This window comes from Frankia sp. AgB32 (assembly GCF_023243045.1).
GTDB lineage: Bacteria > Actinomycetota > Actinomycetes > Frankiales > Frankiaceae > Frankia.
In genome coordinates this window covers 1-55,426 of record NZ_JALKFX010000010.1, presented here as the reverse complement: position 1 = coordinate 55,426, position 55,426 = coordinate 1, and the positions used below count along the sequence as shown (strand labels likewise).

Annotated in this window: 57 protein-coding genes and 1 pseudogene (1 of these 58 cut by a window edge); 36 read left to right on the top strand and 22 right to left on the bottom strand. The window is 71.6% G+C overall.

The annotated features are described in order from the left end of the window. Positions 1-169, top strand: the 3' portion of a protein-coding gene (locus MXD60_RS05140) for a histone deacetylase (RefSeq protein WP_248817798.1). Its footprint begins 566 nt before the window's first position; only the last 169 of its 735 coding nucleotides appear in the window; the start codon falls outside the window, past its left edge; its stop codon occupies positions 167-169. A gap of 18 nt (positions 170-187) precedes the next feature. On the opposite strand, the gene MXD60_RS05135 is transcribed toward MXD60_RS05140, so the two are convergent. Then, positions 188-586: a PPOX class F420-dependent oxidoreductase gene (locus MXD60_RS05135; RefSeq protein ID WP_248817797.1), complete on the bottom strand. Its 399-nt coding sequence runs from the start codon at positions 584-586 to the stop codon at positions 188-190. Positions 587-718: 132 nt separating this feature from the next. Here MXD60_RS05135 and MXD60_RS05130 point away from each other — a divergent pair, with 132 nt between their 5' ends. Beyond that, entirely contained in the window at positions 719-1,171 is a 453-nt protein-coding gene (locus MXD60_RS05130; RefSeq protein WP_248817796.1) for a deaminase, read from the top strand. Positions 1,172-1,228: 57 nt separating this feature from the next. On the opposite strand, the gene MXD60_RS05125 is transcribed toward MXD60_RS05130, so the two are convergent. Further along, positions 1,229-1,858, bottom strand: a complete 630-nt coding sequence (locus tag MXD60_RS05125; protein ID WP_248817795.1) for a HEAT repeat domain-containing protein — start codon at positions 1,856-1,858, stop codon at positions 1,229-1,231. Positions 1,859-1,971: 113 nt separating this feature from the next. Further along, positions 1,972-3,042, bottom strand: a complete 1,071-nt coding sequence (locus MXD60_RS05120) for a Clp protease N-terminal domain-containing protein (protein ID WP_248817794.1) — start codon at positions 3,040-3,042, stop codon at positions 1,972-1,974. 71 nt (positions 3,043-3,113) lie between these two features. Between MXD60_RS05120 and MXD60_RS05115 the strand changes: the two genes are divergently transcribed. Next, complete coding sequence (locus MXD60_RS05115) at positions 3,114-3,485, top strand: excisionase (protein WP_248817793.1); 372 nt, start codon at positions 3,114-3,116, stop codon at positions 3,483-3,485. Positions 3,486-3,638: 153 nt separating this feature from the next. Here the strand turns inward: MXD60_RS05115 and MXD60_RS29275 are convergent, their stop codons facing one another. Beyond that, positions 3,639-4,103, bottom strand: coding sequence for a DUF1932 domain-containing protein (locus MXD60_RS29275; protein WP_248817792.1), 465 nt, complete (start codon positions 4,101-4,103; stop codon positions 3,639-3,641). A 1,202-nt stretch (positions 4,104-5,305) separates the two neighbouring features. On the opposite strand from MXD60_RS29275, the gene MXD60_RS29270 reads away from it, so the two are divergent. Both MXD60_RS29270 and MXD60_RS05100 read left to right on the top strand, forming a co-directional pair. Next, positions 5,306-5,710 (top strand): Zn-ribbon domain-containing OB-fold protein, encoded by a 405-nt coding sequence (locus tag MXD60_RS29270; RefSeq protein WP_248817791.1) that lies wholly within the window; start codon positions 5,306-5,308, stop codon positions 5,708-5,710. A 297-nt stretch (positions 5,711-6,007) separates the two neighbouring features. After that, positions 6,008-6,205: a hypothetical protein gene (locus tag MXD60_RS05100; protein ID WP_248817790.1), complete on the top strand. Its 198-nt coding sequence runs from the start codon at positions 6,008-6,010 to the stop codon at positions 6,203-6,205. Between the two features lie 98 nt (positions 6,206-6,303). Here MXD60_RS05100 and MXD60_RS05095 read toward each other — a convergent pair whose 3' ends face one another. Genes MXD60_RS05095 through MXD60_RS05085 form a run of 3 tightly spaced genes read right to left on the bottom strand, consistent with a single transcriptional unit; the run spans position 6,304 to position 8,058 of the window. Next, positions 6,304-6,714, bottom strand: a complete 411-nt coding sequence (locus MXD60_RS05095; RefSeq protein ID WP_248817789.1) for a type II toxin-antitoxin system VapC family toxin — start codon at positions 6,712-6,714, stop codon at positions 6,304-6,306. Beyond that, positions 6,711-7,010 (bottom strand): type II toxin-antitoxin system Phd/YefM family antitoxin, encoded by a 300-nt coding sequence (locus MXD60_RS05090; protein ID WP_248817788.1) that lies wholly within the window; start codon positions 7,008-7,010, stop codon positions 6,711-6,713. The genes MXD60_RS05095 and MXD60_RS05090 overlap by 4 nt, the downstream gene beginning before the upstream one ends. 25 nt (positions 7,011-7,035) lie before the next feature. Continuing rightward, on the bottom strand, positions 7,036-8,058 hold the full coding sequence (locus MXD60_RS05085; protein WP_248817787.1) for an LLM class flavin-dependent oxidoreductase: 1,023 nt from the start codon (positions 8,056-8,058) through the stop codon (positions 7,036-7,038). A gap of 93 nt (positions 8,059-8,151) precedes the next feature. On the opposite strand from MXD60_RS05085, the gene MXD60_RS05080 reads away from it, so the two are divergent. Next, a complete protein-coding gene (locus MXD60_RS05080; protein WP_248817786.1) occupies positions 8,152-8,610 on the top strand; it encodes a DsbA family protein in 459 nt (152 codons plus the stop codon). A 102-nt stretch (positions 8,611-8,712) separates the two neighbouring features. Here MXD60_RS05080 and lpdA read toward each other — a convergent pair whose 3' ends face one another. Further along, complete coding sequence (lpdA, locus tag MXD60_RS05075) at positions 8,713-10,119, bottom strand: dihydrolipoyl dehydrogenase (RefSeq protein WP_248817785.1); 1,407 nt, start codon at positions 10,117-10,119, stop codon at positions 8,713-8,715. A gap of 175 nt (positions 10,120-10,294) precedes the next feature. Here lpdA and MXD60_RS05070 point away from each other — a divergent pair, with 175 nt between their 5' ends. Next, positions 10,295-10,741, top strand: coding sequence for a MarR family winged helix-turn-helix transcriptional regulator (locus MXD60_RS05070; RefSeq protein ID WP_248817784.1), 447 nt, complete (start codon positions 10,295-10,297; stop codon positions 10,739-10,741). Positions 10,742-11,115: 374 nt separating this feature from the next. Then, the gene (locus tag MXD60_RS05065; RefSeq protein WP_248817783.1) at positions 11,116-12,549 is read left to right on the top strand and encodes a WS/DGAT domain-containing protein; all 1,434 of its coding nucleotides are present in this window, start codon (positions 11,116-11,118) and stop codon (positions 12,547-12,549) included. A 122-nt stretch (positions 12,550-12,671) separates the two neighbouring features. Here the strand turns inward: MXD60_RS05065 and MXD60_RS05060 are convergent, their stop codons facing one another. Then, on the bottom strand, positions 12,672-14,234 hold the full coding sequence (locus MXD60_RS05060; protein ID WP_248817782.1) for an MFS transporter: 1,563 nt from the start codon (positions 14,232-14,234) through the stop codon (positions 12,672-12,674). Positions 14,235-15,031: 797 nt separating this feature from the next. On the opposite strand from MXD60_RS05060, the gene MXD60_RS05055 reads away from it, so the two are divergent. Together MXD60_RS05055 and MXD60_RS05050 are read left to right on the top strand one after the other, a co-directional pair. Further along, positions 15,032-16,081, top strand: a complete 1,050-nt coding sequence (locus tag MXD60_RS05055; protein WP_248817781.1) for a DUF8832 domain-containing protein — start codon at positions 15,032-15,034, stop codon at positions 16,079-16,081. A 37-nt stretch (positions 16,082-16,118) separates the two neighbouring features. Then, positions 16,119-17,105, top strand: a complete 987-nt coding sequence (locus MXD60_RS05050; RefSeq protein WP_248817780.1) for a class I SAM-dependent methyltransferase — start codon at positions 16,119-16,121, stop codon at positions 17,103-17,105. 36 nt (positions 17,106-17,141) lie between these two features. Here the strand turns inward: MXD60_RS05050 and MXD60_RS05045 are convergent, their stop codons facing one another. Further along, positions 17,142-17,369 (bottom strand): hypothetical protein, encoded by a 228-nt coding sequence (locus MXD60_RS05045; RefSeq protein ID WP_248817779.1) that lies wholly within the window; start codon positions 17,367-17,369, stop codon positions 17,142-17,144. 308 nt (positions 17,370-17,677) lie between these two features. On the opposite strand from MXD60_RS05045, the gene MXD60_RS05040 reads away from it, so the two are divergent. Together MXD60_RS05040 and MXD60_RS05035 are read left to right on the top strand one after the other, a co-directional pair. Beyond that, positions 17,678-18,460, top strand: coding sequence for a hypothetical protein (locus MXD60_RS05040; protein ID WP_248817778.1), 783 nt, complete (start codon positions 17,678-17,680; stop codon positions 18,458-18,460). A 173-nt stretch (positions 18,461-18,633) separates the two neighbouring features. Next, positions 18,634-19,617, top strand: coding sequence for an LLM class flavin-dependent oxidoreductase (locus MXD60_RS05035; RefSeq protein WP_248817777.1), 984 nt, complete (start codon positions 18,634-18,636; stop codon positions 19,615-19,617). 177 nt (positions 19,618-19,794) lie between these two features. On the opposite strand, the gene MXD60_RS05030 is transcribed toward MXD60_RS05035, so the two are convergent. Next, the gene (locus MXD60_RS05030) at positions 19,795-21,147 is read right to left on the bottom strand and encodes an IS630 family transposase (protein ID WP_248817776.1); all 1,353 of its coding nucleotides are present in this window, start codon (positions 21,145-21,147) and stop codon (positions 19,795-19,797) included. Between the two features lie 679 nt (positions 21,148-21,826). Between MXD60_RS05030 and MXD60_RS05025 the strand changes: the two genes are divergently transcribed. From MXD60_RS05025 to hemB, 4 genes are all read left to right on the top strand, one after another. Further along, positions 21,827-23,074 carry an aminotransferase class I/II-fold pyridoxal phosphate-dependent enzyme gene (locus MXD60_RS05025; RefSeq protein ID WP_248817775.1) on the top strand — a complete coding sequence of 416 codons (1,248 nt, stop codon included), beginning with the start codon at positions 21,827-21,829 and terminating at the stop codon, positions 23,072-23,074. 20 nt (positions 23,075-23,094) lie between these two features. Continuing rightward, complete coding sequence (locus MXD60_RS05020) at positions 23,095-24,504, top strand: FAD-dependent oxidoreductase (RefSeq protein WP_248817774.1); 1,410 nt, start codon at positions 23,095-23,097, stop codon at positions 24,502-24,504. After that, positions 24,491-25,306, top strand: coding sequence for an SDR family NAD(P)-dependent oxidoreductase (locus MXD60_RS05015; protein ID WP_308222373.1), 816 nt, complete (start codon positions 24,491-24,493; stop codon positions 25,304-25,306). Before MXD60_RS05020 ends, MXD60_RS05015 begins: the two co-directional genes overlap by 14 nt. A gap of 91 nt (positions 25,307-25,397) precedes the next feature. Beyond that, positions 25,398-26,399 carry a porphobilinogen synthase gene (gene hemB / locus MXD60_RS05010; protein ID WP_248817772.1) on the top strand — a complete coding sequence of 334 codons (1,002 nt, stop codon included), beginning with the start codon at positions 25,398-25,400 and terminating at the stop codon, positions 26,397-26,399. Positions 26,400-26,510: 111 nt separating this feature from the next. Here hemB and MXD60_RS05005 read toward each other — a convergent pair whose 3' ends face one another. Next, positions 26,511-27,785 (bottom strand): aminotransferase class I/II-fold pyridoxal phosphate-dependent enzyme, encoded by a 1,275-nt coding sequence (locus tag MXD60_RS05005; protein ID WP_248817771.1) that lies wholly within the window; start codon positions 27,783-27,785, stop codon positions 26,511-26,513. Between the two features lie 362 nt (positions 27,786-28,147). Continuing rightward, complete coding sequence (locus tag MXD60_RS05000; protein WP_248817770.1) at positions 28,148-29,215, bottom strand: Acg family FMN-binding oxidoreductase; 1,068 nt, start codon at positions 29,213-29,215, stop codon at positions 28,148-28,150. Positions 29,216-29,484: 269 nt separating this feature from the next. Here MXD60_RS05000 and MXD60_RS04995 point away from each other — a divergent pair, with 269 nt between their 5' ends. Next, a complete protein-coding gene (locus MXD60_RS04995; protein WP_248817769.1) occupies positions 29,485-30,135 on the top strand; it encodes a response regulator in 651 nt (216 codons plus the stop codon). A 102-nt stretch (positions 30,136-30,237) separates the two neighbouring features. On the opposite strand, the gene MXD60_RS04990 is transcribed toward MXD60_RS04995, so the two are convergent. The 3 genes from MXD60_RS04990 to MXD60_RS04980 all read right to left on the bottom strand — a co-directional run bounded on the left by MXD60_RS04990 (position 30,238) and on the right by MXD60_RS04980 (position 34,465). Continuing rightward, positions 30,238-32,037, bottom strand: a complete 1,800-nt coding sequence (locus MXD60_RS04990) for a sensor histidine kinase (RefSeq protein ID WP_368861179.1) — start codon at positions 32,035-32,037, stop codon at positions 30,238-30,240. Positions 32,038-32,157: 120 nt separating this feature from the next. After that, positions 32,158-33,762 carry a bifunctional aminoglycoside phosphotransferase/ATP-binding protein gene (locus MXD60_RS04985; RefSeq protein WP_248817768.1) on the bottom strand — a complete coding sequence of 535 codons (1,605 nt, stop codon included), beginning with the start codon at positions 33,760-33,762 and terminating at the stop codon, positions 32,158-32,160. Positions 33,763-33,778: 16 nt separating this feature from the next. Further along, entirely contained in the window at positions 33,779-34,465 is a 687-nt protein-coding gene (locus MXD60_RS04980) for a PP2C family protein-serine/threonine phosphatase (RefSeq protein WP_283097815.1), read from the bottom strand. On the opposite strand from MXD60_RS04980, the gene MXD60_RS04975 reads away from it, so the two are divergent. The 4 genes and pseudogenes from MXD60_RS04975 (at position 34,436) to MXD60_RS04970 (ending at position 37,925) form a co-directional block, all read left to right on the top strand. Further along, positions 34,436-34,798 carry a hypothetical protein gene (locus MXD60_RS04975; protein ID WP_248817766.1) on the top strand — a complete coding sequence of 121 codons (363 nt, stop codon included), beginning with the start codon at positions 34,436-34,438 and terminating at the stop codon, positions 34,796-34,798. The genes MXD60_RS04980 and MXD60_RS04975 overlap by 30 nt on opposite strands. Continuing rightward, a pseudogene (locus MXD60_RS29720) lies at positions 34,795-35,154 on the top strand (CBS domain-containing protein); the annotation flags it as partial. The gene MXD60_RS04975 and the pseudogene MXD60_RS29720, both read left to right, overlap by 4 nt. 112 nt (positions 35,155-35,266) lie before the next feature. Beyond that, positions 35,267-35,401, top strand: a complete 135-nt coding sequence (locus tag MXD60_RS28555; RefSeq protein ID WP_283097814.1) for a hypothetical protein — start codon at positions 35,267-35,269, stop codon at positions 35,399-35,401. Positions 35,402-35,504: 103 nt separating this feature from the next. Continuing rightward, positions 35,505-37,925, top strand: coding sequence for a phosphoketolase family protein (locus MXD60_RS04970; protein ID WP_248817765.1), 2,421 nt, complete (start codon positions 35,505-35,507; stop codon positions 37,923-37,925). Positions 37,926-38,069: 144 nt separating this feature from the next. On the opposite strand, the gene MXD60_RS28550 is transcribed toward MXD60_RS04970, so the two are convergent. Then, the gene (locus MXD60_RS28550; protein ID WP_283097813.1) at positions 38,070-38,195 is read right to left on the bottom strand and encodes a hypothetical protein; all 126 of its coding nucleotides are present in this window, start codon (positions 38,193-38,195) and stop codon (positions 38,070-38,072) included. A gap of 388 nt (positions 38,196-38,583) precedes the next feature. Between MXD60_RS28550 and MXD60_RS04965 the strand changes: the two genes are divergently transcribed. Next, entirely contained in the window at positions 38,584-40,026 is a 1,443-nt protein-coding gene (locus tag MXD60_RS04965) for a ferredoxin reductase family protein (RefSeq protein WP_518467382.1), read from the top strand. Between the two features lie 106 nt (positions 40,027-40,132). Here the strand turns inward: MXD60_RS04965 and MXD60_RS29265 are convergent, their stop codons facing one another. After that, complete coding sequence (locus MXD60_RS29265) at positions 40,133-40,501, bottom strand: hypothetical protein (protein WP_248817763.1); 369 nt, start codon at positions 40,499-40,501, stop codon at positions 40,133-40,135. Between MXD60_RS29265 and MXD60_RS29260 the strand changes: the two genes are divergently transcribed. From MXD60_RS29260 to MXD60_RS04940, 4 genes are all read left to right on the top strand, one after another. Beyond that, positions 40,479-40,745: an FMN-binding protein gene (locus MXD60_RS29260; RefSeq protein WP_248817762.1), complete on the top strand. Its 267-nt coding sequence runs from the start codon at positions 40,479-40,481 to the stop codon at positions 40,743-40,745. The two genes, MXD60_RS29265 and MXD60_RS29260, sit on opposite strands and share 23 nt — an antisense overlap. Before the next feature lie 64 nt (positions 40,746-40,809). Then, the gene (locus MXD60_RS04950; protein ID WP_248817825.1) at positions 40,810-41,655 is read left to right on the top strand and encodes an FAD:protein FMN transferase; all 846 of its coding nucleotides are present in this window, start codon (positions 40,810-40,812) and stop codon (positions 41,653-41,655) included. 11 nt (positions 41,656-41,666) lie between these two features. Next, on the top strand, positions 41,667-42,356 hold the full coding sequence (locus MXD60_RS04945; RefSeq protein WP_308222371.1) for a response regulator transcription factor: 690 nt from the start codon (positions 41,667-41,669) through the stop codon (positions 42,354-42,356). Between the two features lie 11 nt (positions 42,357-42,367). Beyond that, positions 42,368-43,873, top strand: a complete 1,506-nt coding sequence (locus tag MXD60_RS04940) for a sensor histidine kinase (protein ID WP_248817761.1) — start codon at positions 42,368-42,370, stop codon at positions 43,871-43,873. A 66-nt stretch (positions 43,874-43,939) separates the two neighbouring features. On the opposite strand, the gene MXD60_RS04935 is transcribed toward MXD60_RS04940, so the two are convergent. Then, on the bottom strand, positions 43,940-44,953 hold the full coding sequence (locus MXD60_RS04935; protein WP_248817760.1) for an Acg family FMN-binding oxidoreductase: 1,014 nt from the start codon (positions 44,951-44,953) through the stop codon (positions 43,940-43,942). A 248-nt stretch (positions 44,954-45,201) separates the two neighbouring features. Here MXD60_RS04935 and MXD60_RS04930 point away from each other — a divergent pair, with 248 nt between their 5' ends. The 3 genes from MXD60_RS04930 to MXD60_RS04920 all read left to right on the top strand — a co-directional run bounded on the left by MXD60_RS04930 (position 45,202) and on the right by MXD60_RS04920 (position 47,737). After that, the gene (locus MXD60_RS04930) at positions 45,202-46,488 is read left to right on the top strand and encodes an acetate/propionate family kinase (protein WP_248817759.1); all 1,287 of its coding nucleotides are present in this window, start codon (positions 45,202-45,204) and stop codon (positions 46,486-46,488) included. 155 nt (positions 46,489-46,643) lie between these two features. Beyond that, entirely contained in the window at positions 46,644-47,417 is a 774-nt protein-coding gene (locus MXD60_RS04925) for an AzlC family ABC transporter permease (RefSeq protein ID WP_248817758.1), read from the top strand. Next, entirely contained in the window at positions 47,414-47,737 is a 324-nt protein-coding gene (locus tag MXD60_RS04920) for a branched-chain amino acid transport AzlD family protein (protein ID WP_248817757.1), read from the top strand. The genes MXD60_RS04925 and MXD60_RS04920 overlap by 4 nt, the downstream gene beginning before the upstream one ends. Here the strand turns inward: MXD60_RS04920 and MXD60_RS04915 are convergent. Further along, the gene (locus MXD60_RS04915) at positions 47,730-47,903 is read right to left on the bottom strand and encodes a hypothetical protein (RefSeq protein WP_248817756.1); all 174 of its coding nucleotides are present in this window, start codon (positions 47,901-47,903) and stop codon (positions 47,730-47,732) included. The two genes, MXD60_RS04920 and MXD60_RS04915, sit on opposite strands and share 8 nt — an antisense overlap. Before the next feature lie 348 nt (positions 47,904-48,251). Here MXD60_RS04915 and MXD60_RS04910 point away from each other — a divergent pair, with 348 nt between their 5' ends. From MXD60_RS04910 to MXD60_RS04890, 5 genes are all read left to right on the top strand, one after another. Next, positions 48,252-48,581: a hypothetical protein gene (locus MXD60_RS04910; RefSeq protein ID WP_248817755.1), complete on the top strand. Its 330-nt coding sequence runs from the start codon at positions 48,252-48,254 to the stop codon at positions 48,579-48,581. Then, positions 48,578-49,555 carry a ferritin family protein gene (locus MXD60_RS04905; RefSeq protein ID WP_248817754.1) on the top strand — a complete coding sequence of 326 codons (978 nt, stop codon included), beginning with the start codon at positions 48,578-48,580 and terminating at the stop codon, positions 49,553-49,555. The genes MXD60_RS04910 and MXD60_RS04905 overlap by 4 nt, the downstream gene beginning before the upstream one ends. Before the next feature lie 94 nt (positions 49,556-49,649). Further along, positions 49,650-50,069, top strand: coding sequence for an acyl-CoA thioesterase (locus tag MXD60_RS04900; protein WP_248817753.1), 420 nt, complete (start codon positions 49,650-49,652; stop codon positions 50,067-50,069). A gap of 56 nt (positions 50,070-50,125) precedes the next feature. Beyond that, positions 50,126-51,757 carry an AMP-binding protein gene (locus tag MXD60_RS04895; protein ID WP_248817752.1) on the top strand — a complete coding sequence of 544 codons (1,632 nt, stop codon included), beginning with the start codon at positions 50,126-50,128 and terminating at the stop codon, positions 51,755-51,757. 34 nt (positions 51,758-51,791) lie between these two features. Then, entirely contained in the window at positions 51,792-52,463 is a 672-nt protein-coding gene (locus tag MXD60_RS04890; RefSeq protein ID WP_248817751.1) for an enoyl-CoA hydratase-related protein, read from the top strand. On the opposite strand, the gene MXD60_RS04885 is transcribed toward MXD60_RS04890, so the two are convergent. Further along, the gene (locus tag MXD60_RS04885) at positions 52,415-52,726 is read right to left on the bottom strand and encodes a type 2 periplasmic-binding domain-containing protein (protein WP_248817750.1); all 312 of its coding nucleotides are present in this window, start codon (positions 52,724-52,726) and stop codon (positions 52,415-52,417) included. The two genes, MXD60_RS04890 and MXD60_RS04885, sit on opposite strands and share 49 nt — an antisense overlap. Here MXD60_RS04885 and MXD60_RS04880 point away from each other — a divergent pair. Continuing rightward, positions 52,707-53,693: an MFS transporter gene (locus tag MXD60_RS04880; RefSeq protein ID WP_248817749.1), complete on the top strand. Its 987-nt coding sequence runs from the start codon at positions 52,707-52,709 to the stop codon at positions 53,691-53,693. The genes MXD60_RS04885 and MXD60_RS04880 overlap by 20 nt on opposite strands. Before the next feature lie 120 nt (positions 53,694-53,813). Here MXD60_RS04880 and MXD60_RS04875 read toward each other — a convergent pair whose 3' ends face one another. Continuing rightward, positions 53,814-55,091, bottom strand: a complete 1,278-nt coding sequence (locus MXD60_RS04875) for an FAD-binding protein (protein WP_248817748.1) — start codon at positions 55,089-55,091, stop codon at positions 53,814-53,816. Positions 55,092-55,228: 137 nt separating this feature from the next. On the opposite strand from MXD60_RS04875, the gene MXD60_RS30205 reads away from it, so the two are divergent. Next, positions 55,229-55,366 (top strand): hypothetical protein, encoded by a 138-nt coding sequence (locus MXD60_RS30205; protein ID WP_248817747.1) that lies wholly within the window; start codon positions 55,229-55,231, stop codon positions 55,364-55,366. Positions 55,367-55,426 lie beyond the last annotated feature (60 nt).

Below are 55,426 nucleotides of genomic sequence, written 5' to 3'. Positions count from 1 at the left end.
CGCCGGCCTGCGCGAGGCCCACGGCTGGTCGGCGCGGCGCATCGCCGACTACCTCGCCACCCGCCCCGGCGCCGCCGGCACCTGGCGGCCCGAGGCCGTCGAGCGCCTGCTCACCGAGGAGCGGACCAGCGACCGCGCCGACGCCGGCCGGGCCTCCTGGGCACGCTGACAGCCGAGGCCACTCCGGTCACGTCACCGTCCGCCGGGAACCCTCCCCGCCGTCGCCCAGGTTCCAGCTGATGATCCGCCGTGGGTGGATGCGGATCACCTCGGGGCTCAGGTGCGACGCCGGGGGAGTCTGGTCGCGCAGCGCCTCGGCCGTGCCGCGGATCTCCACGCCGCGCACCGACCACGGCTCGAGCGACGCGATGTCGTCGACGACGTAGGCGACCTGCCCGTTCGCGGCGATGTTGTGGAACTTGCGGGTGTTGCCGAGGTCGTACCCGTAGATGCTGATCACCCCGGTGGCCTCGTCGACGACGTGGCTGACCGGGCTGTTCTGCAACGTCCCCTCCGGTGCGACGGTCGCGATCCGGCCCAGGCGCTGGGAGCGCAGATACTCGAGTTCGACCGGCGTGAAGACCATTGACGTGCTCCATTCGGTGGTGGACGGACACGCGGGCAACGTCCGTCACCGTAGGAGATGAAGCCGACTTCAGGTCAACACGCGCCGGCCCGGCCGTAACCTGGTGGTAGGTCCGATGGAAGGCAGGCCCTCATGTCGCAGCCGGACGACCACCGCTGGATGACGCGGGCGATCGAGCTCGCCCACCGCTGCCCGCCCGCCACCGGCGCCTACTCGGTCGGCGCTGTGATCGTCGGCGCGGACGGCGAGGAGATCGCGTTCGGCTTCTCCCGCGAGGTCGACGGCTCGGTGCACGCCGAGGAGTCCGCCCTCGCGAAACTCGCCCCCGACGACCCCCGCCTGAGCACGGCGACGCTCTACAGCACCCTCGAACCGTGCTCCCAGCGCGGGTCCCGGCCCCGGCCCTGCGCCCAGCTCATCCTGGCCGCGAAGATCCCCCGGGTCGTCATCGCCTGGCGCGAACCCAGTCTGTTCGTCGCCGACTGCCAGGGCTGCGAACTGCTCACCGCCGCCGGCGTCACCGTGGTCGAACTGTCCGACCTCGCCGACCAGGCGCGCGCCATGAACGCCCACCTGTCGCTCTGACCCGAGCGGTGCGCCGCGGCGCACCATGATCCATCGTGGGTCGAGCTGCGGCGCTGCCTACTCGGCCCGGTCCGGGCCGAGCGCGACGATCCGTTTCGCCTCGTCGAGGACTGACTCGAAACCGGCCTCCGGGTCGCGCAGGAGCACCTCCGTGGCGCGGGCGTGCGCACGCACCGCCGGGCTGGCACTCGCCATCGCCTCCCGCAGAGCAGGCTCGATCACGTCTCCGAGCGCGACGAGGGCCCGGCTGAGGCTCTGGTGCACCTTCCGGTCGCCGCGACCGAGCTGTGCGGCCAGTTCCGCGGCCAGCGCGTTCGTTTCCGTGTCGGGCACGAGGATGACGGCGGCCCGCCACGCGCTTTTCGCGACCTCGTCATCGGCGTCCCGCAGCAACGACCGCGTGATCGAGGGCCACGCACTCCCGTCCCCGATTTTGGACAATGTGTGCAACGCCTGGCTGCGGGCCTGGGCGCGGTCGGAATGCAGTTCCGCGCGCAGGCGAGGCACCGTGACGTCGGCCGGAAGGCGGGTCAACGCCCAGGTCAGCATGTCGCGGACGAAGAAGTCCGGCTCGATCGCGCATCGTTCCAGCAGCGCCTCGAGCTGACCGGAATCGGGATTCGTCCCCACCGCCAGGGCCGCCTGGAGACGCATCGACGAATCCCCGGCGCTCAACGCGTCGAGCATTCCAGCTTCTCCTCCGGGCCGGTGCGTGGCGTTGACGGGAACCACCTCCTGCCTCCGGTGGCAATCCTGTTGCCATGCGGGCCGGACTCGTGGAAGGCGGCGGCCACCGGATGTCACCCTTCCCGTTCCTCGGCGGCACGCGAACGGATGTCCTCCAGGCTGGCTTCGAGGACCGTCCAGACCGCGGAGAGACTGTCGGAGAACTCGTCCCGGCCGCTGATCAGTGGCTCGCCGTCCGGTGACCCGTCAGCGGGGGACACGCTGTCCGCGGCGCCGCTGTCGGCTGGCGCGGAGTCCAGTGAGGTGCGGCGGCCGCGCAGGGCGTTGCGGGCGAGCCGGGCGAGGCCGAGTAGCCGGTGGTCGGTCGCCTCCACGACCAGCGTCGAGTCGGTCAGGCGCAGTGACATTCCGTGCCGCCCGGTGACCTCGGGTAGTTCGTCCGAGGTGTCGGTCAGATCGGCGTCGAGCAGGGCGTCGCGGACGGCGGGAACGTCGATGCCCAGGCCCGCGAGGGTCCGGGTCGCCGCGTTGCTCTGGTCGTTGAGCAGGGCGAGCAGCAGATGGTGAGAGCCGACCGGGTCGCGGCCCGCGTAGTGGCCGGCGGTCAGGATGCCGGCGTCGGCGGCGGCGGTGCGGCGCGGCCGGGTGTCGTCGGTGACGTCGAGGATGCCGCTGTCGATGTCGGCGCTCACGCCGGGCTGTCGAGGGCTGCCGGCCGAGGCGGGGACGCCCGCGTCCCGGTCGACCTTGGCGGCGGCGGCCAGCGCGAGCACCCGTAGGCGCAGCGCCTCGACGTCCACCGCCGCGTCGCGCAGCAGGGTCACGGCGAGACCCTCGTTGATCTCCAGCAGGCCGAGCAGAAGGTGTTCCGTACCGATGCTCCTGGTCCGCAGCGCGAGGGCCTCCTGCAGCGCCTTCTCGAGGACCTTCTTCGCTCGGGGGGTGAAAGGGATGTGGCCCTTCAGCGGCTTCTTCCCACGGCCGACGGCGGCGAGGACGGCGGCTCGGGCGGTCGAGAGCGTCACGGGGGTCTCGGCGAGGGCGCGCCCGGCGATGCCGTCGGGTTCGTGGAGCAGCCCGAGCAGGAGGTGCTCGGTGCCGATGTAGTTGTGGTCGAGGCGGCGGGCCTCTTCCTGGCTGAGGACGACAACCTGGCGGGCGGCGGCGGTGAATCGCTCGAACATGGTCCGACTTCAGCCCCTGTTCCGATCCCCGTCAATACCATGCTAATAGTAGGGTGACGAAAGAGGTGGCCGTGAGCTGGGACGATCGTCTGGATCAGTGGGATGTCGAGCGGGAACTCGCCGCGCAACTCGAGGAGTCCGACTGGGTGACCTTGCAGGAGGCGTCCAGCAGTACCGGGGTGTCCCGCGCGGCGCTGCGAACCTGGTACCGGGCGGACCTGATCCCGTCACGCCTGGTCGACGGCCCGCACGGCCCGCAGCGCCTGGTCCCCCTGGCGATGGTGGCGGCCCGCGCCGAGGAGTCCCCGCGGCTGCGGCGCAGCTGGGAACGCCGCCTCGGGGAAGAGGCGCAGATCGAACTGCTCCAGCACCGGATCGACGAGCTGGAGGCCCGCGTCGCCGCACTGGAAGGGCGCGACGTCACCGACCGCGACACGGCTTAGCGCCGGCCGTCATGGCGCCCGGCCCGATCGGCCTCGCCGGCCGGCTCCGCTCACCGCCTGTGCTGCCCGATAGGTTTGATGTGTCCGAGTCTGTCGGAGTGCGCCGCGGAACACTATGATCACGTGGTGGGCGGGTGGTGGCGGGGCGGAAAACTACCGGTCGTGGTCGTCCAGGGCGCGTAGGACGTCATCGAGGTCGGACATCCCCGCGGCGTCCTCCGGGGTGAGCGCGCCCAGCGGTGTCGCGGCGACCCGCTCCCAGACGGTGGCCATCGCGGTGAACAGCTCGGGGGGCAGCCCGGCGGCGTCCTGCGTCGCGGCGATCTCCCGCATCTCGTCGACGTAGCGGCCGGACTTGCTCGCCGACAACGCCAGGAACCGGCCGAGACCCTGGACCTCGTCGGGAAACGCGGCCGTCAGGTCGTCGAGGACCGGGTTCAGCACGCCGGCGCGGCGCGCGGAGGCGGCCGCGTGCAGGAACAGCGCCGCGAGGCCCTTGTAGACGCTCGCGGTGCTCTGCGTCCCCGCCCCGCGCAGTTGATTCCGGCCAATGACCGTATCGCGGCGTGGGTGGCCGGTGGGTACGAGATCAGGTATCCCCGAGCGGGGAAACCCCACGGCCGCGGCCAGCCGAAGGTTCGGAAAGGCCAGGTGGGCGGATGCTGCCTCGGCGTCCGACTGGTGATAAAACGCGAAGGTACTCGGGGCGGCCGGCGCATTGTCGGTCCGCGCCGGGTATCGGTGCGGCCGCGAGAACCGGAGCTGTCGGCGGCGCCGTGGAGCTGTCCGGTGGCTGGCGAGGTGTTCGGGTGAGCGGCGTGATCTGGCCGTCGGGAGTCGTCCGCGCGGAAGGACCGGCCGACGGGCCGTGTACCAACGGATGCCCACGTTCCAACGGATGCCGTAGCACCAGTGGATGCCGTAGTACCAGTGGATGCCGGCCGACGCTCCACGCCGCCGGGTGTTCCCGACCGGGATAGCCCGCCGCAGCGGCATCGGGGGGGGCCAGACGCCCGGGACGTACCTCTCGGGAGCCGGGCCGGGATGACGTTCCATTGGCCACTCCTCGCACGGCCAGGTGGCATGCCGCGCGAGGTCGCCGGTTGGTACTGCGGGTGGTTCGGAAGGTCGGGGCCGGGTTAACCCGGCTGGGGGAAGTGTGGCGCTCGCCGGTTTCGGTTGAGCGAATCATCGGAATTCGTTGTCCGTAGATGCTGTGCTGGAGGGGAACCAGATATGCGGAGGGCGGTGCGGCGCGGATGATCACGGGTCAGGCCCATGTGCGCGTCATCTACCCGGGCGGTCGTGCGGTACAGCGACCGGCGTGGCCAGCGGGCACGCCGTGGACAGGCGCGGCGGCACCAGGCCGCACCGAGACAGGGCATCGCTCCGCGGGGCTCTGGTCCCTGGGGCTCTGGTCCGCGGGCCTTCGGTCCGCGGGTCCTCGGTCCGCGGGGCACGGCGGCGCCGGGACGGGCGGTCCGCAGAGCGCGGGAGCAGCACAGGGCAGTCCCGCCAGGCGGGTCACCACAAGTCAACCCTGGATGGAAGCGATCACCCGACCACACGTGGTCGTGCTTGCCGACCGAACCTCGGCCTCGCCGGCACCGCCGGCCGGACCGCCGCCGTCCCAGCGCGTTCCCGCCGTCACGGTAATCCCGTCGGCAACGCTGGCAACGCTGGCAGCGCCGGCGCCAGCACCTGCGCCCACCTCGACCCCAGCGCCGGAACCCTTGCCGGAATCAGAGCGGGCGCCGCAACCACAACCCGAACTGCCGCCGGCCGCGCGTGAGGCGCCGCCCGCGAGTGGATGGCCGCCGGTGGGGCTCCGGCAGGAGCCGCTGTGGGGGGCGCTGGGCGACGACGAGTTCGCACTGCGCCGGTGCCTGGACTGCCGGGCCTGGCTGGACCCGGTACCGCCGCGCTGCGAGCACTGTGCCGGGTCCACCGTGCTGGAGCCGGTGAGCGGCACCGGCGTCGTGGAGAGCTTCATCGTCATGCGCCAGCCGCCGATGCGGGCGTTCGCCGGCCGCCGGCCGTACGCACTGGCCCTGGTCACCCTGGACGAGGGAATCCGGCTGCCCGGCCGACTCGAGGGCATCCGCCCGGCCGAGGTGACCATCGGCCAGCCGGTGCGCGCCGCATTCGACCTGCGACCAGGCGCGGAAGCCCCGCGCGTCGTTTTCCGCCCGCGCGTACTGGCGGAGGTCGCGGCGGCGTCCTAACCCGATCCGCTGGCTTTGGGCGGTACGGAGGATTGCCGCCTCCCTACGGATGCCATTCTTGACCGGTGAGCACGGGGGCGCCGGGTGGCGGGGCAGACGCGGCTGGTGGGCCGCGGTGCGGTCGGTGGCGTTCGCTCCGGATGGGGCGACTCTGGCCAGCGGTGACGATGACGGCGTGCGGTTGTGGGGGACCGCGACCGGTTCCCTGCTGGCCGTTCTCCGATCGGAGCCCACGGTGGATGGGTCGTTGTTCTGCCTGACGGGCGCTACAAGGCCTCGGCCGAGGAGATCGGCAGCATGCTGTGGTGGGCGGTGAAGCTTCGGCGGTTCGAGATCGGAGAGTTCGATGACGAGGCGTTCACCTCCCGCCAGCTCGACCTGGATGACCCCATCCCCGGGCTGGAACACCTGCCGCGCAGCTCCATCGGCCGTGCCGAGACGACCTCACCGGACGGCGAACGACCCCGCTGGAGAACGTGGCGCCGACGTCGGTAGTTCGCCTTACCAGCCGTCGGAGAGGATCTTCACGAAGCCGGCGGCCTCGCCGAGGCCGTGGGCCTTGCCGTTCGTCATGGAAGGGAACGTCGAGTGTTCTACTGCGACATTCCTGGTGACGCCGTAGGGAGGTCAGCTCGCCGTGCGGCTTCGAGGAGACGCTTGTCGTAAGTGACGAAGGCGGCCAGTGTCGCGTCGTGCGCGTCGGTCAACCGAAGGGCGGTGGCGAGGTGAACGGCGTCGAGTGAGCGTAGGAGTGGGTCCTCGAGAGCTGCGGCGCTGCGTACGCGCGCATCGATCTCCAGGCGGTACATCCGGTCGAGGACCCGGGGCACAGGTCCCGATGCCTCCGGGGCCGCTCGTCTGATCGCGCGTGCGACCTCTACTTCCGCCAGGGTCGAGGTGAACCGTGGCAGGTCGGCCCGGGCATTCAGCCAATCGACGAGGACTGGGCTTTCGGTTTCGGCCACGACGAGTTTCACCACTGCCGCCGAGTCAAGGTAGATCACCAGCGTTCGTCCTCACGCCCGGCGACCAGCTCGTCGGTCACGCTCGTGAAGGGGTCGCCGAGCAGGGGCGGCATGGCAATCGGGCCGTCCACCGTCGGCGGCGTCGCGTGGCCCTCGGCTACGAGTCGGTCAAGCGCCGCTGCGCCGCGGCTGATCGGCACCAGCCGTGCAACCGGACGTCCACGATCAGTTACCTCGATCGTCTCGCCGTGGAGGACGCGATCAATGACCTGGCTCGTGTGCTGGTTGAGCTCCCGGATGCCAACCCTGTTCATCCGCCAAGTGTGGAACATCATGTCCTACATCGGCCCAGGGCATCGCTCAGGCCAGCTGTCTCCACGCGTTGGCCAGGGCGGTGAAGCTGTCGCGGCGGCGGTCGCGGTCCAGGCTCGGGGTGACGACGACGATCTCGTCGGCCTGGGCTTCCTGCCTGAGTTCGAGCAGCCGCTCGGCGACGGATTTCGGCTCGCCGGTCACCATCCGGCCGTCGTCGTGGCGGCGGGCGGCGTCGAACTGGGGCGAGCGGGCGAACGCCTGGACGTCCTCCGGCCGCAGGGGCTCGCGGATCCCGCGGGTGATGTTCTGGATCGTCAGGGTCCAGGATGCCTCGAACTCGCCGATCGCGTCCTCGTCGTCGCTGGCGAAGGCCAGCACGGACATCGCCGAGTACGGCGTCGCGCCGTCGGTGCGCGGGGTGAAGTCGCGTCGGTAGGCGCGCAGTGCCTCGATGGCGAGGTCCGGGCTCATGTGGTGGGCGAACACCGCGCTCAGGCCGTTGACCGCGGCGAACGTCGGGCCGTAGGGGCTCGACCCCAGCACGAACAGCTCCGGCCGTTCCTCGACCAGCGGCGCGGCCACGAGCTGCGCGTAGGGATGGCCGGCGGGGAAGCCGTCACCCAGAAACGCCAGCAGCTCGCCGACCTGCCCGGGGAACTCGGCCCCCGGGTCGGCGCCCACGCCCCGGCGCAGCACATGGGCCGTCAACGGATCGGTCCCCGGCGCCCGGCCGAGCGCGAGGTCGATCCGCCCCGGGTACATCGCCAGCAGCGTCCGGAACGTCTCGGCGACCTTGAACGGCGCGTGGTTCGGCAGCATGATCCCGGCGGCGCCCACCCGGATCCGGGAGGTCCGGGCACCGACGTGGGCGGTCAGCAGCTCCGGGGCGCTGCAGGCCAGGCTGGCCATGTTGTGGTGCTCGGAGACCCAGTACCGCCGGTAGCCGGCCGCCTCGACGGCCTGGGCGATGCCCACCGCGCCGGCGATCGCGGCGCTCGGGCTCTCGCCGTGCTCGATCCCGACGAAGTCGAGGACCGCCAGGGGAAGGGTGTCGTCAGCAACACTCACCTCCAGCTCAATTCCCGGCCGCCCGAGCGCATTCCGCGGCGGCCCGCTGTGCCCCACGACGGTGCCGTGACGAGGCGGGTTACGGTCGGACCTATGCGCGTGGACATCTGGAGTGACGTCGTCTGCCCCTGGTGCTACATCGGGAAGGCGCGGTTCGAGCGCGCCCTGGCCGGCTTCGCACACCGGGACGAGGTGAGCGTGTTGTTCCACTCCTACGAGCTGGACCCGACGCTGCCCCGCGGCGAGTCCGGTCCGCTGCGCGAGGCGCTGGCCGCGAAGTTCGGGCGCTCCGTCGAGGAGATCGCCGTGATGGAGGACCGGGTCGCCGACGCCGCCCGCGGCGAGGGGCTGGTGTACACCGCGGACCGGCTCAGCGGGAACACCTTCGACCTGCACCGGCTGCTGCACCTGGCCACCGATGTCGGCCGGCAGGCCGAGGCGGTCAGCGCCCTGAACGCGGCGCATTTCGGCGCGGGCCGGCCGGTGTTCGACGCCGCCGAGGTCACCCGAGTGCGCGCCGGCGAGCGCGCCGCCCGCGACCTCGGGCGCTGACCTTCGGGCCGCTTCTGTCGCGGCAAACCGGGCGCGCAGCGCTACAGAAGCGGCCCGAAACCGAGACGCGCCGCGCTTGGGACGCGCCCGGCGCCGGGAGCGTCAGAAGTTGATCATGTGGCCGGCGAGGCCGTGGATGGCTTCCTTGACGGCTTCGCCGAGGGTGGGGTGGGCGTGGACGTTGCGGGCGAGCTCGGCGACGGTGAGGTCCCAGCGCTGGGCGAGGGTGAGCTGGGGGAGCTGCTCGGTGACGTCGGGGCCGATCATGTGGGCGCCGAGGAGCTCGCCGTACCTGCCGTCGGAGAGGATCTTCACGAAGCCGGCGGTCTCGCCGAGGCCGTGGGCCTTGCCGTTGGCCATGAACGGGAACTTCGCGACCTGCACGTCGTAGCCGAGCTCGCGGGCCTGCGCCTCGGTGTAGCCGAAGCTGGCGATCTGCGGCTGGCAGTACGTCGCGCGGGGGACCATCACGTAGTCGATCGGGTACGTCTCGGCGTCGCCGATGGTCTCGGCGGCGATGATGCCCATCGCCTCGGCGGCGTGGGCGAGCATCAGCTTGGCGGTGACGTCGCCGATGGCGAAGATGTGCGGCACGTTGGTGCGGCAGTAGCCGTCGACGTCGATCGCGCCGCGCTCGGTCAGCGCCACGCCGGTGTTCTCCAGGCCGTAGCCCTTGACGTTCGGGGCGAAGCCGATGGCCTGGAGCACCTTCTCGGTCTCCAGGACCGTGGACGTGCCGTCCTTGCCCGTGACGGTGACGCGCACGAGGTCGCCGGACTCGTCGATGGAGTCGACGCGGGTGGAGGTGAGGACCTTCACCCCGGCCTTCTTGTAGTGCTTGACCAGCTCGGCGGAGACGTCCGCGTCCTCCAGTGGCACCATCCGGTCGAGGAACTCGACGATGGTGACGTCGACGCCGTAGTTGTTCAGCACGTAGCCGAACTCGACGCCGATCGCGCCGGCACCGGCGATCACGATGCTGCGAGGCAGCGTCTCGCTCATGATCTGCTGCTCGTAGGTGACGACCCGGTCGGACAGGGACGTGCCGGGCAGCAGCCGCGGGGTCGCGCCGGCGGCGATGATGCAGTGGTCGAAGCTCACCGTGCGGGTGCCGCCGTCGGAGGTGGCGACGGACAGGGTGTGATCGTCGACGAACGTGCCGCGGCCGTCGAACTCGGTGATCTTGTTCTTCTTCATCAGGAAGTGGACGCCCTTGACCCGGCCGTCCGCGACCTTGCGGCTGCGGCGGTACGCCTCGCCGTAGTCGAAGCTGATCTCACCGCTGACGGTGATGCCGAAGGTCTTGGCCTCGTGGGTGAGGGTGTGCACCAGCTCGGCGTTGCGCAGCAGCGCCTTCGAGGGGATGCAGCCCACGTTGAGGCAGACACCGCCCCAGTACTTCTCCTCCACCACGGCTGTGGTCAGGCCGAGCTGGGCGGCTCGGATCGCGGCCACGTATCCGCCCGGCCCGGCGCCGAGCACCACCACGTCGAAATGTTCGCTGCTCACAACCGCAGCCTAACGACCCCCGCAGGGCCGTCTGTTCCCGCGTCGCCAGGCATTCGGTCACAGTTCGCCTGCCGTGTGGTCCCCCTGCCGGCCCCGTCCGGGTGGTGACCTGGGGCGCGGCACCGCGGCGGCCGGACACCCGGCAACCGTGCGAGGCGCACGATAGTCTGCGCTGGTGGCCGAGCAGCTGGGTGCGCGCCTGGAGGCCGCGCTGGGGGAGCTGCTGCAACGGCGCACCCGCCTCGGCCTGTACGCCGAGCTCGTCGACGGGATCGGCCGCGGCCTCGACATCTCCTCCTACCCGCTGCTCGCCGGCCTGGCCCGGATCGGCCCCGCCACCGCCGTGCGCCTCGGCCGCGAGATCGGCCTGGACCGGTCCGGGACCAGCCGGTACGCCAGCCGGCTGGAGGCCGGCGGGCTGCTGCGGCGCGCACCGGACCCGGACGACGCGCGCGGCGTCCTGCTGAGCCTCACCGCCGAGGGCGAGAAGGTCGTCGCGGTACTGCGCGCGCGGCTCGCGGACCTGCTCGGAGCCCGGCTGGCCGGCTGGCCACCGGCGGAGGCCACGGCCTTCGTCGGCGGGCTCGACCGCTTCGTGCGCGAGCTCCGCGACGGGAGCTGACCGGCCGGAACCAGCGGGTCGGGCGGGGCCTGGCACTGCCGGGCCGAAAACCGCGGAAATTCGGGCAACCCCGCCGGCAGTAGGACCGTGGCCTTTTCGTGTTAATGCCACGAACGGGCCACACCGGCCGCCCGGGTGCTGTTTTACCTGCATTGACGGGGTGCCTCGCCACCCGCGGCCGCACCGCTCACGTTTGTGCCTCCCTGTCGAGTGGAGACGTACGCCACAAGGCTGGCCGGGCGGAACGGGCCACGGATAAACAGGTCCATGGGTACAGGTATGAACGGCGCACTTCCGCGCCACTCTGCTAGCATTGTTGAACTCGAATTCGCAACCTGCGCCCACTGCCCGACAACGGGCCTGGAGCTTGCCTGATGACCCTCCTCGACATCGTCTCGAGTTCGAGCTCGACCGGGTCGGCCCGGGCTTTCACCCGCCCGATGACGGCGGGCGACCGCGCGTATCTTGCCTTTCACCGGCTTAACCCGGGAGAGTTTCAGGACGTCGGCGCGGTGCTGTTCCTGGACGGCCCGGTCAAGCTCGCGGACCTGCGCGCGCACATCGCCGCGCGGCTGAGTCTGCCCCGCGCCTGGATGCTGACCGACCGGCTGGAGACGGTGACCGTCCGCTCCGCCGACGGCCGCTCCACGGTCAGCGAGCCGCACTGGGTCTCCCAGCCCGACATGGACGTCGACGAGCACGTCGCCGCGGTGGACCTGCCCAGCGCCGAGTCCGCCCGCGCGCTCGGGCCGAACGACGACGTCGGCGACCGCCGCGTGCGCGCCGCCCTCGACCGCATCGCGACCTGGCCGACCGACATCAACCGCCAGCCGTGGAAGATCTACCTGCTGTGTGACGAAGGCACCTCCGGGTCGGTGCTGGTCTACCGCACCAGCCACATCGCCCAGGACGGCGCGGCCCTCTACCGGGCGCTGCACCTGCTCTTCGGTGAGGACGACGAGCCGGACATCGGCCTGCCCACCACCATCCGGCGGCCCACGGCCGCGGACTACCTGCGGTTCGTCAGCCGGGGCCTGGCGGTGCTGTCCCCGACCCGGGTCCTCGACGCCTGGGGCGGCCAGCCGACCGGCCCGGCGCGGCACACCTGGATCACCACCGACCTCGGCCTGATCAAGCAGGCGGCCCGCCGGCACCACGCCTCCGTCAACGACGTCTACTTCGCGGCGCTCGCCGGGGCGGTGCGGACCTGGTCATCGTTCGAGTGGCGCGACGACGTCCGGCCCATCCACGCCCTGATGCCCGTCAGCATCCGGGTCGCCGCCGAACAGAACGCACTGTCGAACTACACCTCCGGCGTGCGCGTCCCGCTGCCCTGCGGGGAGCCCGACGCCGCCCAGCGGCTGGCGCAGGTCGCCGCCGTCACCCGCGGCCTGAAGGACAAGGGCATCGGCGTGGTCGAGCGCCAGCTGTTCCCGTTCGTCGCGCCGCGGGCCACCCCGCGGATGCTGTCCTACGCGGCGAGCTTCGGCGGGCGGACCCGCGAGCTGTCGATGGTGGCGACCAACGCCCGCACGATCCGTGGGCCGCTGGCCGTCGCCGGTCGCGGCGTGCGCGAGCTCATCGGGACCGGCCCGCTGCTCGTCGGCCGCCAGCACCTGTCCGTCGCGCTGTTCGGCGTCGGCGACCGGGTGGGCATCACGATGGCGGCCAGTGACAGCGTGCCGAACCACGACCGGCTCGCCAGCCTGTGGGTGCAGGAACTGACCGAGCTTGCCCGGGTGGCGCCGGTGGGGCCGCCGCTGGTGCAGGTGCCCGTCCAGCGCCGCACCGTCCTGCGCTCCCGGTAGTCCGCGGCACCACATGGCGCGGTGGTGGGGCTCCCCGCCGACGCGGGGATGCGGGAGCACGGGGCGTCGGCCGACTCTCGGCCGTCGCCCCGCGCCGCGTTCGCGCCCACGCTGGCGAGCCCCTAGGCGGAGCCGGGATGTGCTCGGGCCGCAGCCGTCGAGCCCGCCGGCGACGGACCGACGGGCACCTCGACTGCCGGACCGTCCGGGCACGGCTCCTGGTCCTCGATGGCGGTGAGGGGGGCGGCGATGTCCTCCAGCGAGCGGCCGGCCGCGTCCACGCCGAACATCAGCTCGGCGACCCCGCCGACGGCCATCACCACGGCCCCGACAAGGAAACCAACCATCACCGGCCCGGTGCGACCGGTGTCGATGAGATGGCCGAACAGCAGCGGTCCGGCGATGCCACCGACCCCGGTGCCCACCGCGTAGAAGAACGCGATCGCCAGCGCCCGGGTCTCCATCGGGAAGATCTCGCTGACCGTCAGATAGGCGGCGCTCGCGCCCGCCGAGGCGAAGAAGAACGTCACCGCGACGACCGCCAGGAACGTCCACGCGGTCAGCGCGCCGGCCTGGAACAGCACCGCGAGCACCACGCCGAACGCCGCCGCCGCCAGGTAGGTTCCCGCGATCATCGGCTGGCGGCCGAGCGTGTCGAACAGCCGGCCGAGGACCAGCGGGCCGGCGCAGTTGCCCAGCGCGTAGACGACCAGGAACACCGGCACCGTCGCCGAACTCACCCCGTAGAACGTCGTCAGGATCGTGCCCAGGTCGAAGGTGAACGCGTTGTAGAGAAACGCCTGGCCGATGAAGAGGGCAAGGCCGAGCACCGCGCGGCGCGGGTAGGTGCGAAACGCCGTGGACGCGATCGTCCGCAGCGGGATCACCGAGCGCTGCCGGATGGTGATCCGGGTTGCCGGTTCCGCCAGCCGCTCGCCGCTCTGCGCCTGGACCTCGGCCTCGATGCCGCCGACGATCTCCTCGGCGTCGTCCGCCCGGCCGTGGATGAACAGCCACCGCGGGCTCTCCGGCACGTGCCGGCGCACGACCAGGATGACCAGCCCGAGCAGCGCGCCGAGGCCGAACGCGAGCCGCCAGCCGACGTCGGCGGCGAAGTGTTCGGACAGCAGGAACACGGTCAGCCCGGAGCCGGCGGCCGAGCCCAGCCAGTAGGAGCCGTTGATGAGCAGGTCGACCCGGCCCCGCACCCGCGCCGGAATCAGCTCGTCCACGGCCGAGTTGATCGCCGCATATTCGCCGCCTATTCCGGCGCCGGTGAAGAAGCGGGTCAGGAAGAAGAACCACGGGGTCAAGGAGAACGCGGTGGCCGTCGTCGCCGCGATGTAGACGCCGAGGGTGAGCAGGAACAGTCTCTTCCGGCCGAAACGGTCGGTGAGCTGGCCGAAGAAAAGTGCCCCGAGGCAGCTGCCGAGAACGTAGATGGCGGCGGCGGTGCCAATGTCGCCGGAGGACAGCGAAATGCCGCTGTCGTCCTCGGTGAGGCGCGAGCCGACCGCGCCGACCATCGTCACCTCGAGGCCGTCGAGAATCCACACCGTGCCGAGGCCGATGACTACCATCCAGTGGAACCGGGCCCAGGGGAGCCGGTCGAGCCGCGCCGGAATCGCCGTGCGAACGAGGCCGCCCGTGCCGGCGGAACTCCCCGTGCCGTCGTTGACCCGCATGCCACCTCCTCGATCGAGGTCGCCGTGGCCAGCGGTCCCGCGGCCGCCTGCCGCGCGTGGTCGTTGCCCCGGCTGTTGACGTTGACCACGCCTCTGTGCCCGATTTCCGGGTCCATACCCCTGCCCCCGCACTGGCGGTCCGCCGCCGGTCAGGAATGATCGCCGGCTGGGCCGGCCGCCGTGGCGACCCCGGCACAGCGACCGGTCGGCAGCGCAGCGGGCCCTGCCGCGCGGGCACACCGGACACCGAGCCCCGCAGAGCAACCCACCACAAGCGCGCCCGGTCCCTCCCAGAGCAGCTCACCGCGACCTTTGAGTCCCCGGCCGGCAGCGGACGGCAGGGAACCAGCCGCGACGGTCGCGGGCCAACCGAACGCCGAGCCCCAGCGGCCAGCTGGAAGCGCGCCCGGTCGGCAAATCCGGACACCGGTCCCTCCGAAGCGACCAGTCGGCAGCGTGGCCGGCCCCTCCACGGAACCCGACCGGCCAACCAGGCCACAGCACACACAGACACGACTCACCCACCAGCAAGATCACCCGGATGCGGGCTAGCCCGATCGGACGTCAGGTGGGTCACTGCCGGCTACCAGTAGGTGGTGCTGGGTCAGGTGCCGCTTCCTGGGATGGCGGGGGCACACGCACCGACGGCGCGGCGCCGGGGGCCCGCACGAGGGGCGAGGGCATCGCTCGGCCTGCTGGGCGCCGCCGTCGCCGCACGTTAGGTTCATCGCTGCGCGTCCATTCATGTTCACTGCACGTCATCATCGGCGTGCCCGCCCGGAAGACGGCCCCGATCGATGCTGCCCGCCCGCCCGTCCGCCTCGCGGCCCGACGCTCGCGTCCGCGCCACCGCCGCGGCGGCCGGTCTCGTCGCCGCCACCCTGGTCGCCGTCGCCGGCTGCGGCGACGCCACGACCGGACCGTTGCGCTCGACGGCGCGATCGGCGACCCTGGCGGCGACGGCACCCTCGGCGTCGCCCGCGGGCGAGGTCGGGCCCGGGCCGACCGCCGCCGCGCCGATCGCCCACGGCGACGAGAGCAGCGCAACCGGCATGGCGGGCATGGCGGGCGGCGGTGCTGCCGCGGCGGATCAGCTCGACCTCACCGGTGACGGCCTGAGCGCCGAGTCCGACGGCCTGCGCCTCGTCGTGGCCCCGACGACCCTCACCGCGAACCGGCCGAGCGCCGCCCACCTCCAGGTGCGCGGCGACGACAACCAGCCGATCACCAGGTTCGTCACCGTTCAGGACGAGCCGATGCACCTGTATCTGATCAGATCCGACCTGACCGGTTTCCAGCATCTGCACCCGACCATGGCCGCCGACGGCACCTGGACGGTCGGTCTGCCCGCCACCCCGGCCGGCTTCTACCGCGCCTACGCCTCGTTCACGACGACGGTGCAGGGCCGCGACACCCCGATGGTGCTCAGCCAGCCGATCACCGTGCCCGGCGCCGCGGCCGCGGTCCCGCTGCCGGCGCCGTCGACCACGACCACGGCGGACGGCTACACCCTGACCGTCGCCACCCCCCGGGGCCCGCTCGCCGCGGGAACGGCCAGCCCGTTCACCGTGACCGTGACCCGGGGCGGCCGGCTGGTGACCGACCTGCGGCCGTACCTGTCCAGCCTGGCCCATGTCAGCGCCTTCCACGAGCGCGACCTCGCCTTCGCCCACCTGCACCCGGCCGACGCGACGACCACCGGTGCCGGCGGGCCGACGCTCACGTTCACCGCCGACCTGCCGCGGCCGGGTGCGTGGCGGGCGTTCGTCCAGTTCCGCACCGACACCGGCCTGCACACCGCCGCGATCACCCTCACCGCCCGCGGAGCCGCCCGCCTGTCAGGATGAGGGCGGTCTGGTCGGGCCCCTGGCACGGGAGGACGCAATGGGCGCAGGAGGGTTCTCCGGTGCTGGCCGGCGCGGCGGGCGCGGGCACCGGCCGATGGGCGGCGCCGGCGGGGCGAGTCGCACGGCGGTGCTCGTCTGCCAGGGACGGGCGGTCGCGCACGGACGCCTCGCGCCCGGCCGGTTCGACGACCCGACGGCGCTCGCGCTGCTGCGCCCCGACGAACGGGCGGTCGTCGAGGAGGTCCGTGTCGGCGTGCTGCCGACAGGAGTCGGGCCGCGGCTGACGTTCGAGATGGTGCGCTCCTGCGGCGACGTGATGGCCCCCCGAACCATCACGATCGACGATGCCCTCCGCGACGCGCTTCGCCCGACCCCACCGGGCGCCGGGCCCGTCCCCCAGGTCGTGATCCTCGGAGCCGGCCTGGACGGCCGGATCTGGCGGATGCCCGAACTGGCCGGCACCCCGGTGTTCGAGGTCGACCATCCGGCCTCGCAGCGCGACAAGCGCGAACGCGCCGAGGTCCTGCCCGCGGCGGCGACCGCGTCCTCGTTGACGTTGTTGTCGTCGCCGACGTACGTGCCGGTCGACTTCAGCCGGGACGACCTCGATGCCGCGCTCGCCGCCGCCGGGCACCGCCGTGCCGCGCCGACCGTCTGGATCTGGGAGGGTGTCGTGCCCTACCTCACCCGCGGCCAGGTGCTCGGCACGCTCGGTGTCGTCGGGCGGCGTTCCGCGCCCGGCAGCCGGCTGGTGGTGCATTACCACCCGCCGACGGCGGGTTTCGCCCTCGGCCGGCTCGCGGCCGGTATCCTCGGCCGGCTCAGTGGCCGGGAGAACCCGATGGCCCGGGAACCGAACCGGTCGGCGTGGACGCCGCGGGCGATGCGGCGGGCCGTGGGCGCGCACGGGTTCACCGTCGTCCGCGACGACACGATGCTCACCCTTGCCCGCCGCTTCGCGACCCCGGCCCGCCACCGCCAGTCCCTGCGCGGCAGCCGCGTCCTCGTAGCCGATCACGGTTAGCGGTCGGCCGGACCGGGCGTCCGCGCGTCAGGACGCTCAGAGTCGACTGCGCAGGAGCTGCTTGCCCTGCTCGGCGCCCTTGCGGCTGTCGGACTGCGCGCGGCGGAACAGGTCGGTCAGCTCGTGGTCGCCGTCGCGCTCGGCGTCGGCGATGTAGGAGTCCAACCGCAGGGCGTTGTCCAGGCAGCTCTCGGTGTACCAGAGCAGGTCGTACTGGGTGTCCTTCGTTCCGGTGCTCGAGCCGCTGCGCGCTGTCGTGGTCATGGTGGCGTCCTCTCCGCAGTTCGGTGACGTGATTCCTCCGGTGATCCGCCCGGCCGGGAGTCCGCACCGGCGGGCGGGGCGCCGCCAGCCGGGTGGCCCGTGGGCGCCACCGCGTGCCGGGTGGCGTCGTCCAGGTTCGGGGCCGTCGGCCGTCGTCGCTGATGGTGCTTATCCCCTTACGAAGGGCTTCTATTCCTCGGAATGGACGAACTCGGCCCCCCGTGATCGACGCGGCGGTACTCTGCTGCCCGCGCAGGCGTGGATCAACAGCCGGCTGGTGAAGCGGGCATCGCGGATCGGGAGGTGCGGTGGACGCGGGCATCGCCGCCGCCCTCATCTCGTCGCTGGCCGGCGTCGTCGTGTCGGTCGGCGCCTCGGTGTGGACGCACCGGCAGGGCGTCGAGCTGGAACAGGTCCGCTACGAGCTGGAACGCTCCACCCGCGACAGCGAGAAACGCTCCGCCGCCAAGGCTGAACTCGACCGGTACCGCGAGCCACTGCTCGTCGCCGCCTTCGACCTCGGCGCCCGCATCCACAACATCCGCAAGAAGGGGTTCCTCGCCTATCTGAAATCCACGCCGCGGCGCCGGCGGCTCGCGACCCTCGGCACCCTGTTCTGCGTCGCCCGGTACTTCGGCACCCTGGAGATCCTCTACTCGCGGCTGGCGCTGCTGCGCTTCGAGAGCGCCGCCGACACCCGGCTCGTCGCCGCGCTGCTCGCCGACATCGGCCGCGAGTTCGCCAGCGACCTGTACGACCGGGTCGACACGTTCCACTCGTCGCGGTTCATGCTCTGGCGGGAGGAGCAGCGGGCGATCGGCGAACTGATGCGCGGCCCCGACGGCCTGGCCGAACAGTGCGCCGGTTTCGCCTACTTCGACACCCGCTACGACGAGATCTTCGCCGCCTGGTTCGGCGGTTTCGCCACCGCGCTGGAATCCGGGGCAGCGCCGGGCAGCGAGCGCCTCGCCCGCCTGCAGACGCTGCTCGCACTGCTCGTCACCCAGCTCGACGAGGAAGGCGCCTACACCCTCGTCGTCGACGGCGAGACCGTCGCCCCCGACTGGGTGACGGCCGAGGGCCTCGCCTGACCTGATCCGCCGGACGGTGCTCGTCGCGGCGCCGGGGCCGCCGACTGTCGGCTACGGTCGTAGGCGGACACACCCACCGGTTTCGGGGCTCGACGCTCCGCCCAGACCAGGCCAGGCCAGGCCAGGCCGGGCGTCGCCGGGGCCGCCGACCCCACGCCTGAGGACGTCGGTTGATGAAGTACTCCCTGCTCGACATCGCCCTCGTGGCCGAGGGTGAGCAGCCGGGCGCCGCGCTGCACGGCGCCGTCCCGCTCGCCCGGGCCGCGGCGCGCTCCGGCTACCACCGGGTCTGGTACGCCGAGCACCACAACATGCCGCGGATCGCCTCGGCGGCGACCAGCGTCCTGATCGCCCACGTCGCCGCGAACACCGAGGGCATCCGCCTGGGCGCCGGGGGAGTGATGCTGCCGAACCACTCCCCGCTGCTCATCGCCGAGCAGTTCGGCACCCTCGCCGCACTGCACCCGGACCGCATCGACCTCGGCCTCGGCCGGGCGCCCGGCTCCGACCAGAACACGATGCTGGCCCTGCGCCGCGGCCCCGAATCCGCCGACGCGTTCCCCCGCGACGTCCTCGAACTGCAGGGCTACCTCAGCGGCCGCACCCGCATCCCCGGGGTGCGGGCGACACCGGGTGACGGGTCGAACGTGCCGCTGTACATCCTCGGCTCGTCGCTGTTCGGCGCCCAGCTCGCCGCCGCCCTCGGCCTGCCCTACGCCTTCGCCTCCCACTTCGCCCCCGCCGCCCTGCACGCCGCCGTGCGGACGTACCGGTCGGAGTTCCGCCCGTCCGAGGGTCAGCCGGAGCCCTATCTGATCGTCGCCGCCGGTCTCGCCGCCGCGCCGACGCCGGAGGAGGCCGCCGAGCAGCACCGGGCGGCGCTGCGCGGCCGGGCGCGGATGTTCCTCGCCCGCGGCGCGACCCTCACTGACGAGGACGTCGACGCCCTGCTCGACACCCCGGCCGGCAGCCAGATCCGCGACATGATGCGCTACACCGCCGTCGGCACCCCCGAGCAGGTGCACGCCTACCTCGCCGACCTGGCCGAGCAGACCGGCGCCGACGAACTGATGCTCGCCCCCGCCGCCCCCGCCCGCGCCGATCGCCTGCGCGCCGTCGAACTCGTCACCGCTCCGACGACTGTCAGCGCGAGCTGAGCCGCGTCGCACATCCGACCTGGCGGCGCAGGGGCGGGAGACCCGCCTCGCGCCGGTTCGGTGGCCCAGAACCTGCTACGCGCCACATTGCGTCCAGCGACCACTCGGCAGCGCAGTCGGCCCCTCCACGGAACCCGACCTGCTCACCAGGCCACAACCCACAAAGAGACGACTCACCTACCAGCAAGATCGCCCGGACACTGCCCTGCGCCCCGCGCCACAAGTTCTGGGTGCTGGTTCTTCCTTGTTTGTGGTGTCAGCGGGTGGCGTGATCGTGGTGAGGTAGGTCGAGAGGGAGGCGAGGATCTCGTCGGCGGTTCTGGTCCAGGCGAAGGGCCGGGGGTTCCGGTTCCAGGTGTGGATCCAGACGCGGATATCGGCTTCGAGGGCGTGGACGGAGGTGTGGACGCCGCGGCGGACGAGTTCGTCGGCGAGCCGGCCGAACCAGCGTTCGACCTGGTGGAGCCAGGCGGAGCCGGTCGGGGCGACGTGGACGTGGAAGCGGGGGTGGCGTTCCAGCCAGGTCCTGATCTCGGCGGTGTTGTAGGTGGAGTTGTTCTCGCAGACCAGGTGGACGTCGAGGCCCGTCGGCACGGTCCTGTCGATGCGGGTCAGGAAGCGGCGGAACTCGATGGCGCGGTGGCGGCGGTGAAGCTCGCCGACAACGGCGCCGTCGGCGATGTTGTCGGCGGCGAACAGCCTCGTGATGGCGCGGAACAGGTAGTCGTGGGTGCGTCGTTCGGGCATTCCCGGCATCATCGGGACCACCGGCTGGGAGCGGTCGAGGGCCTGGGCCAGGCTCTCCTCCTCGACGCAGAGCACGACCGCCTTCTCTGGCGGGTTGTGGTAAAGGCCGACGACGTCGACGACCTTCGCGACGAACCGCGGATCGGTGGTCAGCGTGACGCTGTCCCGCAGGTGGGGTTTGAGATCCAGCCGTTTCCAGATCCGCCCGATCGTCGAGGGCGACAGGCCGGTCCGTTTCGCCATCGAGGTCCGTGACCACTGCGTGTCCGCGCCCGGAGCGGATTCCAGGGTCGCGGCGATCACGTCCTTGACCTGGTCGAGTGGAACCGACGGCGGCCGGCCTGCCCGCGGCTCGTCGAACAGCCCGTCAAGACGACGCTCGGTGAACCGGGTCCGCCAGCGCAGCACCGTCGACTCGTTCACCCCGAGCTCGCCCGCGACCCCCCGATCAGTCCCGCCTTCGGCGCAGCGCAGAACGATCCGTGCCCGCAACGCCAGGAACTGGGCGGTTTTCGCCCGGCGCGCCCACCGTTCCAACTGGACCCGCTCCGCCTCGGCGAGCACAAGCTCGGTGGCCTTCGACCGGCCGGACGGCGCGGCGTCGCTCAACCCGGCAAGCCGCCGGGCCGCGAAACCCCGCCGCCACCGCCCCACCGTCCGCAACGACACCCCGACCGCCGCGGCCACCTCCACGTTCGACAGGCCCTCCGCCGCCGCCAGCACGATCCGCGCCCGATCGCCCGCCCGCCGGTCCACACCCCCGGCCCGCCGAACCAGCTCCACGCGCTCATCCTCGGACAGCACGATCTCGACAGCAGCCGGACCAGAACCCGCCATACAAACAAGGTAATACCTACCCCTTCCACTTATGGCGCGGGAAACCAGTGTCCGCCTAACGACGATGACCGCTGTGGTGCCAGGTCGGCCTGGCCGTCGAGTCTGTTCCTCCCGACTGCATTCGTTCCGCCGTATCATGCCCGCACCAGCATGTTTTCGCCCGGAGGGCTCGAGGCGCACCACGATCTGCTGGAAAGCAACTCCTCCGGGGTCGCGTAACCGCCTCGCATGGCATTTCGGATCATCTACGCATGTCGGGCTCCCTGGGAAGGACGACATCACGCCATCGACGCCCCGCCCCTGGCCGGTGAGCAGCGGTTTTAGGAACTGGGGAGCATGCCCTGGCACGAACATGAGGCTGGAAGGGTGTCGGGATCACGACTCGGGACGCTCGTTCTCCGAAGCCTCTTGACATCCTCAGGCACGAGCATGCTCTACTAATAGAGCGCCCAGCCTGCGTGGCGGGTGAAGCGGCCCAGCTGTAGGACTGGGAGACGAGCTTGGAACTCCGTTATGGCATCAATTCACCTCGACTATCTTGTCGACAGTCCATCAAGGACCGCACATTGAGAAGTCATCACGCGGCCGGGCCGACCTGCTCGGCAACAAACCCGGCGAGATCCCGGTGACTGAATCGGCCACCGGTGGACGGCATCGGAACACCGCGTTCATGGTCCGGGAATCAGCCGCGAACTACCGGCGGGCCATCCAGAGCAACCTGATGCAGGTCAGCATCCGCGGGCGGAACAACAAGCGGGTCGTTCTGCCGGACGACCGCGAGGTCGTCGAATTCGTCAACTGTTCCTATCTCGGGCTCGATCTGCATCCAAGCGTCATAGCCGCGTCGAAGGGGGTCGACCCGCAATGGGGGGCGAACTTCTGCTGTGCGCGCTCCCGGTTCTCCATCGAGCCACAGCGCCAGCTCGAGGAGGAGCTCTCCGAGCTGTACGGCGGGCGGGTCGTCACCTTTCCATCCACCAGCGCCGCGCACATCTCGATAATGCCGCTGCTGGCGAGCGGAATTCTCTTTGACGAGGTCAGTCCTCCGAAGGTGACGTTCATCTTCGACCAGTTCGCCCACTCGTCGATGCAGTTCCTGAAGCCGGTACTGGCTACCGAAGCCACCGTCACGACCGTGCCGCACAACTCTCTGGACGCGCTCCGGATCGAAGTCGAACAGGCAAAGCGGAGAGGCGAGGTTCCGGTCTACGTCGCTGATGGAATCTATTCCATGGGTGGCCTGTGCCCCGTGGCCGAGCTCATGGCGCTCGCCGTCGAGCTCGACTTCTATCTCTACATCGACGACGCCCATGGACTGACGATCTTCGGCGACCGGGGTGAGGGACTGGTTCTCAGTCAGGTCGCCGGGACACCCGAGCGGCTCATCCTCACCTTCTCGCTCTCCAAGGGATTCGGCGCGTACGGGGGCGGACTGCTCGTCGCGAACGAGCGCATGGAGCGACTGGTCCGCTCGTACGGCCAGATCTACTCCTTCTCGGCCGCGCAGACCTTCCAGGCCGTGAACGCGTGCCGCGCGGTCGTTCGGCTACACCATGACGACGTCCTCCCGGAACTACGCCGGGATCTTCGCGCGCGGGTGGCCCTGTTTGACGAGCTGATGGGAGATCCTCGACCTTTCAGCCCTATCCGTATGGTCCAGATCGGGAACGAGGAGGAGGCGATCTCTGCCGGTGAGCGGCTTCTCGATGAAGGCTACTTCGTCTCCGTGGTCTTCTTTCCGATTGTCCGACGTAACGTCGCCCAGCTGCGTCTGTGTATCGCGGCGAACCATTCAGTCGAGGACATCGTGGGTATTGTCGACGCGCTCGGCGCGGTAGGCGCGCGGCCGGTAGCGGCAGAGGGGTTGCATTGAACCGCCAGGAAAGACACGTAGTGATCGGCGCGGGTGTCGCGGGCTGTCTCGCCGCGATCATGCGCGCCCGCGCCGGGTACGAGGTAGTCCTTATCGAGCGGGAGTTCTCCTCCGCCGCGGATGTCTATCCAGTGTGTACGCAGACCAGCAACATAGTAAGCGAGAACCACAGCGGCGCGGAATATCCGTTCGACCCCCAGAGCGCGCGGGACTGTCTTGACGGGCGCATAGCCAACGAGATGTTCTTCCCGAAGCTCATATATGGCGGAAAGACCTACAGTCGAATCATCGCGTCCCAAACGATGATGAACGACGGCCATGACATAGTCGGACAATGTCGTGCCAACATGGATGTCCTCAGGTCGCACTACGCTCGGCGCTGTGCCGAGGACGAGTCGGCGGCGGTTTTTGGGGACCCGTCCACCGTCTGCCGCGAGCTGGAGCAGGTGGACGGCGTCAACGACGTCGCGCGGGCGTTTCTCACGCCGCAGCGTGGACTGAACCCCGTCCTTGTCTCGACGGTTCTCGAGTGGGAGCTGCGAACCAGCGGGGTGGACTTTCGCGAGGGTTGTCAGGTGACAGCCCTCGACCGACGGTCGGATGGTCGCTACCGCGTCGCGTACACGGACCGGCACGGCCGCCAGGAGATCCTGGACGCGGACCAGATCAGCCTGTGCTCGGCCACGTCGGCTTTCGGGATGGCGAAGTCACTCAATTCGAAGATTGACTTTCCTGACATCTACATGGCGCTTCGCGAAGTGCTCTATGTGGATCTGCCGGACGGCACGGAAAAGAACTTCACCTGTCTGAAGCTGGAGGATTCGTACGGAGGCATGTTCAGCCCGATCAGCCCGGATGTCGCGATGATCTACCACCCACCGTCCGCGCATATTATGAACGCACGGATGAACCCTGTTTCCGGCGCCCCGCCGGATGGATATCTGGAGTACCTTTCAGGGGGTCATCCCGAGGCTCCGGGTCGCGCCGTCTGGGCCTTGCATCAGCTGCGACGGTACTATCCCGAGCTACGGCGTTCCAGCATCCTGGGTAGCTACCTCAAAATTGCGGTCAACACCGTCTCGGACTCTCGGGTGCGCCGTAACATCGGCGTCTTCTCGGTGCTGCCTGGTGTTACGATGACCGTGCTGCCGAAATGGACGATGTGCGTGGAGAACGCGCGCGAGGAACTCCGGCGCGCGCTGGAGTGGTCGGTGGCGGCCGGCAATGTCGAGCGTGACCAGATATCCGAACTGAACGCCCGCGCCGGCAAGCCGGCATGGAGCGCACCGCCCGCCTGGGCCGGGAATCCGGCGCAACTCGTCGCGCGTGCCACCAGTCATACGGTCAACATGCAGGTGCCGCCGTTGCTGGCGGACGCGTTCACGCAGGCGTCCGAGGGCATCGAGAACAGGAAGTATGGTTTGGGGTAGTTGGCGCCTCTGTAGACTCCGAGTAATACCGAGACAGCAGCTGAATATCCTAGACCTGGATGGAATGATGGCACCCAGAACAATCTTGGTTACTGGCGCCGGCACGGGAATCGGGGCGGCGACGGCGAGGCGGGTGGCTGCCGGGAACAGCTTGATCCTGCACTGTAACAATTCCAAGGACGAGGCACTGGAGTTGCAGGAGGAACTCCGCCAGCAGTGCGTGGACGTGATAGTCGTCAGTGCGGATCTGATGACCGAGACCGGCTGTCGCGCTCTCGTGGAGGAGGTGCGCGGCCGGTTCTCCGCCCTGGATGCACTGGTAAATAATGCCGGTGGGATGATCGAACGGCGGTCGGTGGCCGAGCTCACCTGGGAACACCTGGCGGACTCGTTCGCCCTGAACACCCTCTCGGCCATGCGGGTCACGGCTCTTTGTGTTGAGCTTCTCCGTGGCGGGAACAATCCCTGCGTCGTGAATGTGACCTCCATCGCGATGCGGCATGGGGCGCCGTCGGCGACAGCCTACGGCGCGGCGAAGGCCGCGCTCGACAGCTTCACCCGTGGAGCTGCGAACGAGCTGGCGCCGGATATCCGCGTCAACGCGGTGGCGCCGGGAATGATCGATACCAGTTTCCACGACCGAGTTACTCCGGCGGAGAAGATGGCGAAGTTCGTCGAAAACACGCCGCTGAAGCGGGTCGGAACGGTTCAGGAGATCGCGCGAGTGGTCGAGTTTCTGCTCGACAACGAGTTCATCACCGGCGAGACCATCGACTGTAACGGTGGGCTGTCAATGCGCTGAGACGGCTGCCGGATCCGAGGTTTCCATCTCAGCACTGATGACGTGACCTGGACGCTTCCAGGTCACTCTCCTGAGTGCTAGGATTCGCCATGTGACCTCTGTTTCAAGATCGTCTGGATTTCCTGACCATCGGCCCCGCCGGCTGCGCGCCACGCCAGGTGTGAGGCGGCTGGTAGCTGAGACCCGCCTGCATCCAGCCGAGCTGATCCTGCCCGTCTTCGTGCGGGAGGGAATTAGCGAGCCGCTCGCGCTCACCACGATGCCAGGTGTCGTCCAGCACACTCGAGACAGTCTCCGTAAGGCAGCTGTAGAAGCTGTCGAGGCCCGTGTCGGCGGAATCATGCTGTTCGGTATCCCGGCGGTCAAGGACGCGATGGGCAGCGAGGGAACAAATCCGGACGGAATCCTTCAGAAGGCTATCCGTGACGTGGTCTCCGAGGTCGGCGACCAGCTCGTGGTGATGTCGGACCTGTGCCTTGATGAATATACCGACCACGGGCACTGCGGAGTACTCGCCGCAGATGGTTCGGTGGATAATGATGCGACCCTCGGGCGTTACGCGGAGATGGCCGTGGTCCAGGCCGAGGCGGGCGTCCACATGGTCGGGCCGTCCGGAATGATGGACGGTCAGGTTGCGGCTGCCCGTACCGCGCTCGATGCGGCCGGTTACCACAACACTGCGATTATTGCCTATGCGGCGAAGTACGCGTCGGGCTTTTACGGGCCATTCCGTGAGGCCGTGAACTCCTCGCTCACTGGTGACCGCAGAACATATCAGGTGGATACTGCAAACGGTCGCGAGGCGTTGCGTGAACTTGACCTGGACGTGGCTGAGGGCGCCGACATCGTGCTGGTCAAGCCAGCGATGTCCTACCTCGACGTTGTGCGGCGGGTGGCGGATGTTTCTCCGGTTCCGGTCGGCGCCTATCAGATCTCCGGGGAGTACGCAATGGTAGAGGCTGCGGCCGAGAAGGGCTGGGTGGACCGGGAGCGGGTGATCGACGAGACCTTGTTGTCGATCAAGCGTGCGGGCGCCTCGCTTATCCTGACCTACTGGGCGGTCGAGGCGGCCCAGCGGCTCGTCGCTGGCTGACCTTGGCGTAGGCACACGCCGCCTCGGACGGGGCAGGTCGGGTGACGCGGGCCGCGGAGCCGAACTGCTCGGCTCGGACCCCGGGAGGGGTCCGGGCCGCCGGGGGTCTGGCTACCGGTTGTCGATGGTCCGGTAGTCAGGCTGCTTCGGAGTGTCGCTGGTCCTGGTCCTGGTCCTGGTCCTGGAGCTGGAGCCTGGGGCCGCTGAAGCCAGCTTCTCCACGGCGGTGCTGAGTACGTCGTCTCGTTTGCAGAAGGCGAACCGGGCCAGCCACCGAGGGGCCGACTCCGCGTTCTGGTAGAAGGCTGAGACTGGTATCGCGACCACACCAGCCTGCCTGGGCAGCTCCTGGCAGAACTGAAGGTCGTCATCGTAGCCCCAACCCCGCACATCTGCCTGGAGGAAGTACCCGCCCTCCGCCCGGAAGGTCTTCAGCCCTGCCCTCTCCAGACCGTCGCGCAGAATGTCTCGCCGCCGCTGCAGCGAGCTCCGCAGGCCGTCGAGCCATGGGTCTCGGGTCTCCGGGGACAGCAAGGCAGCCGCGACGGCGACCTGAAACGGAGTTCCCGAGCTGAAGCTGAGGAACTGCTTCGCGGCCAACAGCGGGCCGACCAGATGGGCCGGTCCGCAGGCCCAGCCAACCTTCCATCCGGTGACATTGAAGGTTTTGCCCGCGGAGGATATTGCCACTGTCCGTTCCATCATGCCCGGCAGCGCCGCTATCGATTGATGCTCGCGACCGTCGTAGGTGAGGTATTCATAGACTTCGTCGGTGACGACAATCAGGTCATGGCTCAGGCAGATGTCCGCGACCGCGGCGATCTCCGCGGTGGTGAAGACCTTGCCCGTGGGATTGTGCGGCGTGTTGAGTATCAGCAGGCGGGACCGCGCTGATCTGGCTGCCCTTCGCAGTGCGGCGACGTCGAGAGCGAATCCGTCCCCGTCCTGCCGCAGTGGGACGGCAACCAGCTGGGCGCCCGCGAGGCTGGCTACCGCGGGATAGGAGTCGTAACAGGGATCGAAGGTGATGATCTGATCGCCGGGCCCACAGAATGCGAGAACGGCGGCGGCGATCGCTTCAGTAGCCCCTGTCGTCACCACGACTTCGTCTGACGGCTGGTATGAGGTCAGATAGCGGGAGAACCGCTGCTGCGCGATGGCGTCGCGCAGCCGCGGCAGCCCGGACGCAGGCGCGTACTGGTTCTCCCCGGTACTGATGGCATCTGTCGCGTACCTGAGCAGGTTCACCGGAGACGCCGCCTCCGGGATTCCCTGCCCGAGGTTGATGGCTCCGGTACGCATGGCGAGACTCGTCATCTCGCTGAATACTGAGTTGGTGAACCCGCGAACGCGTTCGGCGGGGCGCCAGGTGGGCGTTGTGTCCATGACACCTTCCTTGCGGTACCGGCCAGCGTTGTCAGGTCAGACCCCTGCGGGGATCCGCTCGCTCTCACGTGGAGGCGGTCCAGGCGCGCCCGCTGCCAGCGGAGTACGTGTCCCATTGCCGAACCAGGCCCGGAAGTGTCCGACGCGCTTTACTGCGATGATGACATCGTAGCGCGCTCAGGTGACCCACCTTGAAGACAGCGGATCTCAGGGCCGAACATCCGGTCGGCGACCGGAGCCACCGGCGCCTCAGCCGGAGTCGCATCGGGTTGGGGGTACTTCAGCCGTCGCTCAGCCCGCCGGTCCGGCGAACCGAGACAGTCGTTCCGCACGCGCGACGAGGCGCTGTTCCGCGCCCGCGGCTACCGGTGCGGCTCAGGGTCTGCGGGGTGGCTGAACGGTTCGCTGCGGTTGGTGAAGAAGGTGTCGATGTGGCGGCGGGGTGTAGGCGCGCCCGGACGGCCGGCGGGATACCCGATGGCGAGCAGTGCCTGGGGGTGGCCGGTGACACCGGCGGCGCGGGCCAGTTCGCGGCGGGTGTCCTCGGCGTCGACGGGCTGGTTGAGGAGCATGGCGCCGAGGCCCAGGCGCGTCGTCACCAGCAGGATCGTCGCCAGGGCGCGGCCCGCGGCCAGCCAGTCGCCCGGTCCGTCGCCCGCCGTGGACAGGATGAGCAGGTCCGGCGCGGGCGTTCCCTCGGCCGTGCCCGGGGGGTGCTGCCCCGGCGAATGATCGAACCCGGGCAGCGGGTGGTGGTCGGACGATGGGCGGGGGTCCGCCTGACGATCGGGCCGATACCGGTTGGGAAAGGTGCGGGCGCCCGTGTCCGCCGGCGCCGGCATGACGCCGTCGGCACGGTGGTCCGGGTGGTCGTGGAGCCATTCGTGTAGTTCCCACCGACAGGCCGGATCCGCGCGCTCGGTGGCGTCCGATACGTCGATCAGATGCGCCACGGCGCGCCGTGGCTGCGGGCCCAGGACCGGCGACGCGACGGCGCTCTCGGTCGCGGCGATGCCGGCCAGGCAGCAGAGCAGCGACGCCGGCACCCGGCGGGCAGCGAAGGAACCCCGGACCATCCGGCGTGCGCCGATCGCCGAGAACAGCTCCCGGGCGCGTGTCACCCCGCAGGCCGCGAGCGGGGTCCGGGTGTCCAGGCGGACCAGTGGGCCGCCCGGCCGGTCGTCGGGGAACAGCTGAGGCTGCGGATCGCGGCCCGCCGCGCGCATCCCCACCACGGACAGCGCGAGGGCCGCGCCGCAGGACATCGACAGCTGTCGCCCGACGGGATCCAGCACGGGAAGGTGCCGGGTCCAGTCGGCTCGCAGATCGAGATGCCGGCCGTCCCAGTCGAACAACCACGGCTGGGAGTTGTGCACCGAGGGCGCCCTCCCGGCGGCCCGCACCACCCGGCGGACCTCCGCGGTGGTCATGGGCCGGATCGCTGCCGTGCTCCTGAAACAGGAAGTGGTCATAACGTGGTCCTCCGCCCTCGGATGACTCCGAACCTGCCCGAGAACGCGAGCGGGTGGCATCGGTCGGACGTCGCGTCTTCACGGCCGAAGTGCCATGGCGGCGGTCCGATGGTCCCGGATCGGACATTCTGATCAGACACGATGGTCGGACATCGTGATCACCGGGGCCCGGGCCAATCTCGGGATGAGTGTGCCCCGCCTGAGGACCGCGCGTTAGTCTCTGCGGCATGTCGACGATCACGGTGTTCATCCTCGACGATCATGAGATCGTCCGGAACGGGCTGCGGCAGACGCTGGAGCGGCACGAGGACATCGAGGTCGTGGGTGAGGCGGGGCTCGCGGCGGAGGCGCTGCGGCGCATCCCGGCGCTGCGACCGGCGGTGGCGGTGCTCGACGGACGGCTGCCCGACGGCAGCGGGATCGACGTGTGCCGCGAGATCCGTGCGCAGCTCCCGGAGACCGCCTGCCTGATCCTCACCTCCTACGACGACGACGAGGCGCTCTTCTCCGCGATCATGGCCGGGGCAGCCGGGTACGTGCTGAAGGAGATCCGGGGTAACGACCTGGTCGGCGCGATCCGGTCGGTGGCTCGCGGGGAGTCGCTGCTGTCGCCGTCAGTGACCAGTCGGGTGCTGAGCCGGCTGCGGGAGGGGCCGACGGAGGACCCGGTACTCGCCTCGCTCAACCCGCGGGAGCGGGAGGTCCTCGGCCTGATCGCCGAGGGGCTGACGAACCGGCAGATCGCCGGGCGGGTTCACCTCTCGGAGAAGACCGTCAAGAACTACGTGTCCAGCATCCTCGAGAAGCTCGGCCTGACCAGCCGCACCCAGGCCGCCGTCATCGCCTACAAGCACCTCGGCGGCGACCACTCCGCGTAGGCCAGACGGTCAGTAGGGCCAGACGGTCAGTAGGGCCAGACGGTCAGAAGGCCCAGACGGCCACAGCCGCGACGATGCTGGCCGCGTCGCGCGGTCCGGCGGTCAAAACGGCACTGCCCAGCGCAGCTGGGTGCCGCCGCCCGGCAGCGAGGTGAGCAGGAAGGTCCCACCGAGCGACTCCGCGCGGGTCCGCAGGTTGTCCACGCCGCTGCGCCGGGACGACCCGCCGAGTCCGACTCCGTCGTCTGCGACCTCGACGATGAGTTCATCGTCGGCGATGCCCACCGAGACCTCGGCAGCGCCGGCGCGGGCGTGGCGGGCGACGTTGGACAGCGCTTCCCGGACGACGGCGCACAGGTGGTCGGCGAGCGCGTCGTCGACCACGGCGTCGACCGGGCCGGCGAAGCGCACGGTCGGGGTGAAGCCGAGGCCCGGGCGGGCATCCCGCACGATCTTGCCGATGACATCGCGGACCCGGCCGCGGGCGGCGGCCGGGCCGGGCCGCAGCTCGAAGATCGTCCGACGGATGTCCTTGATGGTCGCGTCGATGTCCTCGACGTAGCCGCCGAGCCGGTCAGCGTTGGCCGGGCTTTCGTACTGGGCCAGGTCCTGCAGGCCCAGTGCCACCGCGAAGATCCGTTGGATGACGTGGTCGTGCAGGTCCCGGGCGATACGACCGCGATCCTCGGCCACCAGCAGCCGCTCCCGCTCGGACCGCGCCCGGGCGAGTTCCAGGGCGACGGCGACGTGCCCGGCGCACGTCGCCGCCATCTCCAGGTCGAACTCGGTGAACGCGGGCATGCCACGGTCCCGGCCGAGCAGCACCACCGCGGGCCGCTCGGCCCGCGACGCCCGGTCACCGGTCAACGGCAGCACGAGCAGGGATGCCGTGCGCTCGGTGCGTTCCAGGGTGGTCGCGTCCAGTTGGGGGTTGTCCACGAGGATCGGCCGTCGCTCCGCCACGGCGCGGCCGACCAGGCTGACGTCGAGGTTGATGCGGGCGTCGGCCGGGACGGGCGGGTCCGTGCCGAGTGCCACCGCGATGCGGCCCACGCCGCCGCCGTCGGGATCGGCGAGGATCACCGCGGCGTACTGCGCCGTCGCCGCCGCGCGCAGCCGGCCGGCGATGATCTCCAGCGGATCGTCCGTCCCGGTCGCGAGCAGGCGGGTCAGTTCGGCGGTGGTGCTCATCCACTGGTGCCGCTGCTGGGACTCCTGGAACAGCCGGGCGTTCTCGATCGCCACGCCGGCCTGCGCGGCCAGAGCCAGGACCAGCTCCTCGTCCTCGGCGGTGAACGGCGTGCCGTCGCGGCGGTCGGTCAGGTAGAGGTTGCCGAACACCTCGCCCCGCACGAGGACCGGAACCCCGAGGAACGTCCGCATCGACGGATGCCCGGGCGGGAAGCCGACCGCGTCCGGATCGCGCGCGATGTCGTCGACGCGCCGGGGCCGCGGATCGTTGATCAGCGCTCCGAGCAGGCCATGCCCGGTGGGCAGATGGCCGATGCGCTCCTGGGCGTCCGGGTCCATGCCGACGAGGATGAACTCCTCCAGCGTCCGGTCCGGCGCGATCACCCCCACTGCCCCGTACCGGGCGTTGAGCAGCTCGCAGGCCGCCTCCACGATGAGCCGCAGCAGCACCGGCAGCCGCAGGTCCGTCGTGATCATTCGGGTGGCGGTCAGCAGGCCCCGTAGCCGGCCCTGCGTCGACAGCACGTCCTGGGCCCGCTCGACCAGCTGGGAGAGCAGTTCGTCCAGTTCGAGCCGGGCCACCGCGGGGAAGGTCAGGCCGGCCTCGGGGCCTGGGCCGACCGAGCCGGCGTCCGGGTTGAGTCCGCCACCCGGGCCGGACACGAAGGTGGAGGCACCGCCACGGACGGTGTCACTGCTGCGCTCGCTCACCGGCACCTCATGCCTGCGTCGGGATGCCCGCGTCGGGATGCGCGCGTCGGGTCATCACGGCCAGGGAGAGGATACCGACGATCGCGGTCCGTATGTCATCAACGGGGTTTTCCGTACCGCTCAGGAAGTGGCTCGGCGGGCGGCGTGCAGCGCCTGGGCCAACGGTCCGAGGGTGAAGATCGTCGTAGCGTCCGGCCACGGGTCGGTCCGGTGGGTCAGGTCCTCGAGAACCGCGATGGTGGCATCGGAGACACCGTCGTCCGCGCCGAGCGGGCCCGCGGTCCCGTCGGTGACCGTCGGCGTACCGGTTGCCCTGGTCCCCGGCGCGTCCACGGACCCCACGGCATCCAGGCGTGCCGCGAGCCGGGCGGTGATCCGCGCGCGCGCGACCTCGGGTGACACCGCGCACCGTAGTTCGATCAGGTCGGCGGCGGCCGCGGCGGCGCACCGGGCCGCGTGATGCCGATGCTCCCGGCGTGCCCAGGAGGCATCCAGAACCACCGACTCGCCTCGCTCGAGGGCGATCCCCGCCCGGCGGATCATCTCATCGTAGACTGCCCCGGTCGTCTCGGGGCGATAGATGCCCTGGCCGGGCTCGGCCACCGCCGGGGTCCGCGCGGCCAGACCCGTGAGCTCCTTGCGGATCACGTCGGACCGCAGCACCGTCCAGCCCTCGGCGTCGGCGAGGCCCGCGGCCAGGGTCGACTTCCCCGCCGCCGGCAGGCCGCCCACGAGGACCAGTCGCACCCGGCCCCGCCGGAGCCTGGCCAGGGCCAGGGCGGCCAGCGCCCGGGCCGTGGCGGCGGAGGCGGCGTCGCCCTGCCCGACGCGGACGCAGGCCACCTTGCACCGGACGAGCGCCCGGTAGGCGACGTAGAAGTCCTCCAGCGACCGGGGATGGTGCTCACCGGAGAACTCGCGGTAGGAGGACATGAAATGCTCGGCGAGGTCCACGCGCCCCAGTCGCTGCAGGTCCATGGCCAGGAACGCGACGTCGGCGAGCACGTCGCCGGCCCGCAGCCGCGGGTCGAACTCCAGGCAGTCGAGGACCCGCGGGCCATCGTCGAGGCAGAAGACGTCGTCGGCGAGCAGGTCGCCATGGCCGTCCCGGACCAGGCCCGACCGCTGGCGGTCCCGCAGCAGCGCGTCGCGGCCGTCGAGGTAGCGCCGGGCCAGAAGTTCGATCTCGGCCACGGTCTGCGCCGGCAGCACGTCCCCCACGTACGGTGCCACGGCGGCGAGGCTGTCGGCCCACAGCCGGCGCTGCGCCGCCACCCCGCCCAGCACGGTGATCTCCTCGGAGGTGCCGCACCGGGAGTGGAACGACGCGATCAGCCGCGCGGTGTCCCGCACCGGCCCGGCCACCTCGCCACCCGCGGCGACCAGCGCTGCCAGCCGGCGCTCGGCCGGCAGGCGGCGCATCACCACCATGTGGTCGCAGCAGCGCCCGTCGGGCCCGATCACGTCGGCGGTGCCCAGGTAGACGTCTGGTGCGAGCCGCCGGTTGAGCGCCACTTCCGCCTCGCACGCCCCACGGCGGGCCTCGACCGTCCGGAAGTCCAGGAAACCCAGGTCGACCGGCTTCTTGACCTTGTACACGCGGTCGCCGAGGAAGACCAGGACCGCGGTATGGGTTTCCACCAGCGCGGCCCGGCCCGGGGCTGCGGGGCTCGCTCCCGCGGACTGGGCCCCGTCCTGGCGCGACGGTGCGGCTCCCGTGGCCATGGGTGTGATCATGTGTTCAGTTTTCCCCGGCAGGCTCAGTCGGAACAGTCCACCGCCGGCTGGGCCGCGGGCGCCCAACGATTCCCGGCGACAGGACCTTCGTCCCGTTGTGCTTCGCCTCGGGGTGCGGTATTCCTCGCGCGTCGGACCTGTCCCGAACTGCCGGCCGTGCTCGTCGCGGGCCTCGGTGATGCCGTCGGGGGTGGACGCGGAGCCGGTCGCCCGGGCCGAGGGTGACCGACCGGGTCGACCACAGGCGCCGGCCCGCGAACAGATCGCACAGCACGGGCCCGCTGACGGGCAGGGTGCGGGCGGCGCCGTCCGGGTCGCCTGATCCCGGGATCAGCACGGGAGCGGGATGCCCGGCGCTCGCGTACCGAAGCTGGCCGCTGCCCGGATCCACGACGGCGACGAACGCGGTCGCGAACATCTCGTTCATGTCACTGAGCGCGGCGACCTCGCCCAGGGCCTCGCGGAGCACGTGGGCGGGTTCCAGCCCGCGCAGCAGCGCCTGGCGCAGCTGCTCCGGGCCCGACCGGCGTGGCCGGACAGACTGCCGTTCGCCGAGGTCCCGGTACGGCGCCGATCGTCGCGGCGGGCAGGGCCGTTCGTCGGTACGGAGGGGGACCTCCGGCCGTCGTTCCGCCCAGTGCGGAGGATCAGTGTTGTTCCCATGAGCCGCCTCGGCGCCTGGCGCGTCCATTCCGAATCCCGTCCCCAGGACGAGCCCGGCCCGCGGGAAGCCGCCGCGCAGGCGCAGGTCGCCTGCGCGCCGCCGATCGAGGCGGCTGTGCGGGCCTGCTGCTGCCCGGCCCAGCCGGTCGCGCGGGTCGGTCTGCGGCTGGGCGGCACCGGGCCGGAGCAGGAGATCTTCCTGTGCGCCCACCATCTGCGGGCCGGCGCACGCAGGCTGCGGGAACTCGGCGCCGCGGTGCACGACGGTGCGGGACTGCCCCTGGGTAACCCGGAGGGTACGTTCGTCGCCGCGCCGCGCGGGTCGGGAACGGGCAGCGAGAAGGATGAAGGGGGATCATGATGCGGGCAGATGCCGTGATGACGAGGAACGTGTGCGTCGTGGCTACGGATGTCTCGCTCCGGGATGCGGCGGCACTGCTGACGCAGCGGGACATCCGGGGGCTGCCCGTGGTGGACGCCGACGGCGCACTGGTGGGAATGATCACCGAGGCGGATCTGGTCCGGGTCGGCTCGGCCCCGGACCCGCGCCCGCACGCCCGCCGGGACCTTGCCCCCGCGCCGGACGCGCCGCGGACGGTGGGGGAGGTCATGTCGGCCCCGGTGGTCGCCGCCCGCGCCGACGCCGACCTGGCCGACGTGGCGCGGATCATGCTGTCCGCGCAGCTCACCCGGGTGCCGATCCTCGACGACCGCAACCGGCTCGTCGGGCCGGGGGGGCCCCCCGGCCCCGGGTGGGGGGGGCCCCCCCCCCCCCGACAGCGACATCGCCGCCGACGTCCGGCAGGTCCTCGTCGACTGGTACGCCAACGTGACTCCGACGGTCGAGGTGACCGATGGCGAGGTCGTCCTGTCCGGGCCCGCCGCCGTCCCCGATCTGCTCCTCGCGCTGATCCGGGCCATTCCCGGGGTCCTCGCGGTACGCACGACCGCGTTGGCGCGGTAGGCGCGGGCGCGGGCACGCGTCGCCGGAGACGTCGACGCGACGCCCCGGGGCCCACCCCCACGGAAACATCGACACGTCGGCGTGACACATGACGAGGGGACCCATGACCGCACACACCACGCTCGCCGCGCGGGAGAACCCGCTGGCCGAGCTGGAGGGGTCAGCGCTTGACCAGCTGATCGCCTACTGGAACGCCGCGAACTACCTGACCGTCGCCCAGATCTACCTGCGCGCGAATCCGCTGCTGCGCGAACCGCTGGCAGCCGAGCACATCAAGCCCCGGCTGCTCGGCCACTGGGGAACCTCACCCGCGCTCAACCTGGTCTACGCCCACCTGAACCGGCTCGTCGCGCTGACGGACCAGGAGGTCCTCTACGTCGCGGGGCCTGGTCACGGCGGGCCGGCCCTCGTCGCGAACACGTACCTCGAGGGCACCTATTCGGAGATCTATCCGCAGGTCAGCGCGGACACCGCCGGCCTCGTCCGGCTGGTCACCCAGTTCTCCACGCCGGGCGGGATCCCGAGTCATGTCAGCGCGCCGACCCCGGGGTCCATCCACGAGGGCGGCGAACTCGGCTACGCGCTGGCGCACGCCTTCGGCGCCGCCTTCGATCACCCCGACCTGCTGGTGGCCGCCGTCGTCGGCGACGGCGAGGCCGAGACCGGGCCGCTGGAGGGCAGCTGGAAGGGCATCAGCTTCCTCAACCCGGTGCATGACGGCGCGGTGCTGCCCATCCTCAACCTCAACCAGTACAAGATCGCGAACCCGACGGTGCTCGGCCGGCGCTCCCGCGAGCAGGTCAGCACCCTGCTCGGCGGCCACGGCTACGAGGTCCTGTGGGTTGAGGGCGACGACGTGCCGACCGTGCACCGCGCCTTCGCCGCGGCGCTGGCCACGGCGTACCAGTCGATCCGGCGGATCCAGGCCGAGGCCCGCGCCCCCGGTGCGACCGTGTGCGAGACACCCCGCTGGCCGGCGATCGTGCTGCGCACCCCGAAGGGCTGGACCGGTCCGCGCGAGGTCGACGGCGTGCGGATGGAGGGCACGTTCCGCGCCCATCAGGTGCCGCTGTCCGGGGTGCGGGACAACCCCGCCCACCTCGCCCAGCTCGACGGGTGGCTGCGGTCCTACCGGCCCGAGGAGCTGTTCGACGAGGCCGGGAGCCTCGTCGCCGAACTCGCCGCCCTCGCCCCGCGCGGTGACCGGCGGCTCGGCGCGACCAGCTACGCCAACGGCGGGCTGCGCACCGTGGCGCTGGAGCTGCCCGACTGGCGGGCGTACGCGCTCGCCATCAACCCGGCGCGCCGCGGCGCCGACCCGTACGAGACGACCCGCCCGCTCGGGGAGCTGCTGCGCGACGTCTACCGGGCGAACCCGACGACGTTCCGGGTCTTCAGCCCCGACGAGCTGACCAGCAACCGGCTCGGCGCGATCCTGGAGGTCACCGACCGGTGCCTGATCGCGCCGATCGACCCGCGTGACGAGAAGGTCTCCCCGTCCGGGCGGGTCATGGAGGTGCTCTCCGAGCACCTGTGCGAGGGCTGGCTGGAGGCGTACACGCTCACCGGCCGACACGGGCTGTTCGCGACCTACGAGGCGTTCGCGATGGTCTCGGCGTCGATGCTGATTCAGCACGCCAAGTGGCTCCAGGAGAGCGCGCGGCTGGACTGGCGGGCGCCCGTGCCGAGCCTCAACGTGCTGCTGACCAGCACCTGCTGGCGCAACGACCACAACGGCTTCTCCCACCAGGGGCCGGGGCTCATCGACACCGCCGTGTCCCTGTCCGGGCAGGTCGTGCGGGTCTGGCTGCCGCCGGACGCCAACAGCCTGCTCAGCGTCGCCGACCACTGCCTGCGCAGCCGCGACCACGTGAACCTGCTCGTCGCCGACAAGCAGCCGCATCTGCACTACCTGACGGCGGACGAGGCGGCCGAGCACGCCGCCCGCGGCGGCTCGGTATGGGACTGGGCGGGCACCGAATCCCAGGACGGCCGCGAACCCGACGTCGTGCTCGCCGGCATCGGGGACGTGCCCACGATGGAGATCCTGGCCGCCGCCGAGCTGCTGCGCCAGTTCGTGCCGAGCCTCGCCGTCCGGGTCGTGAACATTATCGACCTGATGGCGCTGCTCCGTTCGGACCTGCATCCGCACGGATTTTCCACCCCGATGTTCCGTGCGTTGTTCACGGACTCGACGGATGTTGTCGTCGGTTTCCACGGATACAGCCGGGCGGTGCACCAGCTGTTGCACGGACGACGGAATCCGCAGCGTTTCCATGTGCGTGGATTCATGGAACAGGGAACGACCACCACGCCGTTCGACATGGTTGTGCGCAACAACGTCAGCCGTTATCATCTGGCCCGCCTGGCGGTGGAGTTCGCCCGCACCACCCGGCCCGGCACCGACCGGCTCGTCACCTACTGCGAGTCGCAGCTGGCCCGCCACCACGCCTACGTGCGCGAGTACCTGGAGGACCTGCCCGAGATCCGCGACTGGGTCTGGACCGGCGGGGACGCGGAGTAAAGCACCCGGTCACTCTGGGGGGGGGGACAAGTCTGCCGCCGACCCCTCCAGAGCGACCGGCCGGCAACGTCGCCGGCTCCTCCGCACGGACGAACCGGACACCGAGCCCCTTAGGCGCGACGCCCCGGACCCGGGCGACCTGTCCTACTGCTGGTCCAGCGTGAGGAGATGTTCGAGTTCCGCCTGGCTGCCGGCGAGCGCGACCACGCCAACCTCGTCCGTCGCCGCCCACACCCGGTGGCCGCCGAGCTCGTATGCGCCGACGTTCACCGCCCCGCTCCGGTGAACGACCGCCACCGGCCGGTGCGCGGGAACCCGCGGTGACCGTCCGCTGGCATTCCTCGGGTCCGTCGCAGCATCCTTCACAACATCCTTCGCAGCATCTTTCGCAGCATCTTTCACAACATCCTCCATCCGCCGGTATCCCGAGAATACCCGTATCCCCGTCCCGGGTGCGCGAGAAAAGAACGTCGGTTTCCGGGTGTGTGCTGGAGGAACAATTCGGTCGGGGTTGAAAGATCGTCGTGTACCATGAGCGCCGTCGTCCGGAAAGTGTCGGCCGGGCCACATCTGTCCTGGCGGCGGCGAAGTCCCGGCGATCTCTGAGGTTCTTCACAGGGAACTCCCAGGTTTCCCGGTCATCGTTGCCGCCATGACCATGACGCGGTACTCCGAGGGCGGACGGCATGCGGCGGTCCCGCGCCCCGCCAACCCGACCCGTGGACCCGCCCAGGGCCCGCCCGCCGCCCCGGCCCGGGGTGAGCTGGAGGCGCTCCTGAAGCGGGGACCCGAACTCGCCGTGCGGCTGGTATTGGCCGCCGGCGCCGTCGCCATTCTCGTCGTGTGGTGGTCCGACACCAGCGCGTCCAGCGTCCACGGCGGCGCCGGGGCGCTCACGGCCGCCGGCCGGGTCGCCGGCCTGCTCGCGGCGTACCTGGTGCTCGTCGAGCTCACGCTGATGGCCCGGATCCCGGCGCTGGAGCGCGCGGTCGGCTTCGACCGGCTCGCGGCCTGGCACCGCGGCCTCGGGACCAACGTCATCCTGCTGATCGCCGTGCACGTCGTGCTGACGGTCTGGGGCTACGGCCTGGCCGATCACCATCAGCCCCTCGCGGAGCTGGTCACCGTCATCACCAGCTACCCGGACATGTGGAAGGCGACGGTCGGCGCGCTGCTGTTCGTCGCCGTCGGCGTCACCAGTGGCCGGCTCGCCCGCACCCGGCTGTCCTACGAGGTCTGGTACGCCGTGCATCTGGCGACCTACCTCGCCGTGTTCCTGACGTTCTTCCACCAGAGGGCGGCCGGCGCGGAGTTCGTCGGGCATCCCGTCACCAGCGCGCTGTGGACAGCGCTGTACGTCGCGGTCGCCGCCGCCCTCGTCGGCTGGCGCCTGGTGCTCCCGGCGGCCCGAGTGCTTCGTCACCGGATGCGGGTGGACAGGGTGGTCGTCGAGGCGCCGGACGTCGTGTCGGTGTGGATCCGCGGCCATCGCCTGGATCGGCTCGGCGCCCGGTCCGGGCAGTTCCTGCTGTGGCGTTTCGCCGCCCCCGGGCACCTCGTCAGCGCGCATGCGTACTCGCTGTCCGCACCGCCGGAACCGACCATGCTGCGGATCACGGTCAAGGCGGCCGGCGACCACTCCCGGGCGCTGGCGGACCTGCGCCCGGGCACGCCCGCCCTGGCGGAGGGGCCGTTCGGGCACTTCACCGCCGCCGGCGCGCGCCGCGGGCGGGCGCTGCTCATCGGCGGCGGCAGCGGGATCGCCCCGATCCGGGCGCTCGCCGAGGACCTGGTCCGCCGCGGCGACGACGTCGTCGTCGTGCACCGGGCCAGCCACCCGGACGACCTCGCGCTGCACGGCGAGTTCCGGGAGGTCGCCGACGCCGGCCTGCTGCGGCTGCGCACCCTGACCGGCTCGCGGGGCGAGCTCGGCTTCGACCCGCTCGACGCCACCCACCTGGGCGCCGCGGTGCCCGACGCGGCGGACCGCGACGTGTTCGTCTGCGGGCCGCCCGGGATGACCATCGCCGCCGCCCGCTCGCTGCGCGCGCTCGGTGTGCCCCGGCACCGCATCCACACCGAGGAGTTCGCCCTGCGTTGACGTCCCCCTCTCGTGAACGAGAGGGATTCCCACTTCCAGATGCTCCTGCTCCACCGAAAGGATTCGCACATGCGTTCTAGTATGGGGAGCCGGTTCCGCTCCGGCCTCACGGCCGGAAGATTCGCGGCGGGATCGTGATGAACGAGAACGCCGGGAGACCGTACCGGGCGCGGGTCGGGTTCGCCGCCCTGCTGAGCGCCGTCGCGCTCACTGTCGGCGCGAAGGCCGCGACCGGCGCCGGGCAGCGCCCGGTGGCGCTCGCCGCCCCGGCTGCCACCGGCTCCACCGCCACCGCGTCGGCAGCCGGGTCGAGTGGGACAGCGACGGCCACGGCCAGTCCCACGACGCCCTCGACCGGCACTTCCCCGGCTGACACGTCGGCCGCCACGCCCAGCCCCGCCGCGACGCCGTCGGCCAGTCCGTCCACGTCCGGGACGAGCACCACCCGCACGGTGACCGGGGACGCGATCGACACGCGTTACGGCGCGGTCCAGGTCAAGGTCGTCCTGACCGGGAAGAAGATCGTCGACGTCGTGACGGTGCAGGTGCCCGATCGGGAACGCCGCGACCGGGAGATCAACGACCAGGCCGTGCCGCTGCTGCGGCAGGAGGTCCTCACCGCCCAGAGCGCGAAGATCGACAACATCTCGGGTGCTTCCTACACCACCTACGGCTACGCGTGGTCGGTGCAGTCGGCCCTGGACAAGGCCGGTGTCTGACGTGGTGGAGGACACCCTGGCCGACGCGGCCCGGCGTCCCGGGGCGGTCCACGCCGAACCCGTGATGGGCACCGTCGTCAGCATCGACATCCGCACCCCCCTGCCGCCGGAGCGTCTCGACGCCGCGATCGCGGCGGCGGTCGACGTCCTGCACCGTGCCGACGCCGACTTCAGTACCTTCCGCGCCGACTCGTGGGTCTCCCGGCTGCGCCGCGGCGAATGCGCCCTCGCCGACGTCCCGGCGCACGTCCAGGGGGTCTACCGGATCGCCGAGGCCTGTCGGGTCCGCACCGCCGGCCGGTTCGACCCGGCCTGGCGCGGCGACGGCACCCTGGACCCCACCGGGCTGGTCAAGGGCTGGGCGGCCGACGCGGCGTCGCGGCTACTCACGGCGGCCGGCGCCATCAGCCACTGCGTCAACGCCGCCGGTGACCTGCGCGTGCGCGGCCAGGCGACCGCGACCGCCGCCGCGGTGACGGCCACCGACCCGCCCGCGGCCCCGGGGACGGCGGCGGCGGCGCCCGCCGGGAACTGGCGGATCGGGATCGCCGACCCGCATCACCCGGGCTGCCTCGTCGCGGTCGTCGAGGGTACCGACCTCGCCGTGGCCACCTCGGGACTCGCCGAGCGCGGCGCGCACATCGTCGACCCGTCCACCGGCCGGCCGGCCACCGACCTCGCGTCGGTCACCGTGGTCGGCGCGGACCTGACCCTCGCGGACGCCTTCGCCACCGCTGCCCTCGCGGCCGGCCCGGCGGCCCCGCCGCTGCTCGCCGATCTCGCCGCGGCGGGCTGGGCGTGGCTCGTCGTCGACGCGGCGGGCCGGGTCACCTGCTCGGCGGGGTTCCCCGGTGCGGTCGCCGCCGCCGGCGCCGCACCCGTGCCGGCGGCCGCCCGCGGCCGTGGGTGAGACTTGACCCGGTGGACCGAGACCTGCGCGTCCTCGTCGTGGACGACGAGGACGCGATCACCGACCTGGTGGGCATGGCGCTGCGCTACGAGGGCTTCAAGGTCACCGCCGTGCACACCGGCCAGGCGGCGCTGACCCAGACCGCGCTGACCCATCCGGACCTGCTCGTCCTCGATGTCATGCTGCCCGACATCGACGGGTTCACGGTGTGCGAGCGGCTGCGCCGCGCCGGGCACACCGTGCCGACGCTGTTCCTCACCGCCCGCGACTCCACCGAGGAGAAGGTCCGCGGGCTCACCCTCGGCGGCGACGACTACCTCACCAAGCCGTTCGCGGTCAGCGAGTTCGTCGCCCGGATCTGGGCGATCCTGCGCCGCGCGGGCATGGCCGGGCAGGACACCCCACCGCTGCGCCTCGCCGACCTCGAACTCGACCCGCTGAGCCGGGAGGTGCGCCGGGGTGGGCAGCCGGTCGAGCTGACCGCGACCGAGTACCGGCTGCTGCACTACCTGCTGGTGAACGCCCGCGCGGTGCTGACCCGCGGCCAGCTTCTCGACCACGTGTGGGGCCACGACTTCGGCGGCGACGGCCGGGTGCTCGAGAGCTACATCAGCTACCTGCGTCGCAAGATCGACACGACGTCGCCCGCGCTCATCCACACCGTGCGTGGGGTCGGCTACGTCCTGCGCGTTCCGCGGTGAGACGCCCGGCGGTGTCGCTGCGGCTGCGGCTGCTGCTGGCCGTGGTCGCCCTCGTCGCCGTCGGCCTGTCCCTGGTCGCCGTCGGGATCCAGGCGGCGGTGAGCAACTACCTGTGCGGCCGGCTCGACCAGCAGGTGCGCGAGGCCCATCCGCTCGTCGAGCAGGCTCTGGTGCACCCCGGCTCCCGGGATCACGACCGGGACGACGCCGACCAGCGCTTCGGCAGCGTCTACCTGGTGGGCACCTACGGCGCGCTGTACGACGCCGGCGGGCACCGGCTCGCGGAGACCAGCCCCGGCCTCGGCGACGACGGCCGGGCGGCGCCGGGCCGGCGCCCCGAGGTGACCCCGCAGGTACTCGCCACCGCCCCGGTCCACCCGAAGCTCGCGACGGTCGCCCTGGAAACGGTGCCGGCGGACAACCACAGCGGCCGCTTCCGACTGCTCGGGGAACGCTTCACCGACGGCCGGGTCCTCGTCGTCGCCGTGCCGTACACCCAGGTCGACAACACCCTGCGCAGCGTGCGGCGGATCGAGATCGTGGCCAGCGCGGTGGGTATGGCCGTCCTGGCCGCGCTGACGTACGTGCTGATCCGGTTCGGGCTGCGCCCGCTGACCCGCATCGAGCTGACCGCCGACCAGATCGCCCGCGGCGACCTCACCCGCCGTGTCGACAACGTCGACCGGCGCACCGAGGTGGGCCGCCTCGGCTACGCCTTCAACGCGATGCTGACCCGGATCGAGGCGGCCTTCCAGGCCCAGGAACGCTCCGAGGGCCGCCTGCGCCAGTTCGTCGGCGACGCCAGTCACGAACTGCGCACCCCGCTGACCTCCATCCGCGGCTACGCCGAGATGTTCCACCGCGGGGCGGCCAGCCGTCCCGCGGACCTGGCCATGGTCATGCGCCGCATCGAGGAGGAGTCGGCGCGGATGAGTGGGCTGGTCGACGACATGCTGCAGCTCGCCCGGCTCGACCAGGGCCCGGTACTGGACCGCCAGCCGGTCGACCTCGCCGCGGTGGTGCGTGATGTCGTCGCCGACACCCTCGTGACCTGGCCCGGCCGGACGATCGAGGCACACCCGCCGCCGATCCTGGAGGTGTCCGGCGATGCCGGTCGCCTCCAGGAGGCCGTCGGCAACCTGGTGCGCAACGCCGTCGTGCACACCCCGGCCGCCACGTCGATCACGGTCGTCGTCGAGACCGCGGCGAGCGGCGCCGGCAGCCCCTCCGGTGGTGAGGGGGAGTTCGTGGTGTCCGTCATCGACCGGGGGCCCGGCGTCGCGCCGGGCGACGTGCCGCACCTGTTCGAACGGTTCTACCGGGCCGACCCTGGCCGCTCCCGTGACGCCGGCGGAAGCGGCCTCGGCCTGTCCATCGCGCGGGCCGTTGCCCAGGCGCACGGCGGACGGGTCGAGTACCGGCCGACGCCGGGCGGCGGAGCCACGTTCCGCCTGGTGCTGCCCGCCGGTCCGGCACGGCCGCCCGCCGCCGACCGCCCGGCGACACCGGCCGGGTAGCCGGGCGCCCCGCGCGCCAGGGCTGCTGATCGGCGTCGTGGCTGCCGCTGGCCATCCTGGCTGCCGCTAGGCGTCGTGGGCGACCTCGAGGACATCGTGGGCCGGGCGGCGTGGGGTCTGGGGCAGCGCCGGCGCTGCCGGGTCCGGATAGCCGACGCGCAGGATCATCTGGGCCTCGCCGCTGCCGCCGGCCGCCTCGCGCAGGAGATTGCGGGTCGCGTCGACGTCGATCGCCTGGCCCAGCGGCGAGGCGGCCAGGCCCGCGGCGGTGGCGACGAGCAGCAGTCGGCCCAGGGCACGGCCGGCGTGCAGCCATTCGTCCGGGCTGTCGCTGTCCGTGCCGAGGACGAGCACGCCAGGACGCTCGACCTCCGGGTCACGCAGCCGCTGACCGGCCTCGCCAATGATGTCGAAATCGCGCAGCGGGAACTCGGACTGGCGGGGCTCGGCGCCACCGACCACGGCGCTGCGCGGCACGCCGTCCAGGGCGTTGGGGTCGGTGCGGCTCCAGGCCAACAGTTCCGCGCGGTAGTCCGGGTCGTGCGTCTCGATCCAGTCGGCGTGCGCGAGCAGCACCGACAGCTCCACCCGGGTCCCCGGGCGGACCACCGACACGAGCCAGCAGCCTTCGCTCTCCGCCGCCCGGCGCAGACCGCGGACAACCTCGTCGGGCAGTTCGGTGCGGTCGAACGGTCGCCGGTCGGTGTGGCGGCGGCTGATCGCGTCCACGAGGGCCGTATCGCCCTGAGCAGGTGGGCACTGGCCGACGACGCGCAGTGCCGCCAGCCGTCCGATGGCCAGGTCGGTGCCGTCGGGAAACTCGTCGACCTGCACCTCAAGGCCGGCGGCGCGCAGCGCCAGCCAGGCGTTGAACAGCGCGGCGCCGCAGCTCATCACCATCTGCCGACGGTGCGGGTCGACCACCGGGACCGCCCGGCCGAGGTCGGCACGCAGGTCAAGGGTGTCCCCGTGCAGTCGCCAGCGCCACGGCTGGCTGTTGTGGATCGACGGCGCGAGGATCGCGGCCTCCACCGCCGTCCTGGCCTGTTCGATGGACAGTGTCGTGGTGGATGTGGCCATGGCTCCGCTCCCGTCGCCGCCCGGCGGTGACCGTCGTACCGGCCGGCCCGCCACTGTTCGTCGTACCTTCGGACACGATTAGTGTTCCCGCTGGCCGGGGTCCGATCCTCCGTCCGTACGCTGTCTGTCCGGGGGCCGATCGGCCCGCCCGGCCGGGGTGGTTCGGCCCCTTCCGGCACCGACGGTGCCGGTCACACTGGGGTACTTACAGCCCCCGTAGCCGAGACGTGTGCCCGCGGAGAAGAGTGATGCCGGAACCGAGCACCGCCTGGACCGCGCCCGGCCCGCCCGCCGAGGGCGCCGGCCCCGTTGGCGGCGCCGGCACCCGGAACGCGGCAAACATCCTGGTCCTCAACGCCGGATCGTCCAGCCTGAAGATGCGGCTGCTCGGACCGGAAGACGAGACGCTGTGGTCCGCCAGCCGCGGGGAGATCCACGACGCGGGAGCCGACGGCCTCGCGGCCGTGGTTGACGAGGTCGCGGAGTTCGGGGCAGTGGCCGCGATCGGGCACCGGTTCGTCCACGGCGGCCCCCGGCTGCGCGCCCCGGTGCGCCTCGACGAATCCGTCGAGGCGGAGCTGCGGGCGCGGACCAGCCTGGCGCCGCAGCACCTGCCGGCGGCGCTGGACCTGGTCGCCGCGGTCCGTGCGGCGGCACCGGACATCCCTCAGGTGGCCTGCTTCGACACCGCGTTCCACGCCACCCTGTCGCCGGCGGCAGCGACCTACGCGATCCCGCCATCCTGGCGGGAGTCGCACGGAATCCGCCGCTACGGCTTCCACGGCCTGTCCCACGCCTACGCCGCCCGACGGGCCGGTGACCTGCTGGGCCTGGCTGACCCGGCGGGTTCATCCGCGCCGTCGCGCCAGGCTGCGCCGCCTGGACACTCGGGCGGGCTGGACGCGCCGGACCCGGCGGGCGGGCCGGGCAGGCCGCGCTGGCCGCGGGTCGTGACCTGCCATCTGGGGTCCGGAGCGTCCCTGGCCGCGGTGGCCGATGGGATATGTCGGGACACGACGATGGGGTTCACCCCGCTGGACGGCCTTGTGATGGGCACCCGCTCCGGCGGCGTCGACCCGGGCGCGCTGCTGTGGCTGCTGCGCGAGGCGGGCCTGTCCGCCGACGAGCTCGCCGACGGTCTGGAACACCACTCGGGCCTGCTCGGCCTCGCGGGCAGCGCCGACATGCGCGACGTGCTCGCCGCCGCCGACGACGCAGCGCCGTCCGCCCGCCTCGCTCTGGCGGTGTACCTGCACCGGCTGCGCGCGCTCGTCGCCGCGATGGTCGCCGCGCTCGGCGGCCTCGACGCGCTGGTGTTCACCGGCGGGATCGGCGAGGCGGCGCCGCGGATCCGCGCCGGCGCGGCGGCGGGGCTCGAATTCCTCGGCCTGCGGCTGGACCCGGCGCGCAACGCCGCGCACGACGGCGGCGACAGCGAGATCGGCGCGCCGGACGCGCCGGTGCGGATGTTCGTCGTCGAAGCCCGCGAGGACCTGGAGATCGCCCGTGGGGTGCGCGCGGCACTCGCCGGCTGACCCGCTGACCCGCTGACCCGCTGACCTGCTGACCCGCTGACCCGCTGACCGCTGGCCTGTGAGGGCCGGCCGCAGACGCCTTCGCGGTGGGTGGCGGGGGATTGACGGGGCGTGCGCGGCTTTCCAAGCTGGGCCGTATGGGAGCCTTGGCGCGGATGCGCGCTCTGTCCAGGCAGGTTGCCGTACGTCCGCGTCACGATCTCGATCGTGGGCTGGCGCGGGACGTGGCGCTGATCTGCGGGGCGTACGCGCTGGTCGGCGGCTCGTTCGGGGCGATCGCGGTGGGCGCCGGGCTCCCGGTGTGGGCGCCGGTGCTGCTGTCGGTGGTGGTGTTCTCCGGGGCGTCGCAGTTCCTGCTGGTCGCGCTGCTCACCGGGGGTGGGGGCGTGGTGCCGGCGGTGCTGGCGTGCCTGCTGGTGAACACCCGGCACCTGCCCTACGGGTTCGCGATCGGCGACGCGCTCGGCCCGGGTTGGCCGCGCCGCCTGGTCGGCAGTCACCTTCTCGTCGACGAGTCGGTGGTGTTCGCGCTGGCCCGCCGGGACGAGGGGCGCGCCCGCGCCGCGTTCTGGGCCTGTGGGCTCAGCCTGTTCGTGGCGTGGAACGTCGGCGTACTCGCCGGTGCGTTCGCCGGCGCGGCGGTGCCGGACACCGACGCCTTCGGCCTGGACGCCGCGTTCCCGGCCGTGCTGCTCGCGCTGATCATGCCCGCGCTGCGGGACTCGCCGACCCGCCGGGCCGCCCTCGCCGGCGCCGCGCTCGCGGCGGTGGCCGCACCGGTGCTGCCCGCTGGGTTACCCGTGGTCCTCGCCCTGGCCGGACTGCTCGCCGGCCGCACCGTCCGTCCGCGCGGCGCCGCCGAGCCAGGACCCCGTCAGGCCGTCCGCGGGACGGACGGGGCCGTCCCCGGTCCGGTGGACGAGCGATGACCGGGACCTCGACGCTCCTGGTGGCCATCGCGGTGCTGGCCGTCGGCACCTACGCCTGCCGCGTCGCCGGGCCGTTGCTGCGCGCCCGGGTGACGCTGCCCGAGCAGGTCGAGCGCCTCACCGGGCGCGCCACCGTCGTCCTGCTGGCCGCGGTCGCGGCGACGAGCACGCTGATCGTCGACCACGGTTTCGCCGGTCCGGCCCGGCTCGTCGGCGTGGTCGTCGGCGGCCTGCTGGCGTGGCGGCGAGCACCGTTCGCCGCAGTGGTCCTGGCCGCCGCGGGCACCACGGCGGCGCTGCGTGCATGCGGCGTTACCTGACGCGCCTCGTCTGGTCAGGGCGGGGTGGCGCCGCGGCGGTGTTTGCGGCGATGACGTCGGCACGGTCGGACAGGCGGGCGAGGCCGACCAGGGGGCGGCCCATCCGGGGGTTGGCGCGCAGGGCGTCGGCGTGCTGGCTCATGCCGATCACGTTCGGGGCCGTCACCCAGGCGTAGCCGTCGCGGAAGGGGAACCGAGCACATCGGCCAGGCGACGCCGGGTATCCGCAGGGCCTTCGCCGGCGAGCAGTTCGGCACGATCGTCCTGCGCTGCGACCAGAGAGCCCGGCCCTCTGCCCGAGGAACATGGCTTCAGTCACATTGCCGGCTGGACCGCAGTGTGGGTGCCGCATTGTTCACCCCGGTCGGCGCCAACGTCTTTGCGGGTGGTAAAAGGGTCGGTTTGACAGCCTGCGGACTCATGCTTGACGGTGCGGTCGGATTGTGTTTGGCGCGGAAACGGCGGACCTGCCCCGCGGGTCGTGTCCCGGGCGGGTCTTGTACGATTCGCCGATATGGAGACGCGCGCGATCGAGACGTACATCCGCAGCACGTTCGCCGAGTACGCGGGCCTCACCGAGGAGGAGCTTTTCAGTAACGGCGTCACCCTCGCCGAGGCGGTCAACCGTAGTCCGCGGATGACGAACAGTATTGATTTGATGGAGACGTTCGCCCGTACGTCGAACGCGGTGCGGAAAGATTACGGAGTGCGAGTTCGGCTGCCCGCGCTGCCATTGGACACCCCGATGTCGGGAGTGCTCGCGACCTTTCTCGCGGAGTACGACCGCGAGGCGGGCACGGCCGCTCCGAGCGCCCGGCCCTCGGTGGCGGAGATGGCGGTATGACGACGCTGGCTGCTGAGCCCACCGCGGCCCTGGCCGCGACCGGGCCCACCGCCGCGGCGCCGGACAGCGCCGGGACGGATCATCCTCCGGTGGTCCTCGCCGAGCTGCATGACGCCCTGACCAGGCGCGGGATGTCTCTCGTCGAGATCACCTGGGAGCAGCAGCGGCTGCACGAGGCACGCCGCTGGAGCGTCGTGGAGATGCTCGACGGCATCGACGTCGCCCGGCTCACCCCGCTGGAACGCGCCATGGTCTGGAACGCCGGCCGCGCCGAGCTGACCACCAAGCCGGGCGCCGACCGCCTCGAGCGCCAGGCCGACGCCGAGTGTGGTCGCTGGCAGCGGAGCAACCCCACGGTGGCGGCGATCATGCAGGCCTGCGGCACGTGGAGCCGGTACTGGAACGAGGAGGAGGCGCATCACGAGACGGCGTTCAACCGGCTCGCCGCGCTGACGGGGATGGAGGCGATCCCGGACGAGACCTTCCTCGAGTTCCGCCAGGTGTTCCCCGACGACGGCATGCTGCGCACGCTGGTGCTCCTCGCGATCTCGGAGATCACCGCCGCGGTCAACTACGGCCAGTGCCGGGCGGCGGCGACCGACCCGGGCCTGCGCGCCCTGTTCGCCCAGGTCGCGGCCGACGAGATCCAGCACCGCAACTACTTCCTGTCCTTCGCGAAGGCCCTCGTCGACAGCGGGGAGTACCAGGCCAAGGACGCGTTCGCCGTGGCCCACCTGTTCCTGCGCGAGGACGGTGAGCTGGGCGGCAGCGCCCGCGAGCGGGTCGAGTCCCGCGACACCCACGTGAACTGGTGGGACCGCCTCGACACCGCCGACAGCGCCGCGGCGTTCCAGCCCGAGGCATCAGGCCGCAAGGAACAGCTCGTCTGCGGCGCGCTCCAGAAGATCACCGGCCTCACGGTGCGGACCGCGGCCGAGGTCGAGGACACCTGGATGGACCTCGTCGGCGCCTGACCGGCCTCCGTTCCTGACCGACCTCCGTTCCTGAGCAGCCTCCGTGCCGGCACCACCGACCGATCGAGACCGACCGCGCTGACGGGAGCCTGACGTGTTCGCCGAGGAGACCCGGCTGTCCCTGCTGGTCCGCCCGAACGACATCGACGCGCTCGGGCACGTCAACAACGCCGTCGCGATGGAGTACCTGGAGGCGGGACGCGCGGACTGGCTCGACCGGGCGGGCATCGTCTCCGGCGGCGGGGTCATCGCCGTCGTCGCCCGGGCCGAGATCGACTACCGCGTGGAGGTCCCGCGCGGCACGGTCGAGGTCGTCACCGTGATGGCGGAGCCGGATCCCACCGCGTTCGACCCGGAGGGGATGAACTACCTGGTCCGGTTCCGCCAGCGCGTCCTCGTCCCGGCCGCCCCCCGCCCGGCCGTGGAAGCGGTCATCACCGTGGCGTTCGTCGAGTCGGAGCGCCGCCGGATCGTGACCCTGCAGGACTACCTCGCGGCCGCCCCCGCGCGCTGAGCGGACAGGGGCAGAGCCGAGCGGGCAAGAGCAGCGCAGAGAGCGGAGGGAACGGGATGCTCGAACTCATCCAGCGCCACCACGACGCCCCCGGCGGCCCCCCGCCGGGGGCGCGCGGGCTGTACCTGTACGAGAAGTTCACCGACCCGCCGGAGTTCGTCGCCTACCGGGAGTTCCCCGAGCGGGTCGCCGGCGCCGCCGACGCGCTGCGCGCCGACGGGATAGGCCCGGGCACGCGGGTGCTGTTCCCGTTCGAGACGTCGATCGAGACGATCACCGCGTTCCTCGCCCTGCTGGAGATCGGCGCGGTGCCGCTGTCGGTCCGGCCGTACCTGATGAACGCCGCGCGCGAGGAGTACCAGGATTTCCTGGCCCGCGTCGCGGCCGGCTTCGACGCGCGCCACCTGCTGGCCACGCCGAGCCTCGCCGTGGTCGACCTGCCGGCGGGCGTCCGGTCGGTGGCGCCGCCGCCCGCCGGGTGGCGCCGGCCCGGCGCGCGGTTGCGCACGCCGGCGGACGATGAGATGGCGTTCGTGCAGTTCTCCTCCGGGTCGACGTCGTTCCCGAAGGGCGTGCCGATCCGCCACGGCGCGCTGCGTGCCAACCTGGCGATGATCCTGCGGACCGACGGGCGTGGCGCGGACGACCGGGGGAGCAGCTGGCTGCCGCTCTACCACGACATGGGCCTGGTCGGTGGGCTGCTGACCTGCCTGGCACGTGGCAACGACCTGCTGCTCGCCGAGCCGGTGTCGTTCCTGTTCGACGCGCACGGCTGGTGGGAGCACCTGTCCCGGGAGCGGATCAGCCATTCGGTGATCCCGAACTTCGCCGTCGACTACTCGCTGCGGATGCTGCGTGACCTCGACGCCGACGAACTCGCCGCGCTCGACCTGTCCCCGCTGCGCTCCGTGTACCTGGGCAGCGAGCCGATCAACATCACGAACCTGGCGGAGTTCACCGCGCTGCTCGCGCCCGCCGGCCTGTGTGACACCGTCTGGATGCCCTGCTACGGGATGGCCGAGGCGGTGCTGCTCGTCGCCAGCCGCCCGCGGGACACCCCCGTGCGGGTGGCGTCCGCCCCGTCGGGGGTGCCCGCGATCTCGGTCGGGGCGCCGCTGGGGGAGTTCACCGTTCGCCTGCGCGGCGAGGACGGGCGGCTGCGCGGCCCGGGGGAGCTGGGCGAGATCGAACTCGCCGGCGGCAGCCTCGCCGCCGGGTACCTCGACGACGCACGTCCGCTGCGCGGCGACGACGGCTTCTACCGCACCGGTGACATCGGCTTTCTCGACGACGGCGAGCTGTTCGTCGTCGGCCGTGACGGCGACCGGATCAAGGTGAACGGGCAGAGCCTGTTCGCCGCCGACTTCGAGCAGGCCGTCGAACGGCTGCCGTTCGTCCGCGAGGGCCGCACCGCGGTGATCCAGCTCGACCCGCCCGACGGGCGCATCATCGTGCTGGCAGAGGCGGACCGCGCCGCCCGCGGAGACATCGCCGGCAGCCGCGCGCAGATCCTCGCCATGCTGACCCGCGCGATCGGTGTCACCGTCGCCGAGTCCGACGTCCATTTCCTGCGCGCCGGCCAGCTTGCCCGCACCAGCAGTGGCAAACTGCGCCGCCGGGCGATCGCGACCGCGTTCACCCGTGGTGACCTGCGGGGCTACACATTCGGCGCGCCGTCCTCACCCTGACGGGACCCGTTCGCGGGTTCGGTAAGGTCCTCGGATGCCGAGCCTGACCCGCGACGGCGAGGTGTGGATCCTGCATCTCGACGCCGATGACGAGAACCGGTTCCACCCGTTCTGGCTGGACTCGATCGAAGCGGCCCTCGACAAGGTCGAGTCCGCGGACGGCCCGCGGGCGATGGTCACCGCCGGCAGCGGAAAGTACTGGTCGAACGGCCTGCACCTCGACTGGCTCGTCGGCCACACCGAGCGGATGGACACCTACCTCGACCGGGTGCACCATCTGTTCGCGCGCACGCTCGCCTCACCGGTGATCACCGTGGCGGCCATCAACGGTCATGCCTTCGCCGCCGGCGCGATGTGGGCGCTGGCCCACGACGTGCGCCTGATGCGCCGCGACCGCGGCTACCTCTGCCTGCCCGAGGTCGACATCGACCTGCCGTTCACCCCGGGCATGTCCGCGCTGATCCGCTCGCGGCTGACCCCCGCCGCCGCGCACCAGGCGATGACGACCGGCCACCGCTACGGCGGCGAGGCCGCGTTCGCCGCCGGCATCGTCGACGGGGTCGCGGACGCCGACGGGCTGCTCGCCGCCGCCATGGAGCTGGCCCGGCCGCTGGCCGCGAAGGCGAAACCGACCCGCGCGCAGATCAAGGAGACCCTCTACGCGGAGACCCTCGCCGCGCTGCGCGCCCCCTCCGCGGTCGTCTGAACCGCGGCCCTGGCGGGCTGGGCGGTGAGCACGGTGTCGCGCAGGATCCGCGCGGCGGCGGGGGTGGCACCGTCGGCGGTGACGATCGCCGTCGGGAACGTCGGCGCGGGCACGGCCAGCGGAACCAGGCACAGCCCGGCAATGCCGCGGGTGTCGAGGCTCGGTGGCACCATCGCCACGCCCAGGCCGTACGCGACGAGCTCCGCGGCGGACCGGCCCGCAGCGGGAATCAGCCAGTCGCTCGTGTTCCTGCTCGCGGTCACGACCGGGCTGAGCGTGGCGGCGATGTACTACGCCCAGTCGCTGCTCGACGAGGTCCGCGACGCGCTCGGCCTGTCCACGGGCACCGCCGGTCTGCTCGTCACCGTCACCCAGGCCGGCTACCTGGCCGCGCTGATCCTGCTCGTCCCGGTCGGCGACCTCGTCGCCCGCCGCCGGCTCATCCCCGCCCTGGTCGCCGCCCAGGCCCTCGCGCTGTTCCTGCTCGCCGGCGCCACGTCGGCCACCCAGCTGATGATCGCCGGTGTCGCCGTCGGCGCGCTGAGCGTCACCGCGCAGATCGGCGTCGCCTTCGCCGCGTCGCTCGCCGCCGACGCCGAACGCGGCCGGGTCGTCGGCACCGTGATGAGCGGCCTGCTGCTGGGCATCCTGCTGGCCCGTACCGTCGCCGGCTGGCTCGCCGACCTCGGCAGCTGGCGCACCCCGTACTGGGTCGCCGGCGCCGTGCAGCTCCTGCTGTGCGCGGTCCTGGCGCTATGCCTGCCTGCCGAACCCCGCGCCGGGGCCGGGGCCGGGAGGCCGAGCTACCGGGAGGCGGTCGCGTCGGTGCCGAAGCTGCTGCGCGAGGAGCCGCTGCTGCGGCGCCGGGCGCTGTACGGCGCCGCGTCGTTCGGCGCCTTCAGCGTCCTGTGGACGCCGCTGTCGTTCCTGCTCTCCGACGCGCCGTACGACTACTCGACCGGTGTCATCGGCCTGTTCGGGCTGCTCGGCCTGATGGGCGTGCTCGCAGCCTCCCTCGCCGGGCGGGCCGCCGACCAGGGCCGCGCCGGCCAGGTCACCACCGCCGCCTACATGGCCACCTACTTCACCTGCGGCCTCGCCGGCTCGCTGGCCGTCACCACCGCCTACAGTGCCGGCGGCTGGACCGCGGTCAGCCTCACCGGCGCCGCCTTCGGCCTCGCCGCCCTCGCCCTGGTCGGCTGGGACGCCGTCGTCGCCCGCCGCGGCTGACCGGTCCGCGCGGCTGGCGATGGTCCCTCTGTACGGTTCCGCGCCCGTTCTGCCCGTACAGAGCGACCATCCAAGCGCCGCGACCCCAGCCCGATCGGCCGGCCTCACGTGCACAGTCGGTCAGTCCAGGCCCACCGTGGCCGCGAGGAAGGGGTTACGGAAGACGCCGGTCGGGTCGCCGCGGTCGGCCAGCGCGAGGAAGTCGGCGACCCGCGGGTAGCTCGCGCGGATGCTCTCCGCCGGCAGCGCGAACACCTTCCCCCAGTGCGGACGCGGCTGGAACGGGGCGAGCTGGCGTTCCACCGCCGCCACGGCACGGGCGACGGCGGCCTCGTCCGGCCGCCAGGTGAAATGCAGGCTGACGGCGTCGCGGCCGTAGGCGGGGCTGAGCCACAGATCGTCGGCGGCGATCGTGCGCAGCTCACTGACCTGCAGGGCCGGCCGAATCCGGTCGCCGATGCGGAAGATGCTCTCGATTGCCGCGGCGGCGTCAGCCCGGGAGACGAAGTACTCCGACTGCAGCTCGTTCCCGCTGCTGGGAGTGAAGCCCATCCGAAAATGCGGCAGCCGTTCATGCCACGGTCCTGGGACGCCAAGCTGCTGTGTCGTGTGCACCGGGTCGAATCCGGGCACCGGATGGTCCGGCCGGTCGAGTGCCCGGACGCCGAGGACTTCCACGGGCGCCGCAGCGGTCTCGCCGGCTTCCTCGACCCGTTGTTTGACCCACAGCCGGGAGGACTCGGCGCGCCAGGTCGTGAAGACGCTGACGCTGTAGGCCGCGGCGAAGATCTCGTCGAGCCGGTCCAGCAGTGCGGCGCGCGTCAAGCCCTGGTAGACGTACTGACGGACCTGGAAGGTCGGCACGATGGCGAGCGTCACCGCCACGACCACGCCCAATGCGCCGAGCGCGACGACGTGACCGGCGAAGTCACCGTCCACGCCCCGCTGAACCGTGACGACCTCACCGTTCGCGGTGACGAGATCGAGAGAGACGACGGAGGTGGCCAGATTCCCGTTTCGATCACCGGAGCCGTGCGTCGCCGTCGCGCAAGCACCAGCGACGGAGATATGCGGCAGCGAGCCGAGATTCGGCAGCGCCCATCCCCGCGCCTGCAGCTCACGGGCAAGGTCGCCGTATCGAACACCGGCGTTCACGGTCACCTCACGCGCGGCAGCGTCGACCCGCAACACGGGCGGCAGCCGGGCCGTCGAGATCAGCATCCCGACCGTGTCCGCGATCGGGTTGAACGAGTGCCGTGTACCGACCGGCCGGGCCCGGTCGCAGGCCGCCACGATCTCCTGCAGCTCCTCGACGGAAGAGGGCGCGACGCGCTGGCTCGCCCCGAAGACGACATTTCCGGCCCAGTTGGCTCCTTCCAGACCGTCGCTGTCCTGCATGCCGCTTCCTCCAGCCCGAGAGCTCCGCCACGTCGGGGTCCGACCGTGGCGCGTCACTGCTGGACCTGAGTTTCTCGTGCTCCGTCAGCACCGCACCTACCCGGCCGGGCTTCGACAACAGCGATGTGGACGTCCTCGTGGAGTTCGACACCGACCGTGCTGAATTCGATTATTTCGGCAATTATTTTGCTCTAAAGGAAGGACTTGAGCGGCTGCTAGGGCGTGCCGTCGACGTTGTCAGTGTCACGGCGATCCGTAACCGTTGCGAGTCATGAAGCATGAGTAAGCCTCTGCCTCGCAGCCGTCGTCGACAGGACGGCGCTCCCGGTCTGACC

What these genes read in the sequence shown, in the direction of transcription:
- MXD60_RS05135 (WP_248817797.1), bottom strand. Translation starts at nt 586, where the DNA reads ATGGTCTTCACGCCGGTCGAACTCGAGTATCTGCGCTCCCAGCGCCTG.
- MXD60_RS05130 (WP_248817796.1), top strand. Translation starts at nt 719, where the DNA reads ATGTCGCAGCCGGACGACCACCGCTGGATGACGCGGGCGATCGAGCTC.
- MXD60_RS05125 (WP_248817795.1), bottom strand. Translation starts at nt 1,858, where the DNA reads ATGCTCGACGCGTTGAGCGCCGGGGATTCGTCGATGCGTCTCCAGGCG.
- MXD60_RS05120 (WP_248817794.1), bottom strand. Translation starts at nt 3,042, where the DNA reads ATGTTCGAGCGATTCACCGCCGCCGCCCGCCAGGTTGTCGTCCTCAGC.
- MXD60_RS05100 (WP_248817790.1), top strand. Translation starts at nt 6,008, where the DNA reads ATGCTGTGGTGGGCGGTGAAGCTTCGGCGGTTCGAGATCGGAGAGTTC.
- MXD60_RS05090 (WP_248817788.1), bottom strand. Translation starts at nt 7,010, where the DNA reads ATGATGTTCCACACTTGGCGGATGAACAGGGTTGGCATCCGGGAGCTC.
- MXD60_RS05080 (WP_248817786.1), top strand. Translation starts at nt 8,152, where the DNA reads ATGCGCGTGGACATCTGGAGTGACGTCGTCTGCCCCTGGTGCTACATC.
- MXD60_RS05065 (WP_248817783.1), top strand. Translation starts at nt 11,116, where the DNA reads ATGACCCTCCTCGACATCGTCTCGAGTTCGAGCTCGACCGGGTCGGCC.
- MXD60_RS05060 (WP_248817782.1), bottom strand. Translation starts at nt 14,234, where the DNA reads ATGCGGGTCAACGACGGCACGGGGAGTTCCGCCGGCACGGGCGGCCTC.
- MXD60_RS05055 (WP_248817781.1), top strand. Translation starts at nt 15,032, where the DNA reads ATGCTGCCCGCCCGCCCGTCCGCCTCGCGGCCCGACGCTCGCGTCCGC.
- MXD60_RS05050 (WP_248817780.1), top strand. Translation starts at nt 16,119, where the DNA reads ATGGGCGCAGGAGGGTTCTCCGGTGCTGGCCGGCGCGGCGGGCGCGGG.
- MXD60_RS05045 (WP_248817779.1), bottom strand. Translation starts at nt 17,369, where the DNA reads ATGACCACGACAGCGCGCAGCGGCTCGAGCACCGGAACGAAGGACACC.
- MXD60_RS05035 (WP_248817777.1), top strand. Translation starts at nt 18,634, where the DNA reads ATGAAGTACTCCCTGCTCGACATCGCCCTCGTGGCCGAGGGTGAGCAG.
- MXD60_RS05015 (WP_308222373.1), top strand. Translation starts at nt 24,491, where the DNA reads ATGGTTTGGGGTAGTTGGCGCCTCTGTAGACTCCGAGTAATACCGAGA.
- MXD60_RS05005 (WP_248817771.1), bottom strand. Translation starts at nt 27,785, where the DNA reads ATGGACACAACGCCCACCTGGCGCCCCGCCGAACGCGTTCGCGGGTTC.
- MXD60_RS05000 (WP_248817770.1), bottom strand. Translation starts at nt 29,215, where the DNA reads ATGACCACCGCGGAGGTCCGCCGGGTGGTGCGGGCCGCCGGGAGGGCG.
- MXD60_RS04995 (WP_248817769.1), top strand. Translation starts at nt 29,485, where the DNA reads ATGTCGACGATCACGGTGTTCATCCTCGACGATCATGAGATCGTCCGG.
- MXD60_RS04985 (WP_248817768.1), bottom strand. Translation starts at nt 33,762, where the DNA reads ATGGCCACGGGAGCCGCACCGTCGCGCCAGGACGGGGCCCAGTCCGCG.
- MXD60_RS04975 (WP_248817766.1), top strand. Translation starts at nt 34,436, where the DNA reads ATGAGCCGCCTCGGCGCCTGGCGCGTCCATTCCGAATCCCGTCCCCAG.
- MXD60_RS04980 (WP_283097815.1), bottom strand. Translation starts at nt 34,465, where the DNA reads ATGGACGCGCCAGGCGCCGAGGCGGCTCATGGGAACAACACTGATCCT.
- MXD60_RS04970 (WP_248817765.1), top strand. Translation starts at nt 35,505, where the DNA reads ATGACCGCACACACCACGCTCGCCGCGCGGGAGAACCCGCTGGCCGAG.
- MXD60_RS04965 (WP_518467382.1), top strand. Translation starts at nt 38,584, where the DNA reads ATGACGCGGTACTCCGAGGGCGGACGGCATGCGGCGGTCCCGCGCCCC.
- MXD60_RS04950 (WP_248817825.1), top strand. Translation starts at nt 40,810, where the DNA reads ATGGGCACCGTCGTCAGCATCGACATCCGCACCCCCCTGCCGCCGGAG.
- MXD60_RS04935 (WP_248817760.1), bottom strand. Translation starts at nt 44,953, where the DNA reads ATGGCCACATCCACCACGACACTGTCCATCGAACAGGCCAGGACGGCG.
- MXD60_RS04930 (WP_248817759.1), top strand. Translation starts at nt 45,202, where the DNA reads ATGCCGGAACCGAGCACCGCCTGGACCGCGCCCGGCCCGCCCGCCGAG.
- MXD60_RS04925 (WP_248817758.1), top strand. Translation starts at nt 46,644, where the DNA reads ATGCGCGCTCTGTCCAGGCAGGTTGCCGTACGTCCGCGTCACGATCTC.
- MXD60_RS04920 (WP_248817757.1), top strand. Translation starts at nt 47,414, where the DNA reads ATGACCGGGACCTCGACGCTCCTGGTGGCCATCGCGGTGCTGGCCGTC.
- MXD60_RS04910 (WP_248817755.1), top strand. Translation starts at nt 48,252, where the DNA reads ATGGAGACGCGCGCGATCGAGACGTACATCCGCAGCACGTTCGCCGAG.
- MXD60_RS04905 (WP_248817754.1), top strand. Translation starts at nt 48,578, where the DNA reads ATGACGACGCTGGCTGCTGAGCCCACCGCGGCCCTGGCCGCGACCGGG.
- MXD60_RS04895 (WP_248817752.1), top strand. Translation starts at nt 50,126, where the DNA reads ATGCTCGAACTCATCCAGCGCCACCACGACGCCCCCGGCGGCCCCCCG.
- MXD60_RS04890 (WP_248817751.1), top strand. Translation starts at nt 51,792, where the DNA reads ATGCCGAGCCTGACCCGCGACGGCGAGGTGTGGATCCTGCATCTCGAC.
- MXD60_RS04875 (WP_248817748.1), bottom strand. Translation starts at nt 55,091, where the DNA reads ATGCAGGACAGCGACGGTCTGGAAGGAGCCAACTGGGCCGGAAATGTC.